The organism is Pseudomonas sp. SM4 (assembly GCF_051913165.1).
In the GTDB taxonomy this organism is placed as follows: Bacteria; Pseudomonadota; Gammaproteobacteria; order Pseudomonadales; family Pseudomonadaceae; genus Aquipseudomonas.
In genome coordinates, this window is the sequence record NZ_JBODOE010000002.1 from 380092 (window position 1) to 437762 (window position 57671).

General features: G+C 60.5%; 49 protein-coding genes (1 of these 49 running past the window's edge). 25 read left to right on the forward strand and 24 right to left on the reverse strand.

Annotated elements, in window-relative coordinates:
• Positions 1 to 46 precede the first annotated feature (46 nt).
• The 5 genes from ACQ4MY_RS04670 to tpx all read right to left on the reverse strand — a co-directional run bounded on the left by ACQ4MY_RS04670 (position 47) and on the right by tpx (position 9855).
• A complete protein-coding gene (locus tag ACQ4MY_RS04670) occupies positions 47 to 1516 on the reverse strand; it encodes an efflux transporter outer membrane subunit (RefSeq protein ID WP_440094017.1) in 1470 nt (489 codons plus the stop codon).
• Complete coding sequence (locus tag ACQ4MY_RS04675; RefSeq protein WP_440094018.1) at positions 1513 to 4620, reverse strand: efflux RND transporter permease subunit; 3108 nt, start codon at positions 4618 to 4620, stop codon at positions 1513 to 1515. The genes ACQ4MY_RS04670 and ACQ4MY_RS04675 overlap by 4 nt, the downstream gene beginning before the upstream one ends.
• Positions 4621 to 4762: 142 nt before the next feature.
• The gene (locus tag ACQ4MY_RS04680) at positions 4763 to 7864 is read right to left on the reverse strand and encodes an MdtB/MuxB family multidrug efflux RND transporter permease subunit (protein ID WP_440094020.1); all 3102 of its coding nucleotides are present in this window, start codon (positions 7862 to 7864) and stop codon (positions 4763 to 4765) included.
• Positions 7861 to 9168: an MdtA/MuxA family multidrug efflux RND transporter periplasmic adaptor subunit gene (locus tag ACQ4MY_RS04685; RefSeq protein WP_008086448.1), complete on the reverse strand. Its 1308-nt coding sequence runs from the start codon at positions 9166 to 9168 to the stop codon at positions 7861 to 7863. The genes ACQ4MY_RS04680 and ACQ4MY_RS04685 overlap by 4 nt, the downstream gene beginning before the upstream one ends.
• A 186-nt stretch (positions 9169 to 9354) precedes the next feature.
• Complete coding sequence (gene tpx / locus ACQ4MY_RS04690) at positions 9355 to 9855, reverse strand: thiol peroxidase (protein WP_440094021.1); 501 nt, start codon at positions 9853 to 9855, stop codon at positions 9355 to 9357.
• A 351-nt stretch (positions 9856 to 10206) separates the two neighbouring features.
• Between tpx and ACQ4MY_RS04695 the strand changes: the two genes are divergently transcribed.
• The 13 genes from ACQ4MY_RS04695 (at position 10207) to ACQ4MY_RS04755 (ending at position 24726) form a co-directional block, all read left to right on the forward strand.
• Positions 10207 to 10635: a YciI family protein gene (locus tag ACQ4MY_RS04695; protein WP_008079293.1), complete on the forward strand. Its 429-nt coding sequence runs from the start codon at positions 10207 to 10209 to the stop codon at positions 10633 to 10635.
• A 283-nt stretch (positions 10636 to 10918) separates the two neighbouring features.
• Positions 10919 to 11710 carry a hypothetical protein gene (locus ACQ4MY_RS04700; protein WP_440094023.1) on the forward strand — a complete coding sequence of 264 codons (792 nt, stop codon included), beginning with the start codon at positions 10919 to 10921 and terminating at the stop codon, positions 11708 to 11710.
• 10 nt (positions 11711 to 11720) lie between these two features.
• Entirely contained in the window at positions 11721 to 11906 is a 186-nt protein-coding gene (locus ACQ4MY_RS04705) for a hypothetical protein (protein WP_440094025.1), read from the forward strand.
• Entirely contained in the window at positions 11906 to 12856 is a 951-nt protein-coding gene (locus ACQ4MY_RS04710; RefSeq protein ID WP_440094027.1) for a SphA family protein, read from the forward strand. The genes ACQ4MY_RS04705 and ACQ4MY_RS04710 overlap by 1 nt, the downstream gene beginning before the upstream one ends.
• A 23-nt stretch (positions 12857 to 12879) precedes the next feature.
• On the forward strand, positions 12880 to 13860 hold the full coding sequence (locus ACQ4MY_RS04715; protein WP_440094029.1) for an AAA family ATPase: 981 nt from the start codon (positions 12880 to 12882) through the stop codon (positions 13858 to 13860).
• Positions 13857 to 14792, forward strand: coding sequence for a DUF58 domain-containing protein (locus ACQ4MY_RS04720; protein WP_008079311.1), 936 nt, complete (start codon positions 13857 to 13859; stop codon positions 14790 to 14792). Before ACQ4MY_RS04715 ends, ACQ4MY_RS04720 begins: the two co-directional genes overlap by 4 nt.
• Positions 14789 to 15364, forward strand: coding sequence for a DUF4381 domain-containing protein (locus ACQ4MY_RS04725; RefSeq protein ID WP_440094031.1), 576 nt, complete (start codon positions 14789 to 14791; stop codon positions 15362 to 15364). Before ACQ4MY_RS04720 ends, ACQ4MY_RS04725 begins: the two co-directional genes overlap by 4 nt.
• Positions 15351 to 16343 (forward strand): vWA domain-containing protein, encoded by a 993-nt coding sequence (locus ACQ4MY_RS04730; RefSeq protein ID WP_440094033.1) that lies wholly within the window; start codon positions 15351 to 15353, stop codon positions 16341 to 16343. The genes ACQ4MY_RS04725 and ACQ4MY_RS04730 overlap by 14 nt, the downstream gene beginning before the upstream one ends.
• A gap of 1 nt (position 16344) precedes the next feature.
• The gene (locus tag ACQ4MY_RS04735) at positions 16345 to 17925 is read left to right on the forward strand and encodes a VWA domain-containing protein (RefSeq protein WP_440094034.1); all 1581 of its coding nucleotides are present in this window, start codon (positions 16345 to 16347) and stop codon (positions 17923 to 17925) included.
• On the forward strand, positions 17922 to 19364 hold the full coding sequence (locus tag ACQ4MY_RS04740) for a hypothetical protein (protein ID WP_440094035.1): 1443 nt from the start codon (positions 17922 to 17924) through the stop codon (positions 19362 to 19364). The genes ACQ4MY_RS04735 and ACQ4MY_RS04740 overlap by 4 nt, the downstream gene beginning before the upstream one ends.
• On the forward strand, positions 19361 to 20383 hold the full coding sequence (locus ACQ4MY_RS04745; RefSeq protein WP_440094036.1) for an HAD family hydrolase: 1023 nt from the start codon (positions 19361 to 19363) through the stop codon (positions 20381 to 20383). The genes ACQ4MY_RS04740 and ACQ4MY_RS04745 overlap by 4 nt, the downstream gene beginning before the upstream one ends.
• A gap of 73 nt (positions 20384 to 20456) precedes the next feature.
• The gene (locus tag ACQ4MY_RS04750; protein WP_008079323.1) at positions 20457 to 22037 is read left to right on the forward strand and encodes an arylsulfatase; all 1581 of its coding nucleotides are present in this window, start codon (positions 20457 to 20459) and stop codon (positions 22035 to 22037) included.
• Between the two features lie 184 nt (positions 22038 to 22221).
• Positions 22222 to 24726 (forward strand): fused MFS/spermidine synthase, encoded by a 2505-nt coding sequence (locus ACQ4MY_RS04755; protein WP_440094038.1) that lies wholly within the window; start codon positions 22222 to 22224, stop codon positions 24724 to 24726.
• 133 nt (positions 24727 to 24859) lie between these two features.
• Here ACQ4MY_RS04755 and ACQ4MY_RS04760 read toward each other — a convergent pair whose 3' ends face one another.
• Positions 24860 to 25537 (reverse strand): DUF3313 domain-containing protein, encoded by a 678-nt coding sequence (locus ACQ4MY_RS04760; protein ID WP_008079327.1) that lies wholly within the window; start codon positions 25535 to 25537, stop codon positions 24860 to 24862.
• A 214-nt stretch (positions 25538 to 25751) separates the two neighbouring features.
• On the opposite strand from ACQ4MY_RS04760, the gene ACQ4MY_RS04765 reads away from it, so the two are divergent.
• Positions 25752 to 28118: a tetratricopeptide repeat protein gene (locus ACQ4MY_RS04765; protein WP_440094040.1), complete on the forward strand. Its 2367-nt coding sequence runs from the start codon at positions 25752 to 25754 to the stop codon at positions 28116 to 28118.
• A 150-nt stretch (positions 28119 to 28268) separates the two neighbouring features.
• On the opposite strand, the gene ACQ4MY_RS04770 is transcribed toward ACQ4MY_RS04765, so the two are convergent.
• The 3 genes from ACQ4MY_RS04770 to ACQ4MY_RS04780 form a co-directional block, all read right to left on the reverse strand.
• Positions 28269 to 29243, reverse strand: coding sequence for a hypothetical protein (locus tag ACQ4MY_RS04770; RefSeq protein WP_008079337.1), 975 nt, complete (start codon positions 29241 to 29243; stop codon positions 28269 to 28271).
• 220 nt (positions 29244 to 29463) lie between these two features.
• Positions 29464 to 29943, reverse strand: coding sequence for a DUF934 domain-containing protein (locus ACQ4MY_RS04775; RefSeq protein WP_440094042.1), 480 nt, complete (start codon positions 29941 to 29943; stop codon positions 29464 to 29466).
• Entirely contained in the window at positions 29940 to 31613 is a 1674-nt protein-coding gene (locus ACQ4MY_RS04780; protein WP_440094044.1) for a nitrite/sulfite reductase, read from the reverse strand. Before ACQ4MY_RS04780 ends, ACQ4MY_RS04775 begins: the two co-directional genes overlap by 4 nt.
• Before the next feature lie 345 nt (positions 31614 to 31958).
• On the opposite strand from ACQ4MY_RS04780, the gene ccoN reads away from it, so the two are divergent.
• Positions 31959 to 33386, forward strand: coding sequence for a cytochrome-c oxidase, cbb3-type subunit I (gene ccoN / locus ACQ4MY_RS04785; protein WP_008081554.1), 1428 nt, complete (start codon positions 31959 to 31961; stop codon positions 33384 to 33386).
• Positions 33387 to 33404: 18 nt separating this feature from the next.
• Positions 33405 to 33623: a hypothetical protein gene (locus ACQ4MY_RS04790; protein WP_008081551.1), complete on the forward strand. Its 219-nt coding sequence runs from the start codon at positions 33405 to 33407 to the stop codon at positions 33621 to 33623.
• A 149-nt stretch (positions 33624 to 33772) separates the two neighbouring features.
• Here ACQ4MY_RS04790 and ACQ4MY_RS04795 read toward each other — a convergent pair whose 3' ends face one another.
• Complete coding sequence (locus tag ACQ4MY_RS04795; protein WP_440094045.1) at positions 33773 to 34264, reverse strand: hypothetical protein; 492 nt, start codon at positions 34262 to 34264, stop codon at positions 33773 to 33775.
• Positions 34265 to 34475: 211 nt separating this feature from the next.
• Between ACQ4MY_RS04795 and ACQ4MY_RS04800 the strand changes: the two genes are divergently transcribed.
• From ACQ4MY_RS04800 to ACQ4MY_RS04815, 4 genes are all read left to right on the forward strand, one after another.
• Complete coding sequence (locus ACQ4MY_RS04800; RefSeq protein ID WP_440094047.1) at positions 34476 to 35864, forward strand: hypothetical protein; 1389 nt, start codon at positions 34476 to 34478, stop codon at positions 35862 to 35864.
• Positions 35865 to 35938: 74 nt separating this feature from the next.
• A complete protein-coding gene (locus tag ACQ4MY_RS04805) occupies positions 35939 to 36907 on the forward strand; it encodes a hypothetical protein (protein ID WP_008081546.1) in 969 nt (322 codons plus the stop codon).
• Complete coding sequence (locus ACQ4MY_RS04810; protein WP_440094048.1) at positions 36904 to 37359, forward strand: DUF2599 domain-containing protein; 456 nt, start codon at positions 36904 to 36906, stop codon at positions 37357 to 37359. The genes ACQ4MY_RS04805 and ACQ4MY_RS04810 overlap by 4 nt, the downstream gene beginning before the upstream one ends.
• A gap of 115 nt (positions 37360 to 37474) precedes the next feature.
• Complete coding sequence (locus ACQ4MY_RS04815) at positions 37475 to 38167, forward strand: aspartate/glutamate racemase family protein (RefSeq protein WP_440094050.1); 693 nt, start codon at positions 37475 to 37477, stop codon at positions 38165 to 38167.
• A 1-nt stretch (position 38168) separates the two neighbouring features.
• Here the strand turns inward: ACQ4MY_RS04815 and ACQ4MY_RS04820 are convergent, their stop codons facing one another.
• Complete coding sequence (locus tag ACQ4MY_RS04820) at positions 38169 to 38687, reverse strand: GNAT family N-acetyltransferase (protein WP_440094052.1); 519 nt, start codon at positions 38685 to 38687, stop codon at positions 38169 to 38171.
• Between the two features lie 244 nt (positions 38688 to 38931).
• On the opposite strand from ACQ4MY_RS04820, the gene ACQ4MY_RS04825 reads away from it, so the two are divergent.
• On the forward strand, positions 38932 to 39723 hold the full coding sequence (locus tag ACQ4MY_RS04825; protein ID WP_440094054.1) for a hypothetical protein: 792 nt from the start codon (positions 38932 to 38934) through the stop codon (positions 39721 to 39723).
• A gap of 43 nt (positions 39724 to 39766) precedes the next feature.
• Here the strand turns inward: ACQ4MY_RS04825 and ACQ4MY_RS04830 are convergent, their stop codons facing one another.
• The 13 genes from ACQ4MY_RS04830 to ACQ4MY_RS04890 all read right to left on the reverse strand — a co-directional run bounded on the left by ACQ4MY_RS04830 (position 39767) and on the right by ACQ4MY_RS04890 (position 53241).
• On the reverse strand, positions 39767 to 40747 hold the full coding sequence (locus ACQ4MY_RS04830) for a LysR family transcriptional regulator (RefSeq protein WP_008081536.1): 981 nt from the start codon (positions 40745 to 40747) through the stop codon (positions 39767 to 39769).
• Positions 40748 to 40909: 162 nt separating this feature from the next.
• Complete coding sequence (locus tag ACQ4MY_RS04835; RefSeq protein ID WP_440094056.1) at positions 40910 to 41857, reverse strand: peptidylprolyl isomerase; 948 nt, start codon at positions 41855 to 41857, stop codon at positions 40910 to 40912.
• Positions 41854 to 42324: a YbjN domain-containing protein gene (locus ACQ4MY_RS04840; protein ID WP_008081531.1), complete on the reverse strand. Its 471-nt coding sequence runs from the start codon at positions 42322 to 42324 to the stop codon at positions 41854 to 41856. The genes ACQ4MY_RS04835 and ACQ4MY_RS04840 overlap by 4 nt, the downstream gene beginning before the upstream one ends.
• 30 nt (positions 42325 to 42354) lie before the next feature.
• Positions 42355 to 42984 (reverse strand): DNA repair protein, encoded by a 630-nt coding sequence (locus tag ACQ4MY_RS04845; RefSeq protein WP_440094058.1) that lies wholly within the window; start codon positions 42982 to 42984, stop codon positions 42355 to 42357.
• Between the two features lie 17 nt (positions 42985 to 43001).
• Complete coding sequence (locus ACQ4MY_RS04850) at positions 43002 to 44699, reverse strand: putative porin (RefSeq protein WP_440094059.1); 1698 nt, start codon at positions 44697 to 44699, stop codon at positions 43002 to 43004.
• Between the two features lie 40 nt (positions 44700 to 44739).
• A complete protein-coding gene (locus tag ACQ4MY_RS04855) occupies positions 44740 to 45444 on the reverse strand; it encodes an energy transducer TonB family protein (protein ID WP_440094060.1) in 705 nt (234 codons plus the stop codon).
• 3 nt (positions 45445 to 45447) lie between these two features.
• Positions 45448 to 45873, reverse strand: a complete 426-nt coding sequence (locus tag ACQ4MY_RS04860) for an ExbD/TolR family protein (RefSeq protein ID WP_007915482.1) — start codon at positions 45871 to 45873, stop codon at positions 45448 to 45450.
• Positions 45874 to 45884: 11 nt separating this feature from the next.
• The gene (locus ACQ4MY_RS04865) at positions 45885 to 47681 is read right to left on the reverse strand and encodes a DUF2341 domain-containing protein (protein WP_440094061.1); all 1797 of its coding nucleotides are present in this window, start codon (positions 47679 to 47681) and stop codon (positions 45885 to 45887) included.
• A 14-nt stretch (positions 47682 to 47695) separates the two neighbouring features.
• Positions 47696 to 49294, reverse strand: a complete 1599-nt coding sequence (locus ACQ4MY_RS04870) for a ShlB/FhaC/HecB family hemolysin secretion/activation protein (RefSeq protein ID WP_440094063.1) — start codon at positions 49292 to 49294, stop codon at positions 47696 to 47698.
• A 59-nt stretch (positions 49295 to 49353) separates the two neighbouring features.
• Positions 49354 to 49965, reverse strand: a complete 612-nt coding sequence (locus ACQ4MY_RS04875; protein ID WP_008081526.1) for a transposase — start codon at positions 49963 to 49965, stop codon at positions 49354 to 49356.
• Between the two features lie 231 nt (positions 49966 to 50196).
• The gene (locus ACQ4MY_RS04880; RefSeq protein ID WP_440094267.1) at positions 50197 to 51405 is read right to left on the reverse strand and encodes a DSD1 family PLP-dependent enzyme; all 1209 of its coding nucleotides are present in this window, start codon (positions 51403 to 51405) and stop codon (positions 50197 to 50199) included.
• A gap of 74 nt (positions 51406 to 51479) precedes the next feature.
• On the reverse strand, positions 51480 to 52808 hold the full coding sequence (locus ACQ4MY_RS04885) for a D-arabinono-1,4-lactone oxidase (protein ID WP_440094269.1): 1329 nt from the start codon (positions 52806 to 52808) through the stop codon (positions 51480 to 51482).
• Between the two features lie 76 nt (positions 52809 to 52884).
• Positions 52885 to 53241 (reverse strand): c-type cytochrome, encoded by a 357-nt coding sequence (locus tag ACQ4MY_RS04890; RefSeq protein ID WP_008081522.1) that lies wholly within the window; start codon positions 53239 to 53241, stop codon positions 52885 to 52887.
• Positions 53242 to 53594: 353 nt separating this feature from the next.
• On the opposite strand from ACQ4MY_RS04890, the gene ACQ4MY_RS04895 reads away from it, so the two are divergent.
• The 4 genes from ACQ4MY_RS04895 to ACQ4MY_RS04910 form a co-directional block, all read left to right on the forward strand.
• Positions 53595 to 55220 carry an NADP-dependent glyceraldehyde-3-phosphate dehydrogenase gene (locus ACQ4MY_RS04895; RefSeq protein WP_008081521.1) on the forward strand — a complete coding sequence of 542 codons (1626 nt, stop codon included), beginning with the start codon at positions 53595 to 53597 and terminating at the stop codon, positions 55218 to 55220.
• Positions 55221 to 55350: 130 nt separating this feature from the next.
• The gene (locus ACQ4MY_RS04900) at positions 55351 to 55701 is read left to right on the forward strand and encodes a DUF3302 domain-containing protein (protein WP_440094066.1); all 351 of its coding nucleotides are present in this window, start codon (positions 55351 to 55353) and stop codon (positions 55699 to 55701) included.
• 5 nt (positions 55702 to 55706) lie between these two features.
• Entirely contained in the window at positions 55707 to 56666 is a 960-nt protein-coding gene (locus ACQ4MY_RS04905; RefSeq protein WP_008081519.1) for an HlyD family secretion protein, read from the forward strand.
• Between the two features lie 61 nt (positions 56667 to 56727).
• Positions 56728 to 57671 carry the 5' portion of an FUSC family protein gene (locus ACQ4MY_RS04910; protein WP_440094068.1) on the forward strand. It continues 97 nt past the right edge of the window, so only the first 944 of its 1041 coding nucleotides appear in the window; it begins with the start codon at positions 56728 to 56730; the stop codon falls past the right edge of the window.

The following is a 57671-nucleotide window of genomic DNA, read 5'->3' on the forward strand; positions in this document are numbered from 1 at the left end:
GATTTTGATCTCGCAGCCTGCGGCAGGTTCTAAAGGGAGGTTATCGTCACTTGGAGTCGCTCACATCCAGTTGCCCGTCCCAACCACCGCCCAATGCGGCGATCAGTTGCACGCTGGCGATCAGGCGGCTTTGCAGGATGTTCAGCACGCTGCGCTCGTTGCTCAATGCCGTGGCTTGCACCACGACCACGTCGATGTAGGCAATCAATCCAGCCTTGTACTGGTTTTCCGTCAGACGCAGCGAATCACGCGCCGCGTCGAGCGCTTCCTGGCGCACCGCCGCTTCGTCTTCATACACCTTGAGCTGCACCAGGTAGTTTTCCACCTCGCGGAAACCATCGAGCACGGTCTGGCGATACTTGGCCACGGTCTGGTCATACACCGCTTCGGTCCGGTCAACCTCCGCCGAACGAATGCCGCCGTCGAACAGCGGCAAGTCCAGCTTGGGCCCGACCGACCAGAAACGGTTGGGCAAACTGATCAAGTCATTTGAGGTACTGCTGCTGTAACCGCCGCTCAGACTCAGCGACAGGTCGGGGTAATACGCCGCTTTCGCCACCCCGATATTGGCATTGGCCGCAATCACCGAACGCTCGGCCGAGGCGATGTCGGGACGCCGTTCGAGCAGTTGCGAAGGCAGACTCAACGGCACTTGTGGCAGGTTGGGAATGTTCTGCGTTTCGGCGATATTGAAACCCGCCGGGGCTTGCCCGGTCAGCACGGCAATCGCGTTCTCGAACTGCGCGCGCTGCCAGATCAGATCGACCAGATCAGCCTGGGTGCTTTTCAGCTGGGTTTGCGCCTGGGCCACCGCGTCTCGCCCGGAAACACCGGCGCGGTACTGGTTCTGTGTCATTTTCAACGAACGTTCATACGCCGCAACGGTGGCTTCGAGCAGTCGTTTCTGCTGATCGATCACTCGCAATTGCAAGTAGTTCTGCACCAACTCCGACTGCTGGCTCAGGCGCATCGCCGCCAGATCGGCAAAACTCGCCTGGGCACTGGCCTGATCCGCCTCAAGTCCCCGGCGCAATTTGCCCCAGATATCAGCTTCCCAACTGACGCCCAACTGCGCGTTGTAGGTATCTCGAATCCCGCTCGAGGAACTGCTCAAACTCGAACTGCTGCTGCCGGTGCCCTGACTGGAGCGGGTCTTGCCCACACTCAGATCGACATTCGGGTAAAACGCCCCGCGCGCACTGCGCACCAGCGCCTGGGCCTGACGGAACTGGGCTTCGGATTGCGCGACGGTCTGGTTGGAGCTGTTGAGTTTCTCGATCAGCCCGTTGAGCTGCTGATCACCGTACAGTTCCCACCAGGCACCACGCGCCAGCGAATCGCTGGGATTGGCCTGACGCCAGCCCTCGGCTTCCTTGTACTGGGCAATTTCAGCGGTTTGCGGGCGCTGGTAGTCCGGGCCGACAGCGCAGGCACTGAGCAACGCCACGCACAGCGACAGGCTCAACAGACGCGAACCGCGAACAGAGGCCAGATGGATAAGCGAACGGTCAGTCATAGCGGAGTTTCCAGAGCGGCGTCAGTGCGCACGCCACGCCATTTGTTGAAGCGATGGCGCAGCTTGTCGAGATAGAGGTAAACCACGGGTGTGGTGTAGAGCGTCAGCACCTGGCTGAAGATCAGCCCGCCGATAATCGTCAGGCCCAATGGCTGACGCATTTCCGCACCTTCGGCGCGGCCGAGCAGCAACGGCAAGGCGCCGAGAATCGCTGCCAGCGTGGTCATCAGGATCGGGCGCAGTCGCTGCAGGCAGGCACTGCGGATCGATTCCAGCGGGGTCATGCCCTGATGACGCTCCAGTTGCAAGGCGAGGTCGATCATCAGGATGGCGTTTTTCTTCACCACACCGATCAGCAGGAACAGGCCGAGCAATGAAATCAGGCTGAACTCGCCACCCAACGCATAGATCGACAGCAGCGCCCCGACACCTGCCGACGGCAAGGTCGAGAGAATCGTCAGCGGGTGAATATAGCTTTCATACAGCACGCCCAGCACCAGATACACCGCCAGCAGCGCACCGAGGATCATGAACGGCTGACTCTTCTGAGTGGCGGCGAAGGCGTCGGCAGTACCGGCCATTTTCGCAATGACATCTTCCGGCAAGCCGACCTTGGCGATCGCCCGTTCAATGGCCGCGCTGCCCTGCTCTACCGTGACGCCTTCGGCCATGTCGAAGGCAATGTCCTCCGAGGCGAACTGGCCTTCGTGGCTGACGCGGTCGTCTTCCAGGCTGTTTTCATAATGCGCGAAGGTCGACAGTGGAATCCGCGCGCCGTCAGCGGTGATCACCTGCACCTGTTTGAGCGTCACCGGGTCCTGGGCGTATTTCGGATTGACCTCCATCACCACCTGGTACTGGTTGAGGCTGTCGTAGATCGTCGAAATCTGCCGCTGGCTGTAAGCGTTGTTCAGCACCGCCGTGACCATGTCCATGTCCACGCCAAGGCGTTTGGCCTGGTCACGGTCGACAATCAACGTCACCTGCTGCGCACCCGCCCCTTCTTTGGCGTCAATGGCGGTCAGTTCGGGCAAGGCCCGAAGCGCGGCCACGACTTTTGGGTACCATTTGCGCAACTCACCCAGATCACCGCTTTGCAGGATGTAACTGTACTGCGACGAAGTCTGCTCGCGGCCACCGCCAAACTGCAGGTCCTGGTCCGCCATCAGCATCAATTGCGCACCGGCGACCTTGGGCATTTCCTTGCGCAGGCGTTCGATGACTTTCTGCGCCGACAGCTGACGTTCCTTGATCGGTTTCAACCGCACCAGCATGAAGGCGTTATTAGTGCCGTTGGTGCCGCCGATGAACCCGGCAACACTTTCCACGGCTTCGTCCTTGAGCACGGCGCGGCGGAAAACCTCCATTTTCGGCTGCATCACACTGAATGACAGACCGTCGTCACCGCGCACAAAGCCGATCAATTGGCCGGTATCCTGCTGCGGCATGAAGGTTTTCGGCACCACGACGTACAGTGCGACGTTCACCCCGACGGTGATCAGCAGACTCAGCAGCGTCAGGCGGCGGTGGCGCAGCACCCAGTCGAGGCTGGTGGCGTATTTGCCGACCATCCAGTCGTTGGTCCGCCGGCTCCAGCGTTGCAGGCGGTTTTCCTGGCCCGGCGTATGTGGCTTGAGCCAGCGCGCGCAGAGCATCGGTGTCAGCGTCAGGGAAACCACCAGCGACACCACAATCGCGGCAGCCAGCGTGATCGAGAACTCACGGAACAGACTCTCGACAATCCCGCCCATGAACAGGATCGATAAAAATACCGCGACCAGCGACACGTTCATCGACAGCAAGGTAAAGCCGACTTCCTTGGCTCCGAGGTACGCGGCCTGCATCGGTTTGACGCCTTCGTCGATGTGCCGGGAAATGTTCTCCAGCACCACGATGGCGTCGTCGACCACCAACCCGGTAGCGAGAATCAGCGCCATCAGCGACAGGTTGTTCAGCGAGAACCCGTAGAGGTACATCACCGCAAAGGTGCCGACCAGCGACACCGGCACGGCCAGGGTCGGAATCAGCGAGGCGCGGAAGTTACCAAGGAACAGGAACACCACCAGGATCACCAGCGCTACGGCAATCAGCAAGGTCATCTCGGCTTCGTGCAGGGTCGCCTTGATCACCGGCGAGCGATCCATCGCCAGATTGAGCTTCACACTGGCTGGCAATACCGCTTGCAGCGCTGGAAGTTGCGCCTTGATCTCGTTGACGGTCTCGATGATGTTGGCACCGGCCTGCCGGTTGATCACCAACAAGACGGCCGCGTCATCGTTGAAGAAACCGCTGTTGTAACGGTCTTCGACGCCGTCGCTGACCTTGGCCACATCCTTCAGGCGCAGCGCGGCGCCATCGGCATAGTGGATGATCAGCGATTCGTAATCCTTGGCTTTCTCCAACTGGTCGTTGGCCTGGATCTGCCACAACCGCTGACCGTCCTCGACCGACCCCTTGGGCCGACGTACGTTGGCATCGGCGATGGTCTTGCGCACATCATCGAGCGCCACGCCGTACTGGTTCAGCGCCTGCGGTTCAAGTTCGATACGCACCGCCGGCAGCGAACTGCCGCCGATCTGCACTTCACCGACGCCCTGCACCTGCGACAGGCTCTGCGACAGAATGGTCGAGGCCAGATCGTACAGCTGGCCTTTTTCCAGCACGTCCGAGGTCAGCGACAGCACCATGATCGGTGCTTGCGACGGGTTAACCTTCTTGTAGGTCGGCATGCTGCGCATCCCGCTTGGCAACAGGTTGCGCGAGGCGTTGATCGCGGCCTGCACTTCACGCGCTGCGCCATTGATGTCGCGGTCGAGATCAAATTGCAGGATGACCCGGGTCGAACCCTGGCTGGAACGGCTGCTCATGGTGTTGACGCCGGCAATCGCGCCGAATGAACGTTCCAGCGGCGTCGCCACGGTGGACGCCATGACTTCCGGACTGGCACCGGGCAGGCTCGCCTGCACCACGATCACCGGGAAATCCATTTGCGGCAGCGGCGCCACTGGCAACAAGCCGAAGCTGACACCGCCCAGCAGCATGATTGCCAGGCTCAGGAGCATGGTCGCTACAGGGCGCTTGATGAAAGGACCGGACAGATTCATCGCACGCGATCCCCAGCTTCACCGCACACCCCTGTAGGAGTGAGCCTGCTCGCGATAGCAATTTGTCTGCTCACATAAATGTTGGATGTGCCGGCCTCATCGCGAGCAGGCTCACTCCTACAGGGGTTATGTGTACGCACGGTCATACCGAGACCTCTTCGGCGTCGGCATTGGTTTTGCCAAAGCGGCGGCCGAGACGGTCGAAATACAGGTAGATCACCGGGGTGGTGAACAGCGTCAGCACTTGGCTCACCAGCAAGCCGCCGACCATCACCAGACCCAACGGTTGACGCAACTCGGCGCCAGAACCGGTGGCCAGCATCAGCGGCACCGCACCGAACAATGCCGCCAGCGTGGTCATCAGGATCGGCCGGAAGCGCAGCAGCGCCGCCTGGTAAATCGCCTGTTCCGGCGCCATGCCCTGGTTGCGCTCAGCATCGAGGGCGAAGTCGATCATCATGATCGCGTTCTTTTTCACAATACCGATCAACAGAATGATGCCGATGATCGCGATCATGCCCAGGTCGTTACCGCTGAGCAGCAACGCCAGCAAGGCGCCAACGGCGGCCGATGGCAACGTCGAAAGAATGGTGATCGGGTGAATGTAACTTTCATAAAGCACGCCGAGCACGATGTACATGGTCACCACGGCGGCCAGAATCAGCAGCAAGGTGCTCGACAGCGATGCCTGAAACGCCTCGGCGGCGCCCTGGAATTGCGTCTGCACGCCCACCGGCATGCCGATGTCTTTCTGTACCTGTTCGATCACGTCCACCGCATGCCCCAGCGCCACACCCGGCGCAAGGTTGAACGACATCATCACAGCCGGGAACTGGCCGATGTGGGTGATCGCCAGTTGCGCCTGGCGTTCCTCGACGTGGGCCAGACTCGACAGGCGCACCTGCGCGCCGTCCGTGGTCTTGACGTGAATCTGGTCCAGCGCCTGCGGGCCGATCTTCTCACCGGCCTGAGCCTGCAGCACCACGCGGTACTGGCTGGCCTGGGTGTAGATGGTCGAAATCTGCCGTTGGCCGAAAGCGTCGTACAGCGCATCAGTGATGTTCGCCACTGACACGCCGAGACGCGAGGCCGCATCACGGTCAATCACCAGATACACCTGCAAACCCTTGTCCTGCAAATCACTGGCCACGTCCGTCAGTTCCGGGCGCTGCGCCAGCGCCTCGACCAGTCGACCGCTCCATTGGCTGAGCAACTCGGAATCCGGCGAAGACATGCTGAACTGATACTGCGTGCGGCTGACACGGTCTTCGATGGTCAGGTCCTGCACCGGCTGCATGAACAGACGGATACCGACCAGTTTGTCGACTTGCGGCTGCAACCGCGCAATGACTTCACTGGCCGTGAGATCGCGATCGCCATGGGGTTTGAGGTTGATCAGCAAGCGGCCGCTGTTGAGCGTCGCGTTATCGCCGTCGACACCGATGTAGGACGACAGGCTCTGCACGGCCGGGTCTTCAAGAATGATCTTCGCCAGTGCCTGTTGGCGATCACCCATCGCGGCAAAGGAGATCGATTGCGGCGCCTCGGAAATGCCCTGGATCACCCCGGTGTCCTGCACCGGGAAGAAGCCCTTTGGCACGACCATGTAAAGGAATACGGTCAATGCCAAGGTGCCAATCGCCACCAGCAAGGTCAGGGGCTGGTGTTTCAGCACCCAGCGCAGCATCCGCCCGTATTCGGCAATCATCCAGTCGATCACCGCACCGCTGGCGCGATAGAAACGCCCCTGTTCGTGTTCCTCCGGTTCACGCTTGAGCAGACGCGCGCACATCATTGGCGTCAGGGTCAGCGAGACCACCAGGGAAATCAGGATGGCGACGGCCAGGGTAATGGCGAACTCGCGGAACAGGCGCCCGACCACGTCGGCCATGAACAGCAACGGAATCAGTACCGCGATCAGCGACAGGGTCAGCGAGATCAGGGTGAAGCCGATCTGCTTGGCACCTTTCAGCGCCGCCTGCATCGGGCTGTCGCCCTCCTCGATAAATCGGGAGATGTTTTCCAGCATGACGATGGCGTCATCGACCACAAAACCAGTGGCGATGGTCAACGCCATCAGGGTCAGGTTGTTGACCGAGAAGCCGGCCAGGTACATCACCCCGAAGGTGCCGATCAACGACAGCGGCACGGCCACCGAGGGAATAATCGTCGCACTGGCGCGGCGCAGGAACAGGAACGTGACCATCACCACCAGCGCAATGGCGATCAGCAATTCATGCTGGACGTCAGTAACCGAGGCGCGGATGGTTTGCGTCCGGTCGGTCAACACGGTGACATCGAGACCGGCCGGCAAGTTGTCGGTGATGCTCGGCAGCAACGCCTTGATGCGGTCGACCACTTCAATGACGTTGGCGCCCGGTTGACGCTGAATGTTCAGCAGGACGGCCTGATTCTGGTTGGCCCACGCGGCGAGACGTTCGTTTTCGGCGCCATCGACGATTTCCGCGACATCCTTGAGGCGCAACGGTGCGCCGTTCTTGTAGGCAAGGATCAGGTTGGCGTAGTCCTCGGGCGACGTCAGTTGGTCGTTGGCGTCGAGCATCGATACCCGGGTCGGGCCGTCGAAGTTGCCTTTCGGCTGGTTGACGTTGGAGGCACCGATCAGGGTGCGCACATCCGACAGGTTCAGGCTGTTGGCCGCCAGTGCCTCGGGGTTGACCTTGATCCGCACAGCCTGACGCTGGCCGCCGGCGATGCTGACCATGCCGACGCCGCTGATCTGGGCGATTTTCTGCGCCATGCGCGTGTCGACCAGGTCATTGAGCTTGGGTAGCAGCATGGTTTTCGAGGTGATGGCCAGGGTCAGCACCGGGGTGTCGGCCGGGTTGACCTTGTTGTACACCGGCGGTGCCGGCAGATCGCTCGGCAGCAGGTTGGTTGCCGCGTTGATGGCGGCTTGCACCTGTTGCTCGGCGACGTCCATGTTGATGTCGAGGCTGAAACGCAGGGTCAGCACCGAGGCGCCACCGGAACTGGTCGAGGCCATTTGCGTCAGGCCCGGCATCTGCCCGAACTGGCGCTCGAGCGGTGCGGTGACGGCGCTGGTCATCACGTCCGGGCTGGCGCCGGGATACAGGGTCATGACGCGGATGGTCGGGTAATCGACCTGCGGCAACGCCGAAACCGGCAACAGACGGTAAGCGATCAAGCCGGCCAGGACGATGGCCAGCATGCTCAGGGTAGTGGCTACCGGACGGAGGATGAACAGCCGCGAAATGTTCATGCGCCCTTCTTGGCCTTGTCAGTCACTGCCGCGTCCGTCGGGTTGGCGGCCGATTTGCCCTGCAGGTGTTCGGTCGGGGTGGTCGGGACCTGGTTGCTGTCGTTGACCACCTCCACTTCGCTGCCCTCTTTCAAACGGTCGGTGCCCTCGAGCACAACGCGGTCGCCAGCAGCCAGGCCTTCGGTGACCACCGTGTTATTGCCATCGCTGGCGCCGATCTTCAGTTGGCGAATAGTGACTTTCTTGTCGCCGTCCAGCGCGTAGACGAAGGTGCCGTTGGTGCCGAATTGAATGGCCGCGGACGGCGCCAGAATCACGCCCTTGAGGGTGTCTGCCAGCAGGTGCACGTTGACGAACTGATTGGGGAACAGCGACTGATCGCGGTTTTCGTAGCGCGCCTTGAATTTCAGCGTGCCGGTGGCGACATCAATCTGGTTGTCGAGGCTTTGCAGCACGCCGGTCGCTTGCAGTTTGGTATCGCCGCGATCCCACGCTTCGGCCGGCAGTTTCGCGCCGCTGCGGTAGCGGGCGAGTACGGTTTCGAGGCTGTTTTCCGGCAAGGTGAAGGCGACGCTGATCGGTTGGGTCTGGGTGATGACTGCGAGGAACGTGGTGTCATTGGCCGCGACGAGGTTGCCGACGTCGACCTGACGCAGACCGACACGACCGGCAATCGGCGCGCGAATTCGGGTGAATTCGAGATTGAGCTTGGCGTCGTTGACGGCCGCCTGATTGGTTTTCACCGTGCCCAGGTACTGGCCGACCAGCGCTTCGGCGGTGTCCAGGGTCTGCTTGGCGATGCTGTCCTCTTTGAACAGGCCGCGATAACGCTCGACATCGACCTGAGCGTTTTTCAGTTGCGCCTGATTCTGCAGCAAGGTGCCTTCAGCCTGCAGCAAGGCATTCTGGTAAGGACGCGGATCGATCTCGGCGAGCAGGTCGCCGGCCTTGACCATCTGGCCTTCTTCGAAATTGATCTTCACCAGTTCGCCGCCAACGCGGCTGCGCACATTGATGGTGTTGAGTGCGGTGACCGTGCCCAGCGCCTTGTAATACAGCGGGAAGTCCCCAGTGACCGCCGGTGCCACGCGCACCGGTATCGGCCCGGCGCCACCGCCGAAGCCCGGCCGCATCATGCCCGAACGCCCGGTATGCCCGGCGGCCGCTTTCTCACCGCCCTCCTTGTGGGCTGAGCCGGCAGGCCAGAATTTCCAGCACAGGACGGCGATAACCAACAAGACAAGCAGGCTGATCAGCCAGCGACGGGAGTTGCGGGGGGACGATTGCATGGAATGATTAACCATTGGGCGCGTGGGCTTCTTTTACGGGAGGCTGAACGATAAGCACTGGTGGGGAATTAGCAAAGCAGCTTTACCGGCAATTTACCTTCAACTTACGTTTCAAGGTGTGAGGCAAAACACTGATACACAAATGAAAACGGCCTGGACAGGGCCAGGCCGTTAACAATTGTAAACGCGTTGTAGCAGAGCTTACTTCAGTACGGCCAGAGCAGCGTCGTAGTTTGGCTCTTCAGCGATTTCCTTGACCAGTTCGCTGTGCAGGACGTTGTCGTTTTCGTCCAGAACCACCACGGCACGGGCGGTCAGGCCTTTCAGCGGGCCGTCAGCGATGGCCACGCCGTAGTTCTCGATGAACTCGGTGCCGCGTAGGGTCGACAGATTTTGCACGTTTTCCAGGCCTTCGGCGCCGCAGAAACGCGCTTGGGCGAACGGCAGGTCAGCCGAGATGCACAGCACTACAGTGTTTGCCACTTCGTTGGCCTGAGCGTTGAACTTGCGCACGGAAGTCGCGCAGGTCGGGGTGTCGACGCTTGGGAAGATGTTCAGGACTTTGCGCTTGCCGGCGAAGTCTTTCAGGGTAACGTCCGACAGATTGCCGGCAACCAGGGAAAAGGCTGGCGCCTTGGAACCGGCTTGTGGCAATTGGCCGTTGACTTGAACCGGATTGCCTTTGAGGGTGACTTGAGCCATGACTTCAGTCCTTCTAGTGTTTTGAGTGGAAAGCATGCAAGAGGCCGAAGTTAACCACGAAATTGTCCGACGACCTATGCCCCACTTGAAAATTGTCGGGCGACAGCACAAAAAATTGTATACAACCCGACACCCCCGTAGGAGCTGCCGAAGGCTGCGATCTTTTGATCTTGGTTTTTAACGAAAAGATCAAAAGATCGCAGCCTGCGGCAGCTCCTACATTAATAGTTGCAGCGTGTCGGGTTGAGTTTGTTAAAGCGCAGGTTTGCATCTTTTATTTAGAGAACCTGTCGATTCACCGCTGGCCCGTTCGACTAACCAACGAATCCCACACGCCACGGAGTAACCGCCATGCGATTCATGATCTTTGTCAAAGCCAGCGCCGATTCCGAAGCCGGCATCATGCCCAGCGAACAATTGATTACCGAAATGGGTAATTTCAACGAAGAACTGTCCAAGGCCGGCATTCTGGTCGATTGCGATGGCCTGCACCCCAGCAGCAAAGGCGCCCGCGTACGTTTCTCCGGCGATCAACGCACGGTCATCGACGGCCCCTTTATCGAAACCAAAGAACTGGTCGCCGGCTACTGGATCTGGGAAGTGAAATCGAAAGAAGAAGCCATCGAATGGGTCAAGCGCTGCCCTAACCCGATGCCTGGTACCGAATCCGAAATCGAAATCCGCCAGATATTCTCCGCCGAAGACTTCGGCGCCGAATTCACCCCTGAGGCTCGTGCACAAGAAGAACGCATCCGCGAACAAGCCAAGAAAAACACATGACTCTCCCTGTAGGAGCTGCCGAAGGCTGCGATCTTTTGACCTTTTTATCTTTAACAACAGATCAAAAGATCGCAGCCTTCGGCAGCTCCTACAGGGATATTTTTTATGTACACAATTTGATTGTGAACCCGCACACAAAACCAAAGAATTAATCCATTCGACTGGCTAACTCCCGATTAGCTGCTAGCGTCATTCAGACGTGTCCTACAGGCTTGATAAGCAAGGGATTACGCCCTACGGCCGAGAAGTGCCGAGCTGTCCAAAAGCCACCAGGGAATCGGGGATGAAGTGCAATCGAGTGGGGAAGACTCTGTTTCTGGCGAGTTCGCTAGCGGCTGCTTGCTGCGCGCAGGCGGATAACGCCGAGGACTCCAATAAAAGCAACAACCCGCTCAACGTGGCGCCGGGCGCCAATCTGCAGGACTACTACACCCCCAAACTCTACGACAGCAACGCGCACAGCAATGACGTGTTGCTGCGCGGCACCTTGCCGATCGCGCCGAGCGATTTCATCGGCGTGCCGCAACTGGTCCGCGCGACGCTGCCGATCAGCACCCGACCCGATCCGCACAACGGTTACAGCACCGGCATCGGCGATCTGAACCTGTTCGACATCTTCATTCTGAAAACCGAAGGCGTGCAGTTGGGTATCGGCCCGCTGATCACGGCGCCAACCGCCGAACAGGACGAACTTGGCACCGGCAAATGGCAAGGTGGCCTCGCCGCCGTGGCCATCGATGCCTCGCCGCGCGGTCTGCTCGGCGCCCTTGTGCAATATCAAAGCTCCTTCGCTGGCGACAATGACCGCCCGCACGTCGAGAGCGCAACGATGCAGCCGTTCATCATCCATAACTTGGAAAAAGGCTGGTACCTGCGCTCCACCGGCACCTGGACCTTCGACCTGAAAAACGACACCCACTACATCCCGATCGGCCTCGGTGTCGGCAAGGCGTGGAAGGCTGGCAGCAACATTCTCAACGCCTTCGTCGAGCCGCAGTGGACGGTTGACCGCAAGGGCGACGGACTGCCGCAGTTCGTGGTGTACACCGGCATCAACGTGACGTTTGGCAAGTAAGGAAAACTGTATGCGAACAGCCCTCAAAGCCGCCGGCTATGCCCTGATGACGATGTTCGTCAGCTGCGGGGTCGGCGCACAGGATTTCACCCACCGTTCGCCTTCAGTCAGGGCCGACCTGAAGGCAACGCCCGAGCGCCAGGTGTTGCCGGCATTCGAATTTTTTGACAGTCAGAACCATAAGCGGAGTGTTTGATGGTCAAGCCTAACGTTGTGCGTCCGTTGCTGGCGCTGTGCATGATCGGCAGTCCTCTGCTTTACGCAGCAGAGGGCGGCGTGGGCCGACCGATTACCGGTCAGCAGGTATTCTCCAATGCTGGCATCGTCCCGCCGGAGCCGGGCTGGGTGACGTCGTTGACCAGCATCTGGTACGACGGCTCGCTCAAGGGCAGCAACGGCGCGCCGATTTCCGGTGCGGTCAGTGGCGGGATCGACATGAAAGTCTCCTACACCATGGCCAACTTCACCCACGTCTGGGACACCGGCAAGGGTCGCTGGAACTACGCCTCTGCGGTGGGCATTCCGGTGCAGTACACCGACATCAAGGCGAACATCACCGGCCCGCGCGGACGCACCCTCGGTGACAGCGATTCCGGCACGCAATTCGCCGACGCGCTGATCACGCCGATTGCCGCCGGTTACCACTTCGATGAACTGAACCACATTTCGCTGTCGCTACCCATCTACGTACCGACCGGCGCCTATAACGATGATCGGCTGGCCAACCCTGGACAGAACAACTACACGTTCATGCCCACCGTAGCGTTCACTCATCTGGATGGCAAGGGTGGCGAGTTCACCTTGTCCAGCGGTCTTGAGTTCTATACCGAAAACGACGCCACGGACTATCGCAACGGCAACATTTTCACCCTCGATGCACTGTGGACCCATGGTTTCGGCGAAGGCTGGAGTGCCGGGGTCGCGGCGGGTTACATCCAGCAAATCACCGATGACAAGGGCCAGACCGCCGACACGTTCAACGGCTATCGCGGGCGCTCGGTCGGTGCCGGCCCGGTGATTGGCTGGGCCGGCAAATTCGCCGACGCCCAAGCCAACATCAGTGCGCGCTGGGTGCCCGAGTTCGACACCAAGAACCGCCCTGAAGGCAACGGCTTCAGCGTCAACCTGACCCTGGCGTTTTTCTAGACCAGACACAAAGGATTGCTGCCATGACTGCACTTACCGACCTCAACGCCCTGCAAGCCAGCATCGCCGAAGCGGTGCTCGGCCAGGATCAAGTCATCCGGCAGATCCTCCTCGGTCTGTTGGCCAACGGCCATTTGCTGTTGGAGAGTTTGCCGGGGCTGGCCAAGACGCGCACGGTCAAGGCGCTGGCCAAACACCTTGACGCGAAGATGAGCCGCATCCAGTTCACCCCGGATCTGCTGCCGTCGGACATCACCGGTGCCGAGGTGCTGCATCAGGTCGAAGGCAAGAACGAGATCCGCTTCCAGCCCGGCCCGTTGTTTGGCAACTTGATCCTCGCTGACGAAATCAACCGCGCGCCGGCCAAGGTGCAAGCGGCGTTGCTCGAAGCCATGGAAGAGCGACAGATCACCGTGGCGGGTAACAGTCATGTGCTGCCCGAACTGTTTATCGTCGTGGCCACGCAGAACCCGATCGAACAGGAAGGCACTTACCCGTTGCCGGAAGCGCAGATGGACCGTTTCCTGATGAAGGTGCTACTCGATTACCCGAGCGCTGAAAACGAGAGTCAGGTATTGCGTTTGTTGCGCAACGAAGAGTTTGCCCAAGGCGCCAACACCACGCCCGCCAAGGGCTTCAGCCTGTCGCAGGACGTAATCTTCGCAGCCCGCAAAGAGGTCAGCGCGGTGCATGTGTCGCCGGCCATCGACAGTTATCTGATCGACCTGATCAACGCCACCCGCCACCCCGCCGATTACGACGAAGACCTCGGCCGCTGGATTTCAATCGGCGCGAGCCCGCGTGGCGGCATTGGCCTGGACCGTTGTGCGCGCGCCGATGCGTGGTTGCAGGGTCAGGATTTTGTCTCGCCGGACAATGTCCGTGCGGTGGTGCATCCAGTGCTGCGTCATCGCCTGCAACTGAGCTATGACGCGGTGGCCGATGGCGTCAGCGCCGATCAGGTGCTCGATCGCATTCTCGATAAAGTGGCGATCCCGGCATGAACGACGAAGGTCTGGTCTACGTCTCTCTCGCGCAATTGATGGCGCTGGAGTTCAAGGCCCGTGACCTGAGTTTTCTTGCCCGCCAACCACAGGGCAGCATCCTCGCCGGCAACCATGCCTCACGCCTGCGTGGCCGTGGCTTGAACTTCGATGAGCTGCGCCGTTATCAACCAGGCGACGACTTGCGCCATCTCGACTGGCGCGCGTCGCTGCGCACCGGCAAACCGGTGGTGCGCACCTTCACCGAGGAGCGCGACCGCCCCGCGCTGATCGTGGTCGACCAACGCATGTCGATGTTTTTCGGCTCGCAACGCAGTTTCAAATCCGCCGTGGCTGCCGAGTTGGCTGCGCTGGCGGCGTGGATGGTGTTCCACGCCGGCGACCGGGTCGGCGGCCTGGTGTTCAACGATCAACGCATCGACAGCGTCGCCCCGTTGCGCAGCCGCAAACGCGTGGAGGCCTTGCTCAGCCGCATCGCCGAGCAGAACCGTGCACTGAACGCGGGCAGTCCTGACGCTGAGGACGAGGATCAACTCGATAAGGTCTTGCAGCGCTGCCTCGCCCTCGCCGGCCACGATCATTTGATCTGCATCGTCAGCGACTTCGCCGGCGCCGGTGAGCGCACCTTGCAACTGATGCGGCAACTGTCAGCGCACAACGACGTGATCGCCCTGCAAGTCTACGATCCGTTGGCGCTGAAGCTGCCGGACAACGGTCGGCTGCTGGTGACGCAAGGTGAGTTGCAGGTGGAACTGGCCATCGAAAAACGCAACGTGCATCAACCGCTGGGGGATTTTCTCAGCGGCCGGCTCAAGGACGTCGCCACCCTGCTGCGCCGCAGTCAGGTGCCGTTGATGATGATCAGCACCGCCGAAGAGGCTCATGCGCAATTGCGCGCCGAACTCGGCAAGAGCGCCGGAGCACGGCGGTGAATCCGAATATCCCGAGCATCGAGCAACTCAAGGAGTTGGGCCTGCCGACGCCGGTCAGTTATGCGCCGCAGACGTGGGGCTGGTGGGTGTTGCTTGGGGTTTTGATTCTACTCACGCTGATTATTGCCATCAGTCGCTATCGGCAATGGCAGCGTGATCAATATCGGCGTGAAGCACTGGCGAGATTGGCGCAGTTGCGCAGCCGCAGTGATGACCTCAATGCCCTGCGTGAATTACCCGAACTGCTCAAACGCGTCGCCCTCTCGATGCCCACGCCGACCTCATGTAGGAGCTGCCGAAGGCTGCGATCTTTTGCTCTGGCTTTTAAAAAACACAATCAAGAGATCGCAGCCTTCGGCAGCTCCTACAGGGTCGGGGCGTTGGGGAGGGAGGATTGGCAAGGCTTCTTGCAGCAGCACAGCAAAAAGCTTTTGCCGGCTGATTTCAGTGCGCAACTGGCGCAACTCGCTTACGCCCCGGATGACGTATTGCGCGCCCTGCCCGCGCCGCAGCGCCAGGCGTTGTTCGACACCTGCCAACACTGGGTGGAGCATCATCATGTGGCAGCTTGATTACCCATGGTTTTTGCTTCTATTGCCGCTGCCCTGGCTGGCGTACCGCTACCTGCCCGCCTACAACGAGGCCCGCAGCGCCGTGCGCGTACCGTTTTTTAATGCCATGAGCCGGGCTGTCGGTGAAGCACCCGGCACTGTCGGCAGTCGACGCAATCACTGGCAATTGCTGCTGAATGTTCTGCTGTGGGCGTTGATTCTGCTGGCCGCTGCACGCCCGGTGTTCGTCGAAAAGCCGATCGAACGCCAACAACCGGTGCGCGACCTGATGCTGGCCATCGACATCTCGCAGTCGATGGAAACCGAAGACTTCACCAACGCCAGCGGTGTGAAAATCAATCGCCTGGCGGCGGTCAAAGAAGTCGTGCAAGGCTTCATCGACAAGCGCAAGGACGACCGCCTCGGGCTGATAGTATTCGGCAGCGGCGCCTATCCGCAGGCACCATTGACCCTCGATCATGCCAGCCTGTCGCTGCTTCTGGCAGACACCGGCATCGGCATGGCCGGGCCCAACACCGCGATCGGCGATGCCATCGGCTTGAGTCTGAAGCTGCTGGATCAGGCGCATGAGCAGGAAAAAGTGCTGATCCTGCTCACGGACGGCAACGACACCAGCAGCGCGATCACCCCGGATCACGCCGCCGAAATGGCCGCCAACAAGGGCGTGATCATCCACACCATCGGCATCGGCGACCCGAGCGCATCGGGCGAAGCCAAGGTCAACCTGGCGGGGCTGGAGCAGATTGCCAAGACCACCGGCGGGCAATTCTTCCGCGCCGAAGACCGCACCGCGCTGGATCAGGTCTACAGCACGCTTGATCGGCTGACGCCACATGAGGTGAAAACCCTCAGCCACCAGCCGCAACGGGAACTGTTCTACTGGCCGCTGGGCGCCGCCATGGTGCTGTTGGCGCTGTATCACCTCGGCGCGCTGCTGCGTCCGCGTTTATCGCTCGCGCGTCAACGGCAGGAGGCCTGAGATGGAGATCAATCTCGGTGACTTCCATTTCCTGCGACCGCTGTGGCTGATCCTCGCGCTGTTCGGCGCTGCATTGCCGCTGATCTGGCGCCGCAGCCGTGACCTGCAACGACGGCTGCGCGGCAACATCGCCGAGCATCTGTTGCCGCACTTGTTGATTACCCCACAGGATCATCAGCGGCTGCGGCCGGTGCATCTGCTGTGCGCAGTAATGATCCTTGGCGCGGTGGCAGCGGCCGGGCCGACCTGGGAGCAGGACCGCCCGGACTTTCTGCAGAACCGCGCGCCATTGATCGTCGCCGTGGACCTGTCGCCGTCGATGGACGCCAACGATGTGCAACCGACCCGACTGGAAGCGGCCAAACACAAATTGCACGATCTGATCCAGCGCCGCGCCGGCGCGCGCACTGCGCTGATCGCCTTCGCCGGAAGCGCGCATCTGGTGCTGCCGCCAACGGATGATCCGGCGCTGCTCGACACGTTCATTCAAGCCCTCGGCACCGGGCTGATCGATAAGCCGGGCAAAGATGTCGGTGCGGTGATCGATCAAGCCAAGCGCCTGCTCAGTGCCGAGAAAACCCCGGGCAGCCTGCTGCTGCTCACCGACGGTGCTGACACCTCGCGACTCGACGGGCTCGACAAACGCCTGCACGACAGTCAGCTGCAAGTGTTGGTGCTGGCGGTTGGCAGCGAGGACGGCGGGGTTGTCCAGGGCGCCGGTGGCCAGCCGAAAATCGACAGCAATGGTCGTCCGATCCTCGGCAGCTTCGATCAGGCGGCGCTCAAACAACTGGCGTCGGCCGTCGATGCACCGCTCGGCAGCCTGACCCTGAATGACGATGATCTGGACTGGATCGAGCTGCACGCCCAGCAACATTTTCAGAGCGCCAGCGCCGAACAGCGCGAACTGCACTGGAAAGACACCGGATACTGGTTGTGCTGGCCGTTGCTGGTGCTGGCATTGTTCGGTGTGCGCAAGGGCTGGAGCGTGAACTGGATGCCGGCGCTCTTGCTCGCCGCAGGTCTTGGCTGGCCAGCGGCGCCGGCGCAGGCAAATGCCTTGAGCGACGCCTTCTTCACCCGTGATCAACAAGGGCGCTGGGCGTTCGAGCACGAACATTTTCCGCAAGCCGCGGCGTTGTTCGTCGACCCGTACTGGAAAGGCGTTGCGGCCTATCACGCCGCCGATTACGACCTTGCGCTGGCAACTTTCGCGCGGCTGGATACGCCGCAAGCGTATTTCTATCTGGGCAATATTTATGTGCGGCGCTTCAAGTTCGATGAAGCCATCGCCGCCTACACCCAGGCGTTGAAGCTACAGCCGCAATTCCCGGAAGCGACGGCCAATCTGGCCTTGGCCCAGGCATTGCTCAAAGACACCGAAAGCGCAGAAAAGAATGCCCCGGAGACCAAGCCCGACGAGGTGAAATTCGACAAGGCACCGGGCAAGGGTCAGAGCAAAAAGGTTGAAACCGAACAGGCCGCGTCCGATGCGCTGTGGTTGCAGAACCTGACCACCTCACCGGCGAAATTTCTCAAGCAGAAGTTCAACTTGCAGGATCAGGCGGGGGCCAAGCCATGATCCCTTTGAACCGCGGCGCCGCCATCGCTGGCAAGCCAGCTCCCACAGGGTTTTGCGGTACTGCCACAATCGGTGAATACACCGAAGAAACCTGTGGGAGCTGGCTTGCCAGCGATGGGGCCGGATCAATCAGCAAAAAAATCAGCGCCTTACTCCTGGCCATCGCAGTCAGCTTCAACGCCTTTGCAGCCGAACCGCAACTCAAGGTCCAGGCCCACCTGCAACCCGCCGAAGGCGCCATGGTCGGCGGCCTGGTCGAGCTGCAACTCGACGTCCTCACCGACACCTGGTTCACCAGCGCCGCCACCCTGCCCGAGCTGAAACTCGACGGCGCACTGGTCATGCCACCGGACGGTCAGGCCCAGCACCTCAATCAGACCATCGAAGGCCAGTCATTCAGCGGTTTGCGCTACAGCTACCTGATCACACCGAACGTCGCGCGCACCTTCGCCATCCCTGCCCTAACCGTAAGCGCCACGCCCGGTCAGGCGACAACGCAAATCAGCGCGCAGAGCCAACCCGTGCAATTCAGCGCGGCACAACCGCCCGGTTTCAAACCGGGGGAAACCCCGTTGGTGGCCAACGCTGTGCGGTTTACCCAGACTGTCACGCACTCGGCCAACCCGCTGAAAGTCGGCGACAGCATTACCCGCCAACTGACCCTGCAAGCAGACGGCGCTCTGGCCATGGCCTTGCCCATACCGACACTGGGTGATGCCGCCGGCCTGAGCCGCTATACCAAAACCCCACAAGTCAGCAGCCTCGATGACGGTCGCGGCGATATCCTCGGCGGGCAGCGTGTCGACAGCGTGACTTACCGTATCGACCAGGCTGGCTCGCACACCTTGCCGGCCATCGAGGTGAAATGGTGGGATGCCAGCAGCCGGCAATTGCGCACCACGCAAGTCCCGGCGGTTACGTTCGAGGCCGTCGCTGATACGGCTTACAAACCGGTGTTTTCGATCGCCGAAGACCTCAGGCAGCTCGGTCAGAATCGCCTGCACGTTTCCACCCGCTGGTTGCTGTGGCTGAGCTTACTGGCGGTGGCCATTGGTGGCGTTTATCTCCTGCGCCCAGCCCTCAGCCGTGCCCGCCAGCAATGGCAAGCGCGCAAGCTCGCGCGGCAAGTGGCCTGGCAGCAATCGGCGGACTGCGCCTGGCAACAAATCGCCCCGCAACTCGACGCCAGACCGCCACAGTTGAGCGCCTTATACCTGTGGCTGCGGCGCAGTCGACTGGGGCTGAAACTGGTTGATGCCGGCCCGCGCCTGCAAGGACTGTTACGTGGCCTTTACGGCCGCGAACCCACCACCGAGCAAACACTCGTTCAATTGCGCCAATCGTTGACTACGCTTCACAGTCAGGCCGAGCAGCAGCAGGCGAAACCGGCCTCGGCCCTGCGCCCGCTCAACCCCGTTCACGAGAAGGATTTCCCATGACGAACCCGCCGCAGCACCGTCAACGCTTCAATCTGGCGCTGTTGTTTGCGCTCGCTCTGCCGCTGCTGGCCCAGGCCAGTGAGCCGTTGCCATCGTGGAACGACGGCCCGGCGAAAAAAAGCATCATCGAATTCGTCCAGGCCGTCACCGACCAGACCAGCAAGGACTTCGTCAAACCCGCCGAGCGCATCGCCGTGTTCGACAACGACGGCACCCTGTGGAGCGAGCAACCGGCGTACTTCGAATTGCTCTTCGCCTTCGACGAGGTCAAGCGCACCGCCGCGCAGCACCCGGAATGGAAAACCACGCAGCCGTTCAAGGCCGTGCTGGAAAACGACCACAAGGCCTTGGCCGCTTCCGGCATGGACGGCTTGCTGAAAATCGTCGGTGCCACTCACACCGGCATGACCACCGAAGCGTTCGATGACTACGCCAAGACCTGGCTGAGCCAGGCGCGTCATCCGAAAACCGGCAAGCCCTACACCGAAATGATCTTCCAGCCGATGCTGGAGATGCTCGATTACCTGCGCAGCCAGGACTTCAAGACCTACATCGTTTCCGGCGGCGACACCGGGTTCATGCGTGCCTTCGCCGAAAAGGTCTATGGCATCCCGCCGGAACAGGTGATCGGCACCACGTTCATTACTTCATTTCAGTACAAGGACGGCAAAGCCTCGATCGTGCGCACGCCAAAACTGGCGCACAACGACGACGGCGCGGGCAAACCGGAAAGCATTGATGCGGTGATCGGTCGCCGGCCGATTCTCGCCTTTGGCAACTCCGATGGCGACCTGCAAATGCTCCAGTGGACCGCCGCCGGTTCCGGCAAACGTTTGATGGGCCTGGTGCATCACACCGACGCCAAGCGTGAATGGGCCTACGACCGTCAATCCGATATCGGGCGCCTCGACAAGGCTCTCGACGAAGCGAATTCCCGTGGCTGGACCGTGGTGGACATGGCGTCCGAATGGCGCCGGATTTACCCCTTCGAGCCGCCGGCAACCGAGCAGGTGCAATAAGAAAAAAGCGTGCTGCAGGACTGCAATAAACGTAAGTCGCAATAAACGACCCCCGCGAAAAGGAGCAAGTCAGATGACTCGCATACGCAAGTGGCTACCGAAACTCGCCCTGGTGGCGACCTCGGTGATGGCGCTGTCGGCAACCGCCACAGCGGCTGAAAAACCCAACATTCTGGTGATCTTCGGCGATGACATCGGCCAGACCAACATCAGTGCCTATTCCATGGGCGTGGTGGGGTACAAGACGCCGAACATCGACCGAATCGCCAAAGAAGGCATGATGTTCACCGACTACTATGCGGAGAACAGCTGTACGGCTGGACGATCGTCGTTCATCACCGGGCAGACGCCACTGCGTACCGGTCTGTCGAAAGTCGGCATTCCAGGCGCTCCGGTAGGCCTGCAAAAACGTGACATCACCATTGCCCAGGCACTCAAGTCGCAAGGTTATGCGACCGGGCAGTTCGGCAAGAACCACTTGGGCGACAAAGACGAATACCTGCCGACCAACCACGGTTTCGACGAGTTCTTCGGCAACCTGTACCACCTCAATGCGGAAGAGGAACCTGAGCGCCCGTACTGGCCAAAAGATGACGCTGAGTTCGTCAAGGCCGTTTCGCCCCGTGGCGTGATTCACAGCTTCGCCGACGGCAAGATTGAAGACACCGGCGCGCTGACCACCAAGCGCATGGAAACCATCGACGACGAAACCACGGCGGCGGCACAAGCGTTCATCGAGAAACAGGCCAAGGCGGACAAACCGTTCTTCGTCTGGATGAACACCACGCGCATGCACCTTTACACCCACGTGCGTGATTCGATGAAGGGCCAGAGCGGCATGCCCGGCAACGAATACGCAGACGGCATGCTCGAGCACGATGGCGACGTCGGCAAACTGCTGAAAACTCTCGATGACCTGAAAATCACCGACAACACCATCGTCGTCTACACCACCGACAACGGCCCGAACCAGTTCTCCTGGCCGGACGCGGCGACCACGCCGTTCCGTAACGAGAAAAACTCCAACTGGGAAGGCGCCTACCGCGTACCGGCGATGGTTCGCTGGCCGGGCAAGATCAAACCGGGTGAAGTCACCAACGAAATGTTCTCGGGCCTGGACTGGTTCCCGACCTTGCTCGCGGCGGCCGGTGACGCCGATGTCACCAACAAGTTGCTCAAAGGCTGGGCGCCGACCTCTGGCGGTACCAGCTTCAAGGTGCATCTGGACGGTTACAACCAATTGCCTTTCCTGACCGGCCAAAGCCCTAAGAGTGAGCGCAAAGAGTTCTACTACTTCAACGACGACGGCGTACTGGTGTCGATGCGCTATGGCAACTGGAAAGCGGTGTTCTGCGAACAACGTGCACCGGGGGGCTTCAAGGTCTGGAGCGAACCGTTCGTGTGTCTGCGCGTACCGAAAATCTTCAACCTGCGCATGGACCCGTATGAACGTGCTGATACCGTTTCCGATCAGTACTACGACTGGACCACCAAAAACGTTTATCTGACCGAGATGGCGGTGATGAAGTCGGCGGCGTTCCTGCAGACCTTCGTCGAGTATCCACCGAGCCAGAAACCGGCCAGCTTCAGTATTGACCAGATCCGCGCTGCGGTAGATGCGAAAATCGCTGAAAAAATGAAAGCTGCACAATAAGACTGCAAGACTGCCGCCCGCCCTCACCAGCGGGCGGCCTCTATCCCAAACCGGACGTAGCCCTTGTAGGAGCTGCCGCAGGCTGCGATCTTTTGATCTTTGTTTTTTAGATCAAGATCAAAAGATCGCAGCCTGCGGCAGCTCCTACAGGGGGTGGCCGGTTATTTTGTATAAGGCAATTCGTATGTCCTCACGTATCGCCAGCAAGCCGTCGGCCGTACCCGTCTCGCTATCGGCCGCTCCGGCGCTGATCATTCCCGCCCTGCTGCTGTGCATCTCCGGTGCTGCTGCGCTGGTCTATCAGGTGTTGTGGATCAAGCAACTGTCATTGGTGGTCGGCGTCGAGGTGTATGCGATCACCACCGGCATCAGCGCGTTTTTTGCCGGGCTGGCGATCGGTGGCTGGCTGTTCGGACGCTTTGCCGATCGCTTGCAGCAGCCGGTTCTACTGTATGCCGGGCTGGAAGTATGTGTGGCGATCCTCGGCGTTGGCGCAACGGTCGCCATGAGCCTGGCAGCCAGTCCATTTGCCTGGCTGCAAAGTCATGTCGGCCTGCTGGCCTGGCTGCTGCCATTTGCGCTGGTGGGCATTCCGGCGGTGCTGATGGGCGGCACGTTGCCGGTGCTGGTGCGTTCATTGGCGACTGACCCAGGCAAGGCCGGTGGTCAGTTGTATGCGGCGAATACTCTGGGCGCGATTGTCGGCACGTTGCTCGCCGCGTTTGTGTTGATCGCCACGCTCGGCGTGCGTGGCAGCGCGCTGTTTGCGGCGATGCTCAACCTGCTGGCCGCCATTGGCGCGTTGTGGTTCGCGCGGCAGCATCCCTTGCCGGTGGCAGCCCCGAGCAAACCGCACAGCGAGAAAGCCACGGATCGCACCGCACTCTGGTTGTATGCCATCGCCGGTGGCGTGGCGCTGGGGTATGAGGTGGTCTGGTCGCAATCGATCGTGCAGTTCATGAGCACCCGCACCTATGCGTTTGCCGTGGTGCTGGCGACTTACCTGACCGGTCTGTTTATCGGCAGCGCCCTGCTCGCCCGTCGCGTGGAGCGCATTCGTGATCCGTGGGGTGTGTTCGGCCTGCTAATCGCGGGGGCCGGACTGATCGCCCTGCTGGAAATCGCCCTGCTCGGACGCTGGCTCGTCCTCGCGCAGACCCAAACCGAAATGTGGTTGCTGAGCCTGGGCGTCAGCGAACTGGCGGGCATGAGCGCACGCTTCGCCGTGGCGGCGCTGAGCATCGTGTTTGTCCCGACGTTGCTGCTGGGCGCGGCGTTTCCGCTGGCCCTGCGCCTGAGCGTCGGCCATGAGCGTGTTGGTCGCGATGTCGGTGCGGTGGTGGCGTTCAATACCTTGGGCGGGATTGTCGGGGTGATGCTCTGTGGCTTCCTGCTGATTCCGCTACTGGGGCTGGTGCGGACCTTGGGTCTGCTGGCGATCATCGCGGCAGGTGTCGGCTACTGTGCCGTGCGCAAAGGCCACCACGTGAAGAAAGGTCGGCGCCAGCTCGTCGTCACCCTCGGACTGGTCTCGGTTGCCGTGGCAATGCTGACCCCGATCGACAAACTCGCCAGCCTGTTGCCCGGTGCGCGCAACGGCACGCTGGCATTCTACGAAGAAGGCCGTGGTGGCACCGTCGCAGTGGTCGCACAAGGTCGCGGCGAGAACAACTTCCATCGCCTGTACATTCAGGGAGTGTCGAACACCGGTGACGCCATGCCGTCGTTGCGCTACATGCGCATTCAGGCGCTGCTGCCGCTGCTGGTCCACAACGGCGAACCGCGCTCGACGCTGGTGATCGGTTTCGGCACCGGCATCACCGCCGGTGCGATGCTGCGATATCCGGGGCTGGAACACCGGGTGGTCGCCGAACTGCTGCCATCGGTGGTTAAAGCGGCGCCGTTGTTCAAGGGTAACTTCAATGCCGCCAGCGATCCCGGTGTCGATGTACGCCTGCGCGATGGCCGCCAGGAACTGCTGCGCAGCGCCCAGACTTACGACCTGATCACCCTTGAACCGCCACCGCCCTCCGCTGCCGGCGTGGTCAATCTGTATTCGCGGGACTTCTATCAACTGGCGGCCAGTCGCCTTGAGGAAAAAGGCATCGTCGCGCAATGGCTGCCGCTGCCGACGCAGAACATCGATGACTCGCGTTCCCTGGTGCGCAGCTTCCTCGACGTATTCCCGTATGCCTCGCTGTGGACCAGCGAGTTCCATGAAATGTTGCTGGTCGGTTCAATGACGCCGATGCAACTGGATGCAGCGAAGATCACCGAGCGTTTCCAACAGGACAGCGTACGCAGCACCTTGCAGGATGTCGGCATCGGTTCGGCCGCTGCGTTAATGGCGACCTGGGTCACCGATCGTGCAGGCCTGGAACGCTTCGCTGCTGATGCCCCCGCCGTGACTGACGACCAACCGAGGATCGAATACGCGCCGTGGGTGCGCAGCAAGGAGATCACCCGCGTGCTGCCGGCGTTGCTGGATTTGTATCAGGCGCCGCCGCTGGTGAACGCCGATGCCGGGTTCACAGAGCGCATGGAAACCCATCGCCAGCGTCTGATGCAGTTTTATCGGGCGAGCCTGCATGCGTATGACGGCGATCGGGATGCGTGGGGGCGGGATATGCGCGAGGTGATGCGCTGGGATGGCGGCAATCCGTATTACCGCTGGTTTACCGGACAATGATGTAGCGCCCTTGCGAATGCCATCGCGGGCAAGCCCGCTCCCACAGGGATTTGTGTTGTGAATGTGATTATTGATTCACAGCGATCCATGTGGGAGCGGGCTTGCCCGCGATGAGGCCATCAGCCTCGATGCATTATTTGGATTCAGACTTCAGTTTCAGATACATCTGATGCATGTCACTCGCCCAGCCGTCGATCACGGCTTTGACGTCATCGGCCTTCAATGCCTGCGTGTCATTTTCCAACGGTTTGCCGGTGCCTTTGCGCACCACTTGAGACACCACCTTGTTGCTGCCGCCATCGAGAAAGACCGCTTCAGTGGCCAGGGTGGTTTCCTGATCGCGGATGCCACTGGCAGTGCTGACTGCAGCAGCAACCAAGGCAATCGGGATCACTTCATACGCATGCAGGCCTTCAGTCTTGCTGCTCACCGCAGTAATTGCCGGGCGAATCACGATCACCCCGGGCCCAGGGCCGGCGGCCAGGGGCAACGATTTGCTCAGCTCACGCTTGAGCGCCTGATCGTAGTAGCTGGTGATGCCGTTGAGGGTCTGCTGGGAAATTTTCGCGGTCGGTTGCGGTTTCGGATACAGCTGGCTCGGCTCGACGTAGACGCTGGTGAACTTGCTGATATCGACCTTGGGATCAATCCAGCGCATGACCTCGGCGCCAGAAGGTGACTTGGCTTCCTTCAGTTGGCTGTAGTCCTTGAGAAACCCTGAGTAATCCTCGGGAGCGACGGTTTTACTGGAACAACCCACTACGCCAAGGGTAGCGATGCACAGCGTGCCCATCATTACTGCTAGCTTCATGCTGTAACTCCTGTCAGACGGCCGAAAACTTTTATAGAACGGGAGTTACAGGTATAGCTAAATCCTCAGTAAATGCGATTGCACATTAAAACATTCACGCGCACCTGCGCAGCGGATCACAACCGTCATTTGACAGACGCACGCGAGACGGCAAAGCTGCACCGAGCTTGAACGCACGCCAGACGGCAAATGCACCTGGACTACGGAAGTCGCAATGCCCAAGCATAAAAATAAAACAGCACAACCTGACCCTGATTCGTCTCGACCTTCTTTTTTTTCGCGCTACGTGTTCCCCCTCACCATCGGTGTGCTGCTGGCCGCCGTGGCGGGCATCGGCTGGTTTCTGTTCAGCCCTGCACCGGTGCCGGTCAAGGCGCCGCCGATCACTGCGCCCGCACCAGCCCCTGCTCCAGCCAAGCCCGAAGCGGTGGCGCTGAAGCCGGCAACGATGGTCGACGAGCAACAATGCCAGGGCTGCCACACCGAGCAGGTCAAGGACTGGCAAGGCTCGCATCACCAATTGGCGATGCAAGCGGCAAACACCGAAACGATGCTCGGCGACTTCAACAACGTCACCTTCAAGGCGGAAAAAGACACCACGCGCTTCTCGCGCAAGGGCGATGAGTTCTGGGTCAACACGCCCGGCATCGACGGCAAGAATGCCGACTTCAAAGTGGCCTACACCTTCGGCATCGCGCCGCTGCAGCAATACCTGCTCGACGTCGGCGAAGGTCGCCTGCAAGCCCTCGGTGTGGCGTGGGATACCGAGAAGCACCGCTGGTTTCATCTCTATCCCGGCCAGGGCGTGAACTTCAAGAATCCACTGCACTGGAGCAAGCCAAGCCAGAACGCCAACTTCATGTGCGTCGAATGCCATACCACCGGTTTCAAGCGCAATTTCGATGCCGCGAGCAATACCTTCAACAGCCAGTGGAACAGCCTCGGGGTCGGTTGCCAGGCTTGCCACGGTGCGGCATCCAATCACCTCGAATGGACGAAGAAAAAAGGCGACCTGATTCACCAGGGTTTCGACGTCGATCTCAAGGACAAGGACGCCACGGTGGAAATCGAAACCTGCGCCCGCTGCCACGCACGCCGCGCACCGCTGGGCGATGGCTACACCGTCGGCAAACGGCTGATGGACGATTACCTGCCGAGCACCCTCACCCGTGAACTGTATGCGCTGGACGGCAAGATCAAGGACGAAGTGTTCGAGCACGGCTCATTCCTGCAAAGCAAAATGTTCGACAAGGGCGTGCGCTGCAGCAACTGCCACAACCCGCACAGCAACGAACTGAAAGCACCGGGTAACGCGGTGTGCCTGCAATGTCACAACACCGCGGGCAAAACCTCGGTCGAAGGCGTGGATGGCAAAGGCCTGCAAGCAAAAAACTACGACTCCATTGAACACACCCGCCACACCTTGGGGCAGCCCGGTTCGCAATGCGTGGATTGCCACATGCCCGGCAAGTTCTATATGGGCAACGATTTGCGCCACGACCACAGTTTCAGCATTCCCAACCCGGAACGCGCGCAGAAGCTCGGCACACCGGACGCCTGCCTGACCTGCCATCAAGGCAAGGCCGGCGACAAGGTCACGGCGCAGTTCAAATTGTGGAGCGCTTCTACCGCCCCGCAGGCACCGCGTTACGACGAAAGTCTGTGGCTGATTCGCAATGGTCAACCCGGCGCCGCCGATGCGCTGTATGAGCAGTTGCAGCGCAGCGATCTGCCAGCGATTCAACGGGCGACGTTGCTGGCGGAACTGCCGCTGTACCCGAGCGAGCAGGCCCTGAAACTGGCGACTCAGGCCTTGAATAACCCGCAGCCGCAGGTTCGTGAAAGCGCGGTGCGGGCGATCAGCGCGTTCTTGCCGCCACCGGAACGCGCGCCGTTGTTATCGCCGCTGCTGGGCGACCCGGTGAAAGCGGTGCGCATTGTCGCGGCGCGGGACTTGCTCGGGGTCGCCCGCAGCAACGCGCTCGGCGCAGCGCAAGCCCACTGGGAGTCGGCAATTGCCGAGTACGAAGCAGTGCAGAAAAGTCTTCTGGAACGCGCCGAGGCCAATCTGAATCTGGCCATGCTGTATCAGGCCAGCGGTCGTGGCTCGGAAGTCGAAGACTTGCTGCGCGCAGCCCTCAAGCGCGACCCGGATTTCTACCCGGCACTGGTCACACTGGTGCAGTGGCTGGAAGCCAATGGTCGCGGGCAAGAGGCGCAAAAGCTGCTGCAGGACAGTCTCAAGGAACACCCGGACGCCGCTCTGTTGCAGCACACCCAAGGCCTGTCGCTGATCCGCGCCGGCAAGCCTGGCGAGGCCATGTCAGCGCTGAAAAAAGCCGCGCAACTGGAGCCACAGAACGCGCAGTACGGCTACGTGCTCGCGGTGGCATTGCATGAAAGTGGCAAGGTCGATGAGGCGTGCGAAATACTCGAAGGCCTGCTCAAGGTTCAGCCGGCAAACCGCAACGCGCGGCTGTCGCTGATCCAGTGGTACCTCGACAGCGGGCAAGAGCCGAAGGCGCAGGTGCTGCTGCAAGGCTGGAAGAAAATGAACATGGGCGACCCGGCCCTGAAATAAAACCCTTGGCCCGCAATGTTCAATGTAGGAGCTGCCGCAGGCTGCGATCTTTTGATTTTGGGACGCCGAGCGACCTCGGCGGCATTCCCACGCAGAGCGTGGGAACGATCAATCGCAGCCTGCGGCAGCGCCTACAGGTTCAGCGCAGATTCACCACGAGGAGGTTTCGCCACTGCGCAATGCCATCTCGCGGCGGCTGTTGATGTGCATCGCCTTGATCAGCGACACCGTGCCCACCAGCAAAATCGCCGCCCCCAACAGGAAATCGATGTTGTACAGCTGGAAGTCCTGCACCGGACCGATCAGCAATACCCGCACGATCGCAGCGCCCAACAGCGTGGCGAGGAAGTCGATCCCCGGCTCATTACGGTAGAACACCAGCAACAACGGCAGGCACAGCACCAGCAGCAGCAACAGCACAACCACCTTGAACGAACCCTTGCGCTCAACACTGAACGCGCATTCGTGCGGCCCGTACGCCTTGTAGTCGTCGTCGCGGATCATCGAGTTTTTCTCGTTGATGTAGTCGACGCGGTTGTACTTCTGGATCGGCGTAAAGGTGTTGGACATCTCCATCAGCGTGGTGATGTTCTTGAAGCGCAGGTCGATGCGCTCGCTGCCCTTGAGGTAATAGAGCACCGGTTTGTAGCCGTAGCGATAGGTGTCGAACGGAAATTCGGTGACCTGGCCCTGCACGCCGATCGGGCGTGGCTCAAGCTCGGCGGAGGCGCTTTTGTTGGTGGCGGACAAGTTGCGGCTCAGTGGCTGCAGCTTGACCTGTTCAAGGAAGATCGGCGTGACGCCATAGGACCACTGCAACGGCTCCAGGCGCAGACGCAGCTCGTTGCGGCCCAAGTCATATCGATTGAAAGTGCGTTCCGAGACCACCAGCGAACCGCTGAGCATGAACTCGCCGCGCAGGTTGTTGGTGACGCGCAAGGTCAACTGATCCTTGCCCAGCAGCGCTGCTTCAGTGGACGGCGGTGTGCCGCACCACGCGGTGCTTTCGCCGACACCGCCAAGCTGGCCGCCGCTGTTTTCCTTGAATACGTAAAAGTAACTGGCCCACAGCGTCAGCAGCAAAAGAAACGCTGTGAGGCCGAGAATTTTTTTGCCCGGACTCACTGATCAGACTCCCTTCTTCGGTTCCATCGTCCAGCCGAAAACCCGCTGGCGACGGCGACTCTACCAAAAGGCCATCAGTGACCCAAGGGAAAATGCCTGATTCATGAGGTTTCTAGGGGTTTCCCCGGTGTACATCGAAGATCAAAAGATCGCAGCCTGCGGCAGCTCCTACAATTGACCTCATGTAGGAGCTGCCGCAGGCTGCGATCTTTTGTAACCGTCAACGCCGACGAAAAAGCGGACGCGGCTCGATCACCGAACGCCCATACAACACGCTCATGCCAGCCAATCCTTTCAGCGCATCCTCAGCCGATTTGTCCTCACGCACGGCAAAACTGTCAAACCCGCACTGGCGCATATGGCTGAGCTGATCACGCAGCACATCACCAATCGCGCGCAACTCCCCGGCCCACCCGAACCGACTGCGCAACAGATACGCCTGGCTGTAGGCGCGGCCATCGCGAAAACTCGGGAAGTCGAGTGCGATCAACGGCAGTGATGCGAGCCACGGCACCAGGCTTTCCACCTCATCGTCCGGGCCGAGCCACACGGCGTGGGTCGAGGGTGACTCCAGCCAGTGTGCCAGCGGCAACATCAGCAAACCTTGCGGCCTCGGCATCGAGGGCTCACGTAGCAGCGTCCATGGATCATCCGTCACGATCCGCGCCACGCCCTGCTCCAGCCGCAACAGATTGTTCATGCTGTCGCCTCCAGCGTCTTCGGATAGACCCGCTCCTTGAATGGCTCCAGGCCGATCCGCGCAACGGTGTCGACGAACAATTCCTCATGCTCGCGATAGCGGACAAACGTGCCGATGATCCGCTCGATCACCTGCGGCACTTCAGCGGCGCTGAACGACGGGCCGATGACTTTGCCCAACGCACTGTTTTTGCCTTGGGCGCCGCCGAGGGTGATCTGGTACCACTCACTGCCGTTTTTATCGACACCGAGAATGCCGATGTTGCCGATGTGGTGATGGCCGCAGGCGTTCATGCAGCCGGAGATGTTCAGGCTGATATCACCCAGATCGTGCAGGTAATCGAGGTTGTCGAAACGCGCCTGAATCGCCTGGGCGATCGGGATCGACTTGGCGTTGGCCAACGCACAGAAATCACCGCCGGGGCAGGCAATGATGTCGGTGAGCAAGCCGACGTTGGCGCTGCCCAGATCGTGTTTGCACGCCAGTTGCCACAGCGCAAACAGCTCGGATTTGGGCACATCCGGCAGGACAATGTTCTGCTCATGAGCAATGCGGATCTCGCCAAAACCAAAGCGCTGCGACCAGTCGGCCACCGCCAGCATCTGCCCGCCCGTCACGTCCCCCGGTGGCGCCGCCATGCCCGGTTTGGTCGACAGCACCACGCTGGTGTAGCCGGGCACTTTATGCGGCTGCACATTGCGTGCGACCCAGCGGGCAAACGCCGGGCTCTCGGCCAGGTGCGTGCCGAAGTCCAGATCAGTGCCGGCCAGTACACGATAGTCCGGCGGCACGAAGGCGCTGGCGACGCGCTGATATTCAACCTCGGTCAACTGCGCGGGGCCATCCTTGAGGTGCTGCCATTCCTCTTCGACTTCGTTGGCGAACGCCTCGATGCCCAGCGCCTTGACCAGTATCTTGATCCGCGCCTTGTACTTGTTGTCGCGCCGGCCATGGCGGTTGTACACGCGCAAAACGGCCTCGACGTAAGACAGCAAATGCTGCCACGGCAAGCCTTCACGAATCTGCAAGCCAAGGATCGGCGTACGCCCCAGACCACCGCCAACGATGACCCGCAGCAACATCTGCCCGTCGCGGCCAGGATAAAGATACAGGCCGATGTCATGCATCATGATCGCCGCGCGATCCTGCTTCGCCGAGCAAATGGCGATCTTGAATTTGCGTGGCAGAAACAGGAATTCCGGATTGATCGTCGACCACTGCCGCAGAATCTCGGCCAGCGGGCGCGGGTCGATCAATTCGTCTGCCGCCACCCCGGCGAAGGCTTCGGTGGTGATGTTGCGCACGCAGTTGCCGGAGGTCTGGATCGCGTGCATGTTGACCTGCGCGAGGCGTTCGAGGATGTCCGGTACCTCGGCCAGTTCGATCCAGTTGAACTGCATGTTCTGCCGCGTGGTGAAGTGGCCGTAACCACGATCGTAATCGCTGGCGATGCTCGCCAGCGTGCGCATTTGTTCGGCGCTGAGGGTGCCGTAAGGAATCGCCACACGCAGCATGTACGCGTGTTTTTGCAGGTACAGGCCGTTTTGCAGGCGCAGCGGCAGAAACTCTTCTTCACTCAACTCCCCGGCCAGGAAGCGCTCGACCTGATCGCGAAACTGCGCAACGCGCTCGAACACCAGCGCCCGGTCGTAATCATCGTATTGATACATGCCACTGCCACCTCATCAGGACGCACACAATTCCTGTAGGCCTTCGCCTGGTCGCGATAGCGGTGTGTCAGGCAACTGCTGTTGACTGACACACCGCTATCGCGACCAGGCGAAGGCCTACAGATTTTGATAGCACTATGCCGATGCAGCGCAGCACGTTACAGATTCACCTGAAGCGATAAAAACCATATCAGGGCGCGGCAGAACGCCGCAGCCAGCACTTCAATCTGATCCGCACAAATGAAAGATTCCTGAGCCTGTTTTGTTTCTGGTGGGGTTTCTACAGTGCAGCTCATGCCAGACCGGGTGGCCTGGCAAGACTTTGCAACCGTGGATGAACTGACCATGAGCACAGCAACAATCGGACAGGCTTACAACTACAAGGTCGTCCGCCAATTCGTCATCGCGACGATTTTCTGGGGTGTGGTGGGGATGGCGATGGGGGTTTTGATCGCCTCGCAACTGGTGTGGCCCGAGATGAACCTGGACCTGCCGTGGACCACCTTCGGCCGCTTGCGCCCTTTGCACACCAGCCTGGTGATTTTCGGCTTCGCCGGCAGCGCGCAATTCGCCGCCAGTTACTACGCGGTGCAGCGTACCTGCCAGGTGCGACTGTATTCCGACACCCTCGCCGCGTTCACTTTCTGGGGCTGGCAATCGGTGATCGTGATCATGCTGATCACCCTGCCGCTGGGTTACACCACCACCAAGGAATATGCCGAGATCGAATTCTCTGGCGCGGTGTGGATGGCCGTGGTCTGGGTCGCCTACGCCGTGGTGTTCTTCACCACCGTGGTGCAGCGCAAGACCAAGCACATCTACGTCGGCAACTGGTTTTTCGGCGCGTTCATTCTGGTGATCGCCATGCTCCACGTGGTCAATCACCTGTCGATTCCGGTGGACTGGTTCAAGTCGTATCCGGTGTATGCCGGCGCCACCGATGCGATGGTGCAGTGGTGGTACGGGCACAACGCGGTGGGCTTCTTCTTGACCACCGGCTTCCTCGGCATGATGTATTACTTCGTGCCGAAACAGGTCAACCGCCCGGTGTATTCGTATCGGTTGTCGATCGTGCATTTCTGGGCGCTGATCACCCTGTACATCTGGGCCGGCCCGCATCACTTGCACTACACCGCGCTGCCGGACTGGGCACAGTCACTGGGCATGGCGATGTCGCTGATCCTGCTCGCGCCGAGCTGGGGCGGGATGATCAACGGCATGATGACCTTGTCCGGCGCCTGGCATAAGTTGCGCACCGACCCGATCCTGCGCTTCCTCGTGCTGTCGCTGGCGTTCTACGGCATGTCGACCTTCGAAGGGCCGATGATGGCGATCAAAACGGTCAACGCCCTCTCCCACTACACCGACTGGACCATCGGCCACGTGCACGCCGGGGCCTTGGGCTGGGTGGCGATGATCACCTTCGGCGCGACCTATCACATGGTGCCGAAAGTCTTTGGTCGCGAGCAGATGTACAGCACGCCGCTGATCAACCTGCACTTCTGGCTGGCGACCATCGGCACGGTGTTGTACATCGCCTCGATGTGGGTCAACGGCATCACTCAGGGCCTGATGTGGCGGGCGATCAACGAGGACGGCACGCTGACCTATTCGTTTGTCGAAGCCCTGCAGGCCAGTCATCCAGGGTTCATCGTGCGCTTTGCCGGCGGGGTGTTCTTCCTCACGGGGATGTTGCTGATGGCCTACAACGTGTGGCGTACGGTGCGGGTTGCGGACGTCGCGCTGGCCCACCGTGAAGCACAGATCGCCTGAGGCAGGGAGCCGCTCGTGATGGAGATTTTCTTTGATGTGTTGGGCGTGGTGTTTCTGTGGCTGGCGGTGGAGTACTGCTTGCGGCGGGAGACGGCGGACAGCCTGGATGAAGCGAGCATGGTGCCATTTGCCGATGACCCGGAAGTAGCGCGGCGGGTTGAGCGGGCCACTGGTAAAACCGTAAACGCGGTGGCGCCAGAGGTGGCCAAACCCGGCTGGATCAACCTCGACATGTAATTCCCCCCCTGTAGGAGCTGCCGCAGGCTGCGATCGATCGTTCCCACGCTCTGCGTGGGAATGCAGCCGAGGACGCTCTGCGTCCCAAGATCAAAAGATCGCAGCCTGCGGCAGCTCCTACAGGCTTGCGTGCAAATTCAGGTTCTGGATCAGTTGCGGTCGCGCGGGATCAGGCTTTGCAATTGCTGCGCGAGGAAGTTCGCATCAAACACGAACGTGTCGGGATCTTTCAGCCCGTTGGTCTTGCGCCACTGCCACTGACCATCCGCCAACCCCACCAGCGAAATACTGCCGTACCGCGCCGCGGTCAGGCCCATCACTGCCAGTGAGATCTGGCCCGCGCTGCCCATCACATCGGGCACGAACTCCACCGGTTTGCCGGCAATCACGATGCTCAGCTTTTCGGTCTTGAAGGTCGAGGTTTCCACCGGCGTGCTCGGTCCGAAGGCGACATAGACTTCACGGCTCACTTCCAGCAGATGAGGCGCCTGCACCGGTTCCAGCCATTGCTGAATCTGCGCAAACAGCTCAGCAATCCGCGCTGCCCATGTCGCCGACTGGGTCTCGAACAATTGTTTTTTGTGCGCTTCGCTTTCGGCGTAGTGACGAAGCATCTCGCCCAGTTGTTGTACGTCATTCATTGGAACGATCCTCGGGGAGCTTGCGAAGCTTGATAGTGGCAGATCGAGGGACGCCCGTACGTTAATCCTGCAAACGCCATTGTTCCCGGCAATGGCTCGCAGCGACGAACGGTATGGATTTCGGCACCTCCCCTGTCAGATCTGACAGTAGGCACAAAGCGCCACAGCGGATTAGATGACTGCTCAACGGCAGATAACGGGAGCGGGTGACATGGCAGGCGCAAATGGCGGTAAACCACGGTCGGACATTTTCCCCCCGAAAATCCCCGGTTCGATCCCATCAATCATCCATCCGGATAACCCAGACGTTGGCATTCCGCTTTCGCTGGATAAAGACGGCAACATCGTTCTGCTGATCGAGCCCTGGTCATCCCAGGCCGAGAATGACAACGCGGAAGTGTTACTTAACGGCTCCAATACGGCGGACGCCAGCAAAGTCATCGGAGCAGGTGAAGAGAACAAATCATTCCCTCTGAATTTTCCAACCACCAAGCTCGCGAACGGCATCAACCTGATGCGCTTGCGCGTGACAAGACCCCCCCAACAACCCGAAACCTCTCTCGACCTGAAAATTCTCTTCCACACACCGCGCCCTGGCAGCGAAGTGACAGGTTCCGGCGACAACCCAAACCTGATCATGACACTACCGGCCGATGTGGTTGCCAATGGAGTCAATGCCGATCGCGCCAGTCAGGGCGTGGATGTCAAACTGCAATACATTCATATGCGCCTGGGCGATGTCATTACGCTCTACCTTGACGGCAAACCCGGCGACAAAAAACACACCGTGACCGCTGCCGAAGCCACTGCCCAGCAAATCGTCATCACACTGACCACCGCTGATTTCTGGCAGGACAATCCTCAGTTCGCATTGCGCTTCAGGGTGACGGACGTCATTGGCAACTCCTCAGGCCCGAATGCCATCTGGTCGCGGACAACCCTCATCGACGTCCACGTCAAACGCGTCGACCTCGACCTGACCGCCCCGAAAGTGCTGGAAGCCAAGGACGCAAATGGCACGGTCATCAATTTCGAGCGCGACTTCTATCGAGAGGATTTCGCCACTGTCGAGGTTGCGTACACCGGCTCCAACACCGGGCAACGCGTCAAAGCCATATTCGCCGGTCGTAATTTCAGATGGATCAGTGATGCCCAGACAGTCAACACGCCTGGGCAAATCCTGACCTTCAAAGTGCCGCGACTGGAAGTGGTCGACAGCATCCGCAGCAATGCAAAGGTTTCGTATACGGTCCAGTTGCCAGGTACCACCACCGACGTCCCTTCCAAGGAGCTCGATCTTCGAATCACAGCGCAAAAACACGCCCTCCCGGAACCGACTCTGAACGCTGCCAAGACCAATCTGCGAATTTATTACCCGACGCTTGAAGCCACTTACAAATACCGGATCGCGCTGCACGGTGTCACCACCCGTTATGGCGACGAGTTGTACATCGGGCAGGCGAATTACACCGATGTTGCGGTTCCGTCGGCGTGGCTCACGGAGAACCGGGGGAAGGACGTGTTGTTCAACTACACGCTGAAACGGGTGGGCAGCACTGATCCCATCATTTTTTCGTGGTGCCTGCGAGTCACGCTGTAACCGTACTCGACCACGCGCAAATCGCTCACTGAAAGTCTCTGCAAACGTTGTCCCACCACGACAAGGAATTCGTCATGCGTAAAATATTCGGTTTACTGGTTATCGCTTTATTGGCCGGGTGCGTACAGACCGCGACCCAACCGCCCGAGATCGTCAGCACCCGCGACATTCAAGTCCTCGATGGCGCCGCTGTCGCGACAGAGCTCACCCGGCTTTACGGGCTGACATCCGCCAACTGCAATGGCATTGATTCGCGACCAGCCTTTCTCTGTTCAGGCGTGACTCTGAGGGTCACCGAGAAAGATCCGGCCCAGAAGTACAAGGTCTGGGATCCCAGCCCCACCTCTGTGAAAAGTGGCGGCGTGTCCTTTTCCTATCTACGCAAGGATGCCAACTTCGGGCGCCTGGCATGGGGGAACAATAACGGCTATATCATCTTTCCGATCTTCGGCGCCCCCAAGGAAAAATACGATCTCGACTACCTGTGCGCTTATCCATATGACGCCTGGACAACAACCCGCAACACCAATGCCGTCTGCGTTGCTCACCCTGACTACCCCACCCAGAGCCGACTTTGCCAAAACGCTGGCGTAACCACCGCAGAGCAATGGTATGCGGTCTGGTCAATACCCGGTGGCAACCCCAACCAGCGTCAATGCGCCTTCGATGTCAGTGATGGTCGCAATCACCTGGCAGCGCCGGCCTTCTATCAATCCATACGCGCCAGAGGCCTGGCAGGCGTCAGTGGCGTCAATGAACACAACGAACTGCTGGTCAAGACCTGGTGCGACCCGACCTCGACCGATCCGAAAAAGTCCTGCACGCAAAGTGCCCCCCCGAATCAGTTTCCGCTCATGGCCTTCTTCTATATCTACGGTGGGGACAACAAAGGCCTGGCCGACGCCCAATACAACCAGAAGGATTTTCATAATTCGACCAACCCGAAAATCGTCGTGCCGATCATTCGTCTGACCCCCTCTGCCGCGAATATCGGCACCGCCACGTTCACCTACGATGCAGCCGATCAGGCGGTGACGCAATGAGCCGCTCCCGCACGTTTGCAAATGGCCTGATGTACGCGGCGGCAAGCATCGGTTTGCTCATGGGGCTCGGTTCAGTTGCACAGGCGCAAGCGCTGAAAACGGCCTCCGACCGCACCTCGATCACCGTTGTGCGCTGCGATAGATACATTCAAAGCGCCAAGTGGGTTTACCGGGACCACCAATGGTCGTTTGCGATTACACCGACGCCCTGCGGCCGTGAAACCCAACCCGACTCGACACCGTTTCTGTGGGATGAACTGACGCGCGACTACTCCAACAGCCGCTATTGGGCCAACACCCATGGCATGCGCCATCAGGTGATTTGCCATCTGGCGATCGCTCGCGACAAACCGGAATGGTTTATCGAACCAGGTCGTCCGGATGTCGGCTACGACAAAACCTTGGCAGCAGGTTGCAACCACACGGAGCCGTTGCCGGAGCCCGCACCATGACACTTGGGTAAAAGATCAGCGATACAGTTGATTGGCGCTGGCAACACGCGTTGAACACATGGACACTGCGGGCAGACCCGGACATACCCACCGGGTCATTGCCCGAGGAATTTCAATGCGTACCATCGGCCTGATCGGCGGCATGAGCTGGGAGTCCAGCGCTGAATACTATCGACTGATCAATCAGCAAGTGCGCGACCGCCTCGGGCCACTGCGCTCTGCACAGCTATTGATGTACAGCGTCGACTTCGGCCCGGTCGAACAAGCCCAGCACGCCGGGCGCTGGGACGATGCCGCAGCGATTCTGGTGGACGCCGCCCGCAGGCTGCAAGCAGGCGGTGCGGAGTGCGTGGTGCTGTGTACCAACACCATGCACAAGGTCGCGGAGCAGATTCAGGCGGCGATCGCCATTCCGTTCCTGCACATTGCCGAACCGGCCGCCCAGGCGGCGCTGGATATCGAAGCACGGACCGTCGGGCTGCTGGGGACTGCATTCACCATGGAGCAGGACTTCCTCAAGCAGCGCTTGATTGCCCGGGGGTTGACCGTGTTGATACCGGACGACGCCGAGCGCAGGGACGTACACCGGATCATTTATGAAGAACTCTGCGTGGGCGTCATCAGCGAGATATCGCGCCAGACCTACCGGCAGGTGATTGAATCGCTGACCGCGCGCGGTGCTCAAGCGATCATTCTCGGCTGCACGGAAATCGGCCTGCTGATCAAACCCGAACACAGCGCTGTGCCCCTGCTCGACACCACCGAGCTGCATGCGCAGTCGGCGGTGGCGTTCGCCTTGGGCGACTGATTCAGGCTTTGGCGACGTGGCGCAAGCGCGCCATGCTCAAGGTGTCCACCCATTGCCCGTCGCGCACCGCGTAGTCACGGAACAGCCCCTCGGTCTCGAAGCCGAATTTACGGTAGAGACCGATCGCCGCCTCGTTATCGGCGTACACCGACAGTTCGACGCGGTGCAGATTCATCCAGTTGTCGGCCACCTCCAGCGCCGCCGCCAGCAACCGGGAACCGACCCCTTTACGCTGCCATGCCACGGCGACACCCATGCCGATACTGCCGGCGTGGCTGCGCCGGATCCGTGAATAGTTTTCCAGCCCGAGATTGCCAATCACCACGCCCTGATGCAGCGCCACCAGTTGCACCACTCGCTCATTGTCCGGCATCACGCGTTTGCGCCAAACCTCGGTGGACTGAAACGGCATTTGCAGCACCTGCCGAGTCACGAACGGATCGTTGTACAGCGCAGTGATGCCCTCGACGTGGCTTTCGTTGAAACGCGCGATATGAATGGCGTCGTTGTGTTCAGGCATGGCAGGTCCTTCCGTGGTCGCTGTGTGGCCGACCACTCTAAACCGTAACCTCAAACCCGCACAAACAGCAGGTGCTGCCGAAGGCTGCGATAGTTTGATCCAGCTTCTAATTGTTCAAGACTCTCAACTCAAAACAGTTCACTGCCGGGCACAAACTCGCCCCACCTGTCAGACCTGACAGGTGCATTCCCCCGCAAAAAACGCTTTGATAAGTCCTGCCGCGCATACATAGGAGCGTCCTTCAGTGACCACTTCCGATCCGTTCGTCGTCACCATTTTTTACCCGCCAAGGGTCAAGGGCCAGACCACTCCCGTCGAAGGCGCACATATCGGTGTGCCGCTGAACGCCTACGACCTGGTCAGTGATGGCAAAGGTGCCGAGGTCAAGGTCGATCCGCCATTGTCAGGCACACTCAAATCAGGTGATGTCATGACCCTGTGGCTGCAAGGGGAAGCCGCCTTGCTGAGCGCGCAAACGGTTGAGGACCCGGACGCGTGCATTTTTTTGCGTATTCCCACCGGTCGGTTACAGCCGGACCGGGTCAACGAGCTGTATTACACGGTCGAGCGCAAGCGCCAGCACATCGGTACTTCCGAACCTGCATTGAGGGTTCTTTACAACGCCGTCCGCCCAGGCCTGAAACATCAAACACGCTACCCGGGCGGACACTCCGAACTGGCCCTGGTGCTTCCCGACGCCATCAAAAACGGCGCCGGCGCAGATTTCGTCAGCGCGCAGCTCAGCGTGTCCTACCCCTACTGCCGCGCCTATGACCGCATCAGCCTGAAATGCAACGATGAACACCTCAACGTCAGCGTGAGCAAAGACGAAGCGCCGCAGCCGCCGAACCCCGGTTCGGCGGCACCTACAAGCATTCTCCTGACTGTCGACCGCGCGTTTCTCGACAAGGCCAGGCGTGTGGATCGCAAACTCAGCTTCTCCTTCACCGTCACCGATCAACTGGGTAACGGTCCGGACCCCGATACGCCGTGGTCGTCCGTGCAGACGGTTGACGAAAACCTCGGCGGTCACTGATTGCCAGGTGACTGACGCCGGCGTCGGGCAACCCCGACCCGCCTCACGCCTGAAACCACTCCCGGCGCTCGTTGAAGGTGTGGTGGATCAGCTCGATCAGGGTTTGCACTTCGGGTACCCGCTCGGATTCGGCATTCACCGCCAGCCATGCCTGTAACTGCATGGGTTCGTCGAACAGGCCCGGCAACGCCACCAGTCCCCGATCAAAGCGACTCATGTAGGTCGGCAGTAAACCGATGCATGCGCTGCAGCGGATCATTTCCAGCATCAGCTCGTAGGATTGCATTTGCACCACGCCGGCCAGCCGTTGTTCAACCAGCGTATTCCAGGGGCGAAAGCTGTCGATCTGTCGATCGTGTTGCCATTGCACCAGCATGAAATCGGCCAGATCGTCGGTAGTGTCCGGGCGCGCGGTGACGCGGGAGTAGCGTTTGGCGATGTGCGGCAGATAGTCCAGGCGCGCCAGGCGTTGCGCTGCACCCGTTGCGAAGGTCGGGCCGGGATGCGGGGTTTCACCGTGGGCCAGCCAGAGCACGACATCGGCACTGACCGCGCGCAAGGACAACTCGCTGTCCAGCGCAATGATGTCCAGACGCACACTGGCGTTGCGGCGCAGCAAAGCGATCAGATCACGGCCGAGGATGTCATGCAGGATCGATTCGGCGACGGCCAGGCGAATCAGCGGTTGTTCGACCACCGGCAATGTGCGCTCGTGGGCCAACGCCACCAGTCTGGCCTGCAATTGCTGACCTTCGCGGGTCAGGCTCAGGGCACTGCCCTGAAAGCTGAACAACGAGTGCTGCAGGTCTTGTTCGAGCTGCGCCAGTTGTTTGCGCAGCAGGGTCGAACGCACGTTGAGGCTGCGCGCCGCCTGCATGAAGCAGCCGCAGCGGGCGCTCACCAGAAAATATTGCGCAATCTCGGCATCGATCGTTGCGGCATGCTCCAGCCAGCAATCGCCTTTGTCCTGCGCCCAACGATACTCGGCGCTGCCCTGTCGTCCTGCGGGTTCGGTGAATGACATCGATGACTCCCTGTCGATCTTTGTATTTTTTGGATGTCCACACATCCCCGTGTGGGAGCTGGCTTGCCAGCGATGAGGTCGGCACATCCAACTTCACTTGTGCCTGACACTCCGCCATCGCTGGCAAGCCAGCTCCCACAGGGGGATGCAGTGATGGCGAAATCAGCGTTTTGCCTCGAGGACTTTGTTGAGTTCGGCGCCGTCGATGCTCAGCGTGGCGGTGTCGAGCATGCCGTCCAGGTAGGCCTGGGCGATCTGTTCCTGACGCTGGCCGCGCAGGGCCTGGGTCAGTTGATCGCGCAATTCATCAAGGCTCGCCGTGCGCGCCGGTTGTTGCTCGGTGAGTTTGATCACGTGAAACCCGGCAGCGCTTTGCACGGGCTCGGAAACGGCGCCGACCTTGAGCCGAGCGACGGCGCCACGTACTTCCGGCACCAGTTGTTGCAACGGCTGCAAACCGCTATCACCGCCGCGTTCAGCGGTCACTCGATCCTGCGAATATTGAGTCGCCAGTGCAGCAAATTCCGCCGGCATCGCCTGAGCTTTTTTGCTCAACTCCGTAGCCTGTTTGCGCACCGCTTCCAGCGCTTGCGGATCGCTCACCCCGAGGAAAATCTGACTGACCCGGTACAACGCCGGGGTCTGCCAATTCGCCTTGCCGGCGTCATAGGCCTGCTGCAATTCAGCCGCACTCGGGTAATCTTTTGGCACTTCGCTGACCGAGCGCAAGTAATCACGAAAGACGATCTGCTCGGTGGCTGCCCGGGTCTGCCGCGCCACATCCGGACGCTGTGCCCAGCCTTGCGCATCAGCCTGTTCCAGTACCGCTTTCTCGGCCAGACGTGCACGAAGCCAGCGTTCCAGCGCTTCACGATTACCGCGCAATTGCTCGCGGGTTTCCGGTGGAACTGTCGCCAGCAATGCCTGCAATTCCTCAGGCGACACCTGCTGATTACCCAGACGCGCCACCGCTGGCCCCGTAGCAACCGCCGCCAGTGGCGACGATTGCTGCGCGGCGACCGGGTCACTGCCCGGTCGCACCACCAGCGCCACGGCCACCACCAACAGCGCCACCGCAGCGGCGCTGATCACCATGGCAGGCTTTTTCACAGCGCGACTTCCTCTTGCTCGGCGACGGCGACTTTCGCGGTTTGCGCCGTACCGGCCTGAGTGAAATCACGCAGATAAACGATGAACTCCTGCAACAGGCGATCCCACAGTTCCAGATTGCCGCGCAGATGATCGTTGCTCACACCCGCGGCCACCACTACGTCCATTTCCATCACCAGAAACTCGCCCTGCAACGACAACCGCGCGAAACGGCGCGTGGCGTTCCACTGCTCGGCCACTCCCTTGGGCAACTCACCCTGTACGCGCAGTGCACAGCTGAAGGTGAAATCGACGTAGCTGCCCTGCTCCACCGCCGGATTGCCGAAACGCACGGCGTAACCAATGCCCTGGCTGGCGCTGAGCAACTGGACGATGCCGTTCTGCTCGGTTTCGTTGACGCGATAACCGGCGGCTTGCAGGACTTCGGTCAGGGATTTTGGCGATACGTGGGTGATCAATTGAGTCATCGTTTCTTCCTTGTTTATCCGTCTTTTAAATCAGTGCGAGAGCGCGGCTTGCGGCGCGTCGAATTGAGTCTTGTAAAGGTCATCACCGAAACCTTGGGCCAGTTCATCGAACTTGACCCGGGCGCTGCCCGCGAAGGGCTGGCGGATCTTCATTACCTCGGCCACATCGATGTTTTCGTAGGCGGTGAGGATCTGTTTGGCGACGCCGTACATCTGCTGATTCTTGACTGAACATTGCTGCACTTGTGTGTCACGTTCAGTCAATTGCGCTTGAAGCTTAGACCGTTCTACCTCTTTGGCACGGGCCATGACCAACAGCTCGTCATAGGCTTTTTTGAACTTGCCGGTCTGCTCGGCGCTGGCCGCCACTTGCGCCTGCGCCTGGCTGTGCAGGCTCTGTTGCTGCCCGGCCAGTTGCTCGGCGACGCCTTTGGCTTTGGCCAGTTCGGCGGTCAATTGCTTGATCTGCGCCTGCGCTGCCTTGACCTCGTTCTGCGCCGCCAGTTGCGCGGCGCTGGCCTGGGCTTGCTGGCTTTGCAGGGCCTGCAACTGCTGGGCGGTGCTGCGCAACTGGGTGCGCAAGCGCTCTTCCATGCCTTCGGCACTCGCCCCGGTGGCGATCAACAACCCAAGCCCAAGCGATAACAAACGCGTTTTCATAACCCTCTCCCGGCGCCTTAGAAGCGCGTGTTGAGCTCAAGCTGCAAGACGTCGATGTCGAACGGCGCGCCGTACACCGCTTCGGTGCTCATCCAGCGACCCGTCGCATAAACGTTCTTCGCCAGACCGTAGTTGCCGCCGATGAAATAGCCCTTGGCGTTGGTGCCGCCGAGGTGGAACGACGAGTCGTTGAAACCGTCCGGCAAGGCATCCGGCTGGATGTATTTGTAGCCGGCGAACATGTTCCAGTCGCCCTGCTTCTTCAGCTCCAGCGCACTGCCGAGGGTGAACTGCACCATCCACGCATTGGCGCCGCTTTCGATGTTGCCGTTGCTGTCGAGGTTGTTGACGATCTGCCCGGCCGAGCGCTTGCGCATGTCGCCTTCGTCGTAGCTCAAGTTGTGGATGTAGTTGCCCTGGCTGCGCAACTTGAAGTCTTGCGGCAGGTCGGCGTCCCACACCACGTTGAGATCAAGCAGGTTGAACTCGGAGGCCAGGCCGACGTATTGCGGTTGCGGCGTGGTGCTCGGGTTGAGCGGGTTCGGGGTGATGTCGCGCAGCAGGAACACGCTGTTGCCCTTCTGCATGAACGCCGCGCGGCTGCCATCGCTGTCGCAACCCGGCGCGCCGGCCCACGGTTCGCAAGGGCTGGAGCGTTCGCCCTGAATGTCGTCGAAACGGTAGTAAGCCAGTGCGCCCTTCAGGCGGTTGTTGCTGTTGATCGCCCACTTGGCGCCGACTTGCGCACCGTACAGCCACTTGTTGTCGCTCTCTTCCTTGTCGAAACCGTTGCTGCTGGTGGTGTCGTTGGTGTAGTCCACCGGGAACGCGCCGACGGTGCCGAACACGCCCCAATCGCGGTTGAGCTTGTGGTCGAAAATCGCCGCCACGCCGTCGAAATTCAAGTCGTTGGAATAGAGCATGTCGGTGGACATGAACGGGTTGGCGAAGCGCCCGCCGGTCAAGGTCAGCTCATCCGTCGGCTTCCAGTTGAGGTAACCCTGATCGAGCCAGATGTCTTTCTTGGCGAAACCACCGCCGAGGCTTTGCGTGGTCGATACCGGGTTGTTGTCCGAGCCGGTGCCGATGCGAATACCGGCGGTCCATTCCGGCGAGATCACCGCTTTCATGCCCAGCCGTGCGCGGATGCGGAACTGATTGGTGCGGTCTTCGCGGGTGTTGAGCAGCGGCGGCAGGCTGGTGCTGCTGTTGGGGTTTACGTCGTACGGGCCGTTGTTATTGAGCTTGGCGAAGTCGACGATTTCGTTGCTGTTGTTATCCGAGTAGTAGCGCGATTCGTCGCGCAGGCGAATGTCGCCGTCGAAACTGATGCGCGCAGCCCATTCCGGGAAGCTGTTGGGCGCGGCCCAGTTTTCCTGTTTGGCGGTGGCCATGACTTCGGCCTTGACCTGATCGCGGATCTGGTCGCGCACCGCGGCCGGCACGTATTGCACACGCACATCGCCCGGCGCCGCCACCGGGCCGGCGGCTACGGCGGTCGATGCCGCAGCCTGCTTGGCTTGCGCGGCTTCGTTCTGCGCCTGAGCGATCAGTGCGTCGGCCTTGTCCTGTTTCAAAATGCCCTGCTCGACCAGCAAGCGGATCAGATTGATCGTGGCGTTCTCCGAGGGCGCAGGCGCTGCCGCCGCCTGACCGACCAAGGTCGCGATGACCATGCCGACCGCCAGGGACAATCGATTCACGTTGGAAATCATCTGCACACAACTCCTTTTGGCGAAGCTTTAAAAATGAGGGTTAACCCGGACGCCGCCCTTGCAGGGACAGGCGCACAGGCAAAGTGATGGAGGCCGGAGGCCGTTCGCTCAGGGCCGAAGCACCGCGTAGCGCGGCCAGCACCTGCGTATCAATCTCGGGATTGCCGCTGGACTTGATCAGTTCGACGCGGGTGATCTCGCCGACGCTGCTCAGCCACACATCGGCCTGCAACGAGAACGCGAGGTTGCGCAGCTCAGGGTTCTCGCGCAGCAAACGCTGGAAGGTGAACGCCAGAAACTGGCTGTACGTCCCCGTGCCCAAACGCCCACCACCAGTGCCAGCCATGCCGCCGCCCTTGCCCGCGCCGATGTTGAAAGCGTCGTTACCGGACTGAGCGTCGCCGTCCATTTGCATCGGGTTGGCCAGATCGTCCGCCGGTGATGGCGGGGCTTCCTCTTCGGGCTTGACCTCTTCTGGCTCGGGTGTCGGTTCCGGCTCGACGACTTTTTCTTCGACCGGGGTTTCTGGCTCCGGCGGTTTCTCAGGGGGCGGTGGAGGTGGTGGCGGCAACGGAATGATCGTCGGCACCTTCGGCGCTTCGCGGCGGATGCCGCTCATGTCATTCGCCCACTGCCACAGGAACCACGCCGCAAGCGCGCCGATCAGCAATCCGGCGCCCCACTTGGCGTAACGCAGCGCCGGTTTTTTCACGGGCAGCGGCTCGATCGGGAGTTGTGCAGTCATGACTCAGCCCTGACTCGGTTTGCCGGTCACAAGACCGACCTGGGACAGTTCGAGCCGGCGCAACAGGTCCAGCACTTCGATGACTTTCTGGTATTGCACGGTCGCATCACCGCGCACGATCACCGGGAAGTCCGGGCTCTGCGCCTTCTCGATGCGCAGGCGTTCTTCCAGCTCGGCCAGCGTCACCGGGTAAGCGTCGAGGAACACCTGGCCGCCGTCGTTGACCGAAATTGCCTTGGTCTTGGCCTCGGACAGCGACACGGAGGCGCTGGCCTTGGGCAGGTTGATCTGGATCCCGGAAACCTGTGCAGTGGCGGTGAGGATGAACATCACCAGCACCACCATCAGCACGTCGACCAGCGGGGTAATGTTGATGCTGTCCACCGCGGCATCTTCGTCATCGTCGTGGGAGGCATTTACGGACGCCATGTCAGTGTTCCTCAGGCCGGTACGGAATGGTTGGCGTGATGGCCGCGATGCGACGCCTCACTGAACTGGCTCTCGCCGTGCATCTCCGCCAGCCGGGTGATGAACTCGTCGACGAACACGCGCATGTCGGCGCTGACTTCCTTGTTGCGGGTGATCAGGCGGTTGTAGCCAAACAGCGCCGGGATCGCGACGAACAGGCCCATGGCGGTGGCGAGCAACGCGGCAGCCATGCCCGGCGCGATGGCGTTGATGTTGACGTCGCCGGCCATCGCGGTGCCGAGGAACACCACCATGATCCCCAGCACCGTGCCGAGCAGGCCGATGTACGGGCCACCGGCGATGGCGTTGGACAGGGTCGAGAGTTTCGAGCTGAGCTGCTGGTTTTCGCGGGTACGCACGCCGTCCATCGAGCAGCGGATCGCTTCGATGGTCGCTGCGGAAACCGACGAGGTATCGGCGCCCTGCTCGCGGCGGGTGCGGATCTCTTTGACGGCCACCAGGTACAGGCGCCACAGCGACGAATGCTGCAAACGCTGGGCGAGTTGCGCGTCGTCGGCGAACATCTCCAGACGCGTGCCGACCTTGGCGAATTGCACGCGGAAGTCTTCGTTGGCGGCAGACACACGGCTGAGGCTGCGGTTCTTGCGCAGCATGATGATCCACGACTGGAACATCATCAGCACCAGCACGGCGATGATCACCCAGGCGTCGATGGGCACCGCGTTGAGCAGGAAACCGAGGCTGCCGAAACCGAAACCGGACTGCTCTTCGTCGACACCGTAAGCGACCAGTTTCGACTCGGCGCCTTGCGAGGTAGCGTCAGCCAGCAACAGCGGTGCCGGACGGGCGACTTTCGACAGGCGCAGTTCGTCGATGGCGCCCACGAACGGCTGGAACGGACCTTCGTGCAGATCGGCGCCGATGGCCATGACCGAGTTGAAGGCCGGCATCGCCTGAGCGAAGGTCGCGCCTTCGCGGCCATTGATGTACAGGGTGACTTTGGCGCCTTCAGCAGTCAGCGCAACGTGTTGCCATTGGCCAGGATTCAGCGCTTGCGTGGCGACGGCACGTTGGCCATCAATTTCTATAAACGGCACGCCTTGGTTTGCACCGATCAGCAGACTGTTGGCGCCTTCACGACGGGCGAGAATCAGTTGTTCGCCACTGGCCTGATCCAGACGCAGCCAGGCGCTGAAGGTGAACGCACTGCCAGCGTTGTGTTGCAGCGAAGGGCTGGCCGGCAGCAACAACGGCTGACCGCTGAACTGCAACGCGCGCCCTACTACACCGTCAATCGCCGCGCCGGTCGCACTTTGCGCCGTGTTGCCATAGGCGGTGGTGTCTTTGGCCGGGGTGCCGGTGGCGCCGTCGAAGTGATAGAGCGCGGTGTAATTGGGGTCGAAGGTCAGTTGGCCGTTGCCGGTCGCCGGGGCCTTTTGATTGCCGTAATACATCCAGATGTCCTGGCGCTGACCGCCCTCGACATTCGGCACATCGACCCAGACCAGCGCCATGCCCATCAGCGCGTCGAAGCTTTCGATCTGATGATTGAGCACGGTCTTGTCATCGGCGGCGACAAAGCGCAGATCCGAGCCGTCCTCCTTCACGCCGTCAAAGGTGAAGTTGCCGGTGTGCAGGCGCACCAGCAGCGCGGTGCGGCCGAGGGCCTGATTGATCGCCGCGCCTTGTGGCGTGGTGTCGACGGCAATCTGTTTGCGGTAGTGCCAGTCGTCCTGCCACCAGGCCTGAGCCGTGGCCGGGAGCACGAAGCCCAGGCAGATCAACAACGAAAGGAAGAGGCGCTGCATGAACGTGCTCCTTGTCAGAAAGTGGCTTGAAGGTTGAAGTGCAGGCGCGATTCCTGTTTCGAGGTGTTCGGCCCTTCGAGTAGCGGGTAGCCCCAGTCGAGGCTGCCGGACAGCCATTTGCTCAGGCTGGCGCGGGTGCCGAGGCCGACGCTGGCCAAGGCATAACTGGCGTCCTGATCCGGCAGCTCGTCGCGCAGGTACAGTTGCGCGCCTTCGGCAAAGGCGTAGAAACGCCAGTGCTGCATCCATGTGCCGGCGTACTTGGCCAGTGATGGCGTGCGCAGTTCCTGACTGAGCAGCAAACCGTCATCGCCGGTGCGTTCGGCAGCCAGATAGCCGCGTACTGAAGTGGCGCCACCGGCGGAGAATTGTTCGTTGGAAACCAACGGCCCGGAGGCGAGCTGGAACGCGGCTTTGCTTGCGCTTTGCCAGTCGCTGTCGAAGGTCCACGTGTAATTCGTGTCGCCCTTGAGCACGGCGAAACTCGGTTTGGCGCGGTAGCGTTTGTAGTCGAAATCTTCGTCGGAGCTGCCGTAACCGAAGATGCTGCGAGTGGCGGCAACCAGGCTCAGACCGAGGCCGAGCTGGCTCTTCTCGGTGTAGCGATAGCCGTTGTAGGCGAAGGTGAACGGTGCGTATTGCAGTGGGACTTTGTCGCTTTCGCCGGAGAGGGTCAGGCGTTCGTCGAAGTCCTTGAAGTCGATGCCGGCCGACAACGAGTTCGACCAGTTGCCGCTCGATGGCAGCGTATAAATCGCCGAGACGCCGTAGCTGTGGCCCTTGCCGAGCACGTTGCTGCCGCCGATGGTGGCGACGTTGCTGTCGGACTGGTAACCGGAGAACTGCACGCTCCAGCGATCGGTCAGCGGCGCGCTGTAGGAGCCCGACCAGACCTTGGCGTTGTCGGTTTCCTGTGGCGCGGTGAAGAACGTCAGGTTGACGCTGTGGCCGAGCTGCCAAAGGTTGTTGTAGCCGAGGCTGGTGACGGTGCGCAGCTTTTCCGTGTCGGCGCTGTAATCGTTGTTGAGGCCGACGCTGGCGGTCCACGGGTTCTGATCCTCGACCTGCAAATCGACGTCCATGGTGCCGGGACGCTGACCTTCGCGCACCAGCGGCATGACTTGCCGGCCCGGGGTTTTATTGAGCTGCGCCAGTTCACCCTGAACCTTGGCAAAGTCCGGCACCTCACCCTCTTTCAGCGCCGGCACGTCGTCGCGAATGTCCAGCGGCGAATAGTGTTTGGCGCCGACCACACGGACGCGGCCGACCTTGGTTTCGCTGACTTGCAGATAGACGATGCCGTCGGCGACGGCTTGCTCCGGCAGCTCGACGAACACCGACTGATAGCCGCGCTCCTGATAGGCTTTTTGCAACGCGTCGCGCGCGCCTTCGATATCCGTGAGGGCTTTTTGCGGGCCGAGAAACGGGTACACCGCCTCTTCGATCGCCCGCGCATCGAGCACGGTATTGCCGCGCACGAAGTATTCGTTGACGTCGACCAGACGCTGCGCCGCTGCGTTGTCGGCAGCCTCCTCGGCCAATGCCGGCTGCGCGCCCGCCGTCACCAGCAGCCAGCCCCACAGCGCCAGCCGTGACTTGAAAATCGGTTCCACACTACCCCCTGAATTCGCGATGACCTGTTGGCGCTTGCGCGCCTGGTGTGTTGCCGCTGTTAATTGCTGACGTGCGGGGCACAGGCGTGCTTGCCCAGCCACGTGTGCAGCAGCGCGAAGTTCAGCGAGAACTCGGGCATTTGCAGCAAGGCACCGCAGAACACTTCGCCGATGATTTTTTGAATGAGCAGCACCGCCCGTGGCTCGTTGAGCAACGTGGTGATGTCGCGACTGAGGACGTTGAAACTCCAGACTTTCTGGTTCAGGCCAAGACCTGCGAACCAGCGGAACAGCAGGTTGTAGTTGAGCTGTTCATACAGTTGCTGCTCGCTGGGCACCGAATACAGCAGTTGCAGAAGCAGGATGTGCATGACCGTTTGCGCAGGGATCAGCATGCCGGGCTCGGCATCGAGGTCGAGCAGGAGGTCACGGTGGGCATCGAGCAAGTCGTCGATCTGCGGGCGCAGCAACACCAGCGAATGGCCCGGCGGAATGTAGCTGGAGACCTCTTTCAAAGCGCCCTGCCAGTCATCCTGCGAGACGATCCAGACCCACGGCGCGCCGTAGCGATACACCGAAACCGGCTTCTTGCGCGCGGCTTCGACGATCTTCGACAGGCGTTGATCGAGTTCCTGCATGCCCACTTTCGAGTAGCGTTCCATAGTCCCCATTGCCTCACTCCCGGCGTCCCGCCTCGGCTTGTGAAAAGCGCCCCGTTGGGCTCCTCAAGCGCGTTACATAGGCATGACCGGACTGGCGATGTGCTACCGAACTTTTGTCATAAAAGCTTCATTACTGGATGGGGATCAAGATCAAAAGATCGCAGCCTTCGGCAGCTCCTACATTGAAATGCGATCCCATGTAGGAGCTGCCGCAGGCTGCGATCTTTTGATCTTTGCTGTTCAGGTGTAGACGGGCCAGGTGTCGACGATTTTGCCGTTGCGCACCGCCAGCAGGTCGCCAAATTGCAGGAGCACGGCTTCGGTCTGGGTCGGGCGCAGGAAGACTTGATCTTCTATCGTCAGGCCGACAGCGCTGGAGCCATTGACCATCTCTTGATTGGAGCTGCGTCCGTAGACGCTGTTGCTCTGTAAACCCTGGGGCGATTCGAATTCGGCCATCCAGTTGCCGCCGTAGATGAAGAAGGTCTGGCGCTGGTTGGCGTCCCACCACGAGAACAGTTTCGACTTGTCGTCCAGCGCCGGGATGTTCACCGCGCCGGTGCTTTTCAGCACGGGCGTGGCGATGTAGGTCGCTGGCACGTGCTCGGTCAGCGACGGCAAATCGTAGTGCGTCGGTTTGAGCATCGCCGTGCCCACCGACACTTCCGTGCTGAGTTTTTCGTTTTCGTGAATGCGGTAACTCGGGCTGCCGGCGGTATTCAGGCACAAGCCGTCATGCCACAACGCGGGAAACTGCTGGCGGGTGAAATCGACGCAACGCTGATAAGTCACCATGACCTTGGCGAACAGTTCCTCGGGCGAACCGAGAATGCCCGGCACGCCCATGCCCACGAACGGGTCGTAACCCATGAATCCGGCGAATTCCAGATGCTGTGGATTGGCGCTGATCAACGTGAGCATCTGCCCCAGCCTATTCAAGTCGCTGACGCCGCCACGATGCAGGCCGACGTCCAGCTCGATGCTGATGCGCATCCGCGTGCCCAGACCCTGTGCGAGCTTGAGGTATTGCTGCAAGCGCTCCGGCCCGTCGAGCAGCCATTGCAGCTGCCTCGAGGGGTCGAACGGGCCTTTGTGGGTTTGGTAGAACAGCTCTGCCGAGCGCACCGGCAACGGCTTGCCGAGCAGAATGTCGGACTGCGCAAATACCTGCGCATCGTGATTGAGAAACGGCTGATGAAACGACATCAGCTTCTGCGTGCCGGCACGTTGCGCGATGTAGCTCAACAACCCAGGCGATGGCAGTGACTTCTCCACCAACCGCAACTGTTTGCCGCCACGCTTGACCGATTGCATCACCACATCGATGTTGTGATCGAGGCGATCCAGATCAATCAGCAGCACCGGACGCATCGGACCTTTACCCTTCAACTCATTGTTCAGCGCACGAAAATAATCGTCGTACGGCGCGCCGCGATCCCCCGGTCGCAGCCATGCGCCAACACCTACCAGCAAAGCGCCGACACCCACAGTGCCAAGGAGAAAACTGCGTCGATTAACGGCCATCAGCTCACCCCCAGAATCGACGACAAATGCGCATTGAGAAAGCGCCCACTGGGATCGAGCGCCTGGCGTACATCGACAAATTCACGCCAGCGCGGGTACAGCGGTTGCAGGTTCTTCGCGTTGAGCGTGTGCAACTTGCCCCAGTGTGGACGGCCGTTGTACTTCCAGAAGATCGGCTCGACCGCCGCAAAGAAGTTGTGATGATCCATCTGGTAATGCTGGTGCACCGAGATCGAACAACTGTCGCGGCCCTCGAACATGCTCAGCGGAATATCGTCAGACTTGACGTAGCGGTACTCAATGGGAAACCAGGTGCGCAGGTCCTTGTCCTGAATCAGCTTGAGAATCTCGCGCAGACACGCCGGGCCATGTTCAGCCGGCACCGAGTATTCCATTTCATTGAACCGCACGGTGCGCACGTTGGCGTAGATGTCGAACGAGTCGCCGACGCGATCATCGAAACTGGCCAGATGGCGCAGGCTGTTGAGCATCGTGCGGCGCAGGTCGGGGAAGTCGCTGCCGTACTTGTCGATCTTCTCGATCAGGGTGACGAACTCGTTACCGCCCTCTTCTTCCGGGCTGATCGGCGGCGTGGCCGGGTCGTCGGTTTCGTTGAGGGCGATGGACAAGGCGTAGTCGGAATGAGTGACCACGAGCATTTCCCAGTGCTGGTTTTCCCTCGTGTTCTTGTCGATGTCTTCGAGCAGCTCTTCGGTCTTGGCGATCCATTGGCGTTCGCGCAGGCGATAGGCCGGGCGGTTTTGCAGGCGGATTTTCGTCGCCACACCGAGGGCGCCAAGGGAAACCCGCGCGGCGTTGAATACTTCGGGATGGCGTTGGCTATCGCAGTCGAGCACCTCGCCACTGGCCGTTACCAGTTGCATGCCGCAGACGTGGGCCGAGTAGGACTGGAAGTTTTTGCCAGTGCCGTGGGTCGAGGTCGAGATTGCCCCGGCGAGGGTTTGGTAATCGATGTCGGCCATGTTTTGCAGCGCCTGACCGATGTCTTTCAGCGGCATGCCCATGCGTGACATCGGCGTGCCGGCGGCGAATTCGGCTTGCAGGGTTTTCGCGTCATGCTCGAGCAAACCGTTGAAGTAGCTCAGCGACAACAGCGTGCCGTCGGTGGGCACCAGCGCACTGAACGAATGCGCCGAACCGACCGGGCGAATCTTGCCTTGCGCCTGTTTGATGACGGTCGTCAGTTCGTCGAGATTTTTCGGTGCCAGCCGCGCCGCCGGCAGGCAATTCTGCCCGCCCGACCAGTTGCGCCACGGGATCAGGCGTGGCGCGCGCATCAACTGGCCCAATGCCGGGTGGCTCGCCAATGCGCTGAACGCACCGACAATACTTGCCCGCTGCAACAACTGACGCCGTGTCAGATCCATGGTCATGCCGGGCACCTTATTGTGGGAGGGGCTGGTCGGCCATGAAGCCGATCAATTGCAGGAATTGTTCTTCGCTGCACTCGACGCACTGGCCCATCGGCGGCATGCCGTTGTAGCCATTGATGGCGTGGTCGAGCAGCGTGTCGGTGCCCTGCTGAATGCGCGGCTCCCAGGCTTTGCGGTCACCGGTGAGTGGCGCGTTGGCGGCGGGGTTGGCGTGGCACAACTGGCAACTGTTGGCGTAGATCTGTGCCAGCGCCGGGTCTTTGGGCATGGCGTTGCTGTTGGCGCTGGCTGGGGGGTTGGGGTCGTCGCCGCAGCCAGGCAGCGCCATGGCCAAGGCCAGCAGCAAAGTGAGTCGGATTGCCCGCATAAAAGCCTCGCTTGTTGTTATGCCCACACCTTAAGGCAGCGACAACAGCGGGTTGAGGGCATTGCGGGACAGTGAGGGGGGCAAACGGGGCCAGCCCATTACCTGAAGATGATCGTTCCCACGCTCCGCGTGGGAATGCAGCCCTGGACGCTCTGCGTCCGCTTGGAACGCGGAGCGTCCCTTGAGGCATTCCCACGCAGAGCGTGGGAACGATCATGTGTGGAGGCCTGCTCTGCTGTACGCGTTTGCGTGACATTCGGGTGACATTTGCGGGTTTAAATTTCGGCGCATTCAGGCGTATAACCTGTAGAGACTTTTAGCTCTGCATGCGGACATCAACACGGGGTAGCGACATGACCACAGCAAACATCCTTGGCAACCTGTTCCCTTCTGTCAGCGACATCCCGGAAAAATACCGCCTCGACGGTCAGGTCGAGCAACGCGAATATCTCGTCGACGGCCAATTGCGCCGCTGGGACGGCCCGCTCGCCACCGTGCGCAGCCCGGTCTATCTGCACGGTGAAAACGGCGACGAACAAGTCATCCTCGGCAGTACGCCGCTGCTCGACGCCGACACCGCGCTCACCGCCCTTGACGCCGCCGTGCGCGCCTACGACCGTGGCCAAGGCCTGTGGCCGACCATGCGCGTGGCCGAACGCATCCAGCACGTCGAAGCGTTCCTCGGGCGCATGCGTCAGCAACGTGACGCGGTGGTGAAGCTGCTGATGTGGGAAATCGGCAAGAACCTCAAGGACTCGGAAAAAGAGTTTGATCGCACCTGCGATTACATCGTCGACACCATCAATGCGCTCAAGGAACTCGACCGCCGTTCCAGCCGTTTCGAGCTGGAACAGGACACCCTCGGCCAGATCCGCCGCGTGCCGCTCGGCGTCGCGCTGTGCATGGGCCCTTACAACTATCCGCTGAATGAAACCTTCACCACGCTGATCCCGGCGCTGATCATGGGCAACACCGTGGTGTTCAAACCGGCCAAGCTCGGCGTGCTGTTGATTCGTCCGTTGCTGGAAGCGTTCCGCGACAGCTTCCCGACCGGCGTGATCAACGTCATCTACGGCAGTGGCCGCGAAACCGTCAGCGCGCTGATGGCCAGCGGCAAGATCGACATCTTCGCGTTTATCGGCACCAACAAGGCCGCCAGCGACCTGAAAAAGCTGCACCCCAAACCACACCGCTTGCGTGCAGCGCTGGGTCTGGACGCGAAAAATCCGGGCATCGTCTTGCCGGAGGTCGATCTCGACAACGCCGTCAGCGAAGCCGTCACCGGTTCGCTGTCATTCAATGGCCAGCGCTGCACCGCGCTGAAAATCCTCTTCGTCCACGAAGATGTCGTCGACAGTTTCATCGAAAAATTCAACGCCAAACTGACCACGCTGAAGCCGGGCATGCCGTGGGACAGCGGCGTGTCGCTGACGCCGTTGCCGGAGTCGGGCAAGGTCGATTACCTGCATGGCTTGGTGGCCGACGCGCGAGCCAAAGGTGCCGAAGTGGTCAACCCCAATGGTGGCGAATCCCGCGAGTCGTTCTTCTACCCGGCGGTGCTGTACCCGGTGAACCCGCAGATGCGCGTGTATCAGGAAGAACAATTCGGCCCGGTTGTGCCGATCGTGCCCTATCGTCATCTCGACACCGTGATCGACTACGTGCTGGAGTCGGACTTCGGTCAGCAGTTGAGCATCTTCGGCACCAACCCGGTGGCGGTGGGTCGTCTGGTCGATACGTTTGCCAACCAGGTCGGGCGGATCAACCTCAATGCCCAGTGCCAGCGCGGCCCGGACACTTACCCGTTCAACGGCCGCAAAAATTCCGCCGAAGGTACGCTCTCGGTACACGATGCGCTGCGGGTATTCTCGATCCGTACGCTGGTGGCAACCAAGTTCCAGGACAGTAACAAGGACTTGATCAGCGAGATCATTCGCGGCCGTGATTCGAGCTTCCTGACCACTGATTACATTTTCTGAGCAGCCGTCACCCGGATCGCAAATAAGCACAAAGGAGACAGCATCCGGTTATGACCCAATGTGGCCAAGCGCCCGGCCAATCAGTGTCTACACTGATCCCAGCACTGTGCTGGATGCCGGGAGCTTGATCATGCTTGATTACTTTGCGCTAGGTATTTTGGTGTTTGTAGGGCTTGTGCTTTTTTACGGGATCATCGTGTTGCATGACATACCGTATGAAATCGCCGTCCACCGTAACCATCCGCATCAGGATGCAATCCACGCCACTGGCTGGGTCAGTCTGTTCACGCTGCATGCGCTCTGGCCGTTTTTGTGGATCTGGGCCATGGCCTATCGAGAAGATCGCGGCTGGGGGTTCGGTGACGGCAAATCCGTGCAAAACCACGTCATTCACCTTGAGCAACAGGTGGTCGAACTAAAAGATCGCATCGAACGACTCGAAGCGCTGAACGCCACTGCCCCCCACAACAGGGAGGGCTGAACACCATGGATCTGCTCCTTATCCTGACTTACGCCGCGTTCTGCGTCGCACTGTTCAAGATCTTCCGCATCCCGCTGAACAAATGGACGGTACCCACGGCCGTACTCGGCGGCATTCTGCTGATCGGCGCCTTGATTTTCACCATGAACTACAACCACCCCTACTCCGAGGTGGCGCGCACGTACTTCGTTTCTGTGCCGGTTATTCCCATCGTTAGCGGCCAGGTGATCGACGTGCCGGTGAAGGGGAACGAGCCGCTGGAAAAAGGCGACGTGCTGTTTCGCATCGACCCTACGCCGTTTCAAAACCGGGTGAAGTCGCTCAAGGCCCAACTGATTGCCGCCAAGGGTGATCGCTACCGGATCACTGAACTGATCCGGCGCAACTTCGGCACGCAACGTGAACTGGATGCCGCCATCGCCCGCACCGATGATCTGCAGGCGCAACTGGACAACGCCCAATTTGAACTGGACAACACCACCGTTCGCGCACCAAGCAAAGGCTTTGTCACCCATGTTTCGCTGCGTCCGGGGATGATGGCGAGCAAGTTGCCGTTACGCCCCTCGATGGTGTTCATCCCCGAAGAAGGCCAGTATTTCGCCGCGTGGATGCGCCAGAACAGCCTGCTGCGTCTGACCGTGGGCGATGAGGCGGAAGTGGCGTTCGACGGCATTCCCGGCAAAGTGTTTGCCGGCCGGGTAAAAAATGTCATAGGGGTGATCGCCGAAGGCCAGGTGCAACCGTCCGGCACGCTGATCGGCTATACCGGTTCGCCGCCCGCCGGGCGCGTGCCGGTGATCATTGAAATCACCGATCCCGACTTCGCCCAGTACAGCAAGCAAATGCCCGGCGGCGCCTATGGCCAGGCGGCGCTGTACAGTCAGCACTTTCACCATATTGGCGCGATGCGCAAAATCCTGCTGCGCATGTCGGCCTGGATGAATTACATTTTTCCTTTCCATTGACCTGAAGCCGAATAACGAGAGGCCCGCACTGAGTACTTACAGCACCCATCGACTGCCGCCCTTGCTGCGCCGTGTCCTGCGTCCGTTGCTTGATCCTTATCGACGTTATCGCCACGCGCGGCTGATCCATGCGGTGCGCGTGGCCCTCGGGTTGCTGGCAACCATCCTGCTGACCACCGGCATCAACCTGCCCCACGGTGAATGGGCCTCGGTGACCATGCTGGTGGTGATCGGCGGTTTGCAGCATCACGGCAACATTGGCAAGAAAGCTGCGGAACGGGCGACCGGCACCTTGATCGGCGCGGGCGTTGGTTTGCTGCTGGTGGCGCAGCAGGCGTGGCTCGGCATGCCCTGGCTGACGTATTTTGCGATGGCGGTGGTCTGCGGTTTTTTCTCTTATCACGCCATCGGCAAAGGAGGCTACACCGCCCTGCTCTCGGCGATCACCGTGTTTATCGTCGCCGGGCATGGCGACAACCCGATCACCGATGGTTTGTGGCGCGGCGTCGACATTCTCATCGGGATTGCCCTCGCTCTGGCCTTCTCTTTTGCCCTGCCGCTCTACGCGGTGTATTCGTGGCGCTACAACCTAGCCGATGCCCTGCGTGATTGCGCTACGGTGTATGGGCGGATCATCGGCGGCCAACCGGTCAGCGCCGATGAACATTTGAAATTGATGGGCCGTCTCGGCGCGGTGATGGTGCAATTACGCTCACTGATGCCGTCGGTGTCCAAGGAAGTGAAGATTTCCATGACCGAACTCGATGCCATCCAGCGCAACCTGCGCATGTGCATCAGCACATTGGAAATCCTCGGCAACACGCGACCGGATGCCAACGATCCAGAAGCCATGGCCCATCTGCAATCAGCGCTGAAGGCCGAGCACCGGCAGATTCGCGTGCAGTTGATCGGCATGGCGCGGGCGTTGAAGAGCGGCGCCTCGCAGCGGTTGGAGCGGCCAATGGAGTTGCCCGACGCCAGCCTCGATGCACCGGTGTACAGCGC

Bases quoted from the DNA above. Each gene is read 5' to 3' on its own strand.
- ACQ4MY_RS04840 (WP_008081531.1), bottom strand. From the start codon at position 42,324: ATGACTCAATTGATCACCCACGTATCGCCAAAATCCCTGACCGAAGTC.
- ACQ4MY_RS04795 (WP_440094045.1), bottom strand. From the start codon at position 34,264: ATGAATGACGTACAACAACTGGGCGAGATGCTTCGTCACTACGCCGAA.
- ACQ4MY_RS04875 (WP_008081526.1), bottom strand. From the start codon at position 49,965: ATGGGGACTATGGAACGCTACTCGAAAGTGGGCATGCAGGAACTCGAT.
- ACQ4MY_RS04815 (WP_440094050.1), top strand. From the start codon at position 37,475: ATGCGTACCATCGGCCTGATCGGCGGCATGAGCTGGGAGTCCAGCGCT.
- ACQ4MY_RS04760 (WP_008079327.1), bottom strand. From the start codon at position 25,537: ATGAAGCTAGCAGTAATGATGGGCACGCTGTGCATCGCTACCCTTGGC.
- ACQ4MY_RS04750 (WP_008079323.1), top strand. From the start codon at position 20,457: ATGACTCGCATACGCAAGTGGCTACCGAAACTCGCCCTGGTGGCGACC.
- ACQ4MY_RS04710 (WP_440094027.1), top strand. From the start codon at position 11,906: ATGGTCAAGCCTAACGTTGTGCGTCCGTTGCTGGCGCTGTGCATGATC.
- ACQ4MY_RS04805 (WP_008081546.1), top strand. From the start codon at position 35,939: ATGCGTAAAATATTCGGTTTACTGGTTATCGCTTTATTGGCCGGGTGC.
- ACQ4MY_RS04700 (WP_440094023.1), top strand. From the start codon at position 10,919: ATGAAGTGCAATCGAGTGGGGAAGACTCTGTTTCTGGCGAGTTCGCTA.
- ACQ4MY_RS04715 (WP_440094029.1), top strand. From the start codon at position 12,880: ATGACTGCACTTACCGACCTCAACGCCCTGCAAGCCAGCATCGCCGAA.
- ACQ4MY_RS04705 (WP_440094025.1), top strand. From the start codon at position 11,721: ATGCGAACAGCCCTCAAAGCCGCCGGCTATGCCCTGATGACGATGTTC.
- ACQ4MY_RS04780 (WP_440094044.1), bottom strand. From the start codon at position 31,613: ATGTATCAATACGATGATTACGACCGGGCGCTGGTGTTCGAGCGCGTT.
- ACQ4MY_RS04695 (WP_008079293.1), top strand. From the start codon at position 10,207: ATGCGATTCATGATCTTTGTCAAAGCCAGCGCCGATTCCGAAGCCGGC.
- ACQ4MY_RS04895 (WP_008081521.1), top strand. From the start codon at position 53,595: ATGACCACAGCAAACATCCTTGGCAACCTGTTCCCTTCTGTCAGCGAC.
- ACQ4MY_RS04845 (WP_440094058.1), bottom strand. From the start codon at position 42,984: ATGAAAACGCGTTTGTTATCGCTTGGGCTTGGGTTGTTGATCGCCACC.
- ACQ4MY_RS04850 (WP_440094059.1), bottom strand. From the start codon at position 44,699: ATGATTTCCAACGTGAATCGATTGTCCCTGGCGGTCGGCATGGTCATC.
- ACQ4MY_RS04860 (WP_007915482.1), bottom strand. From the start codon at position 45,873: ATGGCGTCCGTAAATGCCTCCCACGACGATGACGAAGATGCCGCGGTG.
- ACQ4MY_RS04800 (WP_440094047.1), top strand. From the start codon at position 34,476: ATGGCAGGCGCAAATGGCGGTAAACCACGGTCGGACATTTTCCCCCCG.
- ACQ4MY_RS04740 (WP_440094035.1), top strand. From the start codon at position 17,922: ATGATCCCTTTGAACCGCGGCGCCGCCATCGCTGGCAAGCCAGCTCCC.
- ACQ4MY_RS04670 (WP_440094017.1), bottom strand. From the start codon at position 1,516: ATGACTGACCGTTCGCTTATCCATCTGGCCTCTGTTCGCGGTTCGCGT.
- ACQ4MY_RS04675 (WP_440094018.1), bottom strand. From the start codon at position 4,620: ATGAATCTGTCCGGTCCTTTCATCAAGCGCCCTGTAGCGACCATGCTC.
- ACQ4MY_RS04730 (WP_440094033.1), top strand. From the start codon at position 15,351: ATGTGGCAGCTTGATTACCCATGGTTTTTGCTTCTATTGCCGCTGCCC.
- ACQ4MY_RS04865 (WP_440094061.1), bottom strand. From the start codon at position 47,681: ATGCAGCGCCTCTTCCTTTCGTTGTTGATCTGCCTGGGCTTCGTGCTC.
- ACQ4MY_RS04720 (WP_008079311.1), top strand. From the start codon at position 13,857: ATGAACGACGAAGGTCTGGTCTACGTCTCTCTCGCGCAATTGATGGCG.
- ACQ4MY_RS04890 (WP_008081522.1), bottom strand. From the start codon at position 53,241: ATGCGGGCAATCCGACTCACTTTGCTGCTGGCCTTGGCCATGGCGCTG.
- ACQ4MY_RS04900 (WP_440094066.1), top strand. From the start codon at position 55,351: ATGCTTGATTACTTTGCGCTAGGTATTTTGGTGTTTGTAGGGCTTGTG.
- ACQ4MY_RS04755 (WP_440094038.1), top strand. From the start codon at position 22,222: ATGTCCTCACGTATCGCCAGCAAGCCGTCGGCCGTACCCGTCTCGCTA.
- ACQ4MY_RS04905 (WP_008081519.1), top strand. From the start codon at position 55,707: ATGGATCTGCTCCTTATCCTGACTTACGCCGCGTTCTGCGTCGCACTG.
- ACQ4MY_RS04765 (WP_440094040.1), top strand. From the start codon at position 25,752: ATGCCCAAGCATAAAAATAAAACAGCACAACCTGACCCTGATTCGTCT.
- ACQ4MY_RS04830 (WP_008081536.1), bottom strand. From the start codon at position 40,747: ATGTCATTCACCGAACCCGCAGGACGACAGGGCAGCGCCGAGTATCGT.
- ACQ4MY_RS04820 (WP_440094052.1), bottom strand. From the start codon at position 38,687: ATGCCTGAACACAACGACGCCATTCATATCGCGCGTTTCAACGAAAGC.
- tpx (WP_440094021.1), bottom strand. From the start codon at position 9,855: ATGGCTCAAGTCACCCTCAAAGGCAATCCGGTTCAAGTCAACGGCCAA.
- ACQ4MY_RS04810 (WP_440094048.1), top strand. From the start codon at position 36,904: ATGAGCCGCTCCCGCACGTTTGCAAATGGCCTGATGTACGCGGCGGCA.
- ACQ4MY_RS04735 (WP_440094034.1), top strand. From the start codon at position 16,345: ATGGAGATCAATCTCGGTGACTTCCATTTCCTGCGACCGCTGTGGCTG.
- ccoN (WP_008081554.1), top strand. From the start codon at position 31,959: ATGAGCACAGCAACAATCGGACAGGCTTACAACTACAAGGTCGTCCGC.
- ACQ4MY_RS04680 (WP_440094020.1), bottom strand. From the start codon at position 7,864: ATGAACATTTCGCGGCTGTTCATCCTCCGTCCGGTAGCCACTACCCTG.
- ACQ4MY_RS04775 (WP_440094042.1), bottom strand. From the start codon at position 29,943: ATGAACAATCTGTTGCGGCTGGAGCAGGGCGTGGCGCGGATCGTGACG.
- ACQ4MY_RS04685 (WP_008086448.1), bottom strand. From the start codon at position 9,168: ATGGTTAATCATTCCATGCAATCGTCCCCCCGCAACTCCCGTCGCTGG.
- ACQ4MY_RS04745 (WP_440094036.1), top strand. From the start codon at position 19,361: ATGACGAACCCGCCGCAGCACCGTCAACGCTTCAATCTGGCGCTGTTG.
- ACQ4MY_RS04855 (WP_440094060.1), bottom strand. From the start codon at position 45,444: ATGACTGCACAACTCCCGATCGAGCCGCTGCCCGTGAAAAAACCGGCG.
- ACQ4MY_RS04790 (WP_008081551.1), top strand. From the start codon at position 33,405: ATGGAGATTTTCTTTGATGTGTTGGGCGTGGTGTTTCTGTGGCTGGCG.